Below are 57,671 nucleotides of genomic sequence, written 5' to 3'. Positions count from 1 at the left end.
CAGAAAGATTTTCTGTTTTCGGGCTCATTTACAGAAATGAGCCCGAAAACAGAAATCACACATCACCAAAAGGCTTTCTTTTTGGTCTGGAGCAAATTTGAATTGTTGCTGATAACACCAATTAGAGCAGGAAACTGGTTTTGAGATGTGCCGTTTTCTGCCTGTAGAGACGCAATACCTTGCGTCTCCACGCATACCCACTTCTGCCTTCTTTCACCTAAAATAAACATCCGACATTATAATTTTCATGGCCAAAGAGAGCAAAAGAAAAAAGACGCAAGGTATTGCGTCTCTACTGTTGGGGTTTGCCCACTAAACTTCCGTTTTCGGGCTCATTTCTGGAAATGAAGCCGAAAACGGAAATTAACGCTGTAGCAGCACATCGTATTTTGGCCGGTTGGTGGGGTCCATTTGGGTGAGCAGTTCGTAGGCTTGCTGTTTTTGGGCGGGCGTGGCGGTGGAGAACGTGCTGGAAAGTTCGCTGGCCTTGGCCTCAAAAAATGCCCGCATCACCGCTGTGCCGGGGCGCAACCGCACCATCTGCTGAATGTTCTTGAGAGACTCCAGAATATTCTGGCGGGCGCGTTCGCGGTCTTGGGTGAGAAGGTCCAGGCCCTGGCGGTGGTAGGTGTACAGGGCGGCCCTGAACGGCTCAAACTGCGGGTCAATCAAATTGTTCAACAACCAATAGCGGTTGCGGTTGTCTTCGTTGGCGCTCCAACCGGGCCCGCCCCCGCCTGAAGAAACCAGGTTGATGATGTTGTTGGCCTCAGAATACGCCCCTGCCCCACCTAACCTGGCAAAGCTGTCGTGGTCCATTCCGATGATGGTGTAGGCGTAAAAAGAAAGCAGCGCGGTTAAGTTGCTGGTGTAAGTGTTGGGCGCGTATTGCAGCGGCTGCGCCGGGTTGTACTCAAACTCAAACTTGGTGTCTACAAACGAGAAAACCGTGGTTTCATAGCCGCTGCCGTACGTGGGCCGACTGGCCACAATCTGGGCGTTGGCCTCAAAATACCCCACCCGCGGCATGGCGCGCACCGTGATGAACAACTTGCACCGTATGCGCTCTTCGGGCCGGTACGAGTCATTAGTCCAGCGGGTGTTGTTCATGATTTCGGCCATGGCGTTTTGCATCTGCTGGAAAATCTGCCGGTCGGTGGCCTGCACCTGATCACTGTTCACCACCACTTCGGTCTGCAGTTCCTGCGCCTGTGCGCCCAACGAGAACAGCAGGCAGAAAAGCACGGCCTTTATCAATCTTGCGTACATGCCCATTCAGTTTTTATAGATTCCAGAATATCCTGCGCCACCGCCGCCTTGGGTTTAAGGTCAAAAACTTCTACCGCCTTGTGGGTGACAATGGTAATTTTGTTGGTGTCATGCTTGAACCCGGCGCCGGCGTCTCTCAAGGAGTTAAGCACTACCATGTTCAGGTTTTTCTTGAGCAGTTTGCCTTTGGCGTTCTCCAGTTCCTGGTCGGTTTCCAGCGCGAAGCCTACGGCAAACTGCCCCGCCTTTTTGGTTTTGCCCAGGGTAGCTGCTATATCAACGTTCTTCACCAGCTCAATGGTAAAGGTGGCATCGTTTTTTTTTATTTTGGAGGTGGCGGTGTCTTTGGGTTTGTAGTCGGCCACGGCGGCGGCGAAGATCCAGAGGTCAGCCTGCGCGGCAAACTGCTGGCAGGCGGCAAACATCTCATCGGCGGTCATCACGGCGGTGACCTGTACGTTGGGGTGCTCCAGTTTTAAGGCCGTGGGCCCTGCCACCAGTTGCACCTGCGCTCCCTGCTCAGCCAAAGATTGCGCCAGCGCGAAGCCCATTTTACCGGTGCTGTGGTTGCCAATAAACCGCACAGGGTCCAATGGTTCATACGTGGGCCCGGCCGTGATGAGAACGTGTTTGCCGTTAAACAAGGGTGTGAGGGGTAAAATGCTGCTGTAAAATGGCGACTATTTCTTCAGGCTCGGCCAGGCGCCCCTGCCCTACCAGACCACTGGCCAATTCCCCGTGCCCGGCGTCAATCAGGTGGTTTCCGTAAGACTGTAACAGCCTGAAATTCTCCTGCACGGCCGGGTGCTGGTACATGTCCAGGTCCATGGCCGGGGCCACAAACACCGGGCAGCGCGCCGAAAGGTACGTAGCCGTCAACAGGTTATCACAGAGCCCGCGCGCGAACTTGCCTACCGTGTTGGCGCTGGCCGGGGCCACCACCAGGGCATCGGCCCACAAACCCAACTCCACGTGGTTGTGCCACAGACCAGACTGGTCCTCGCGCACGAACTGGGTGAGCACGGGGCGTTTGGAGAGCGTGGCCAGCGTGACCGGGGTTATAAAAGCAGAAGCAGAAGTGGTCAGGATCACCTGCACTTCTGCTTCTGCTTTTATGAGCAGGCGCACCAACAAAGCCGCTTTGTACGCCGCAATGCTGCCACACACGCCCAAGATTATTTTCTTATGCCGAAGCATTCAGAATGCTAATTAAAACGCGGACGTAGTCTGCGCTTCGTCATCTGCCTGGCGGAAATACACCTTGCCTTCAATGAACTCCTCAATGGCCATGTTGGTAGGCTTAGGCATACGCTCATAGTACTTGGAGATTTCAATCTGCTCGCGGTTCTCAAACACCTCTTCCAGATTGTCAACAGTGGTTGCAAACTCGGCTAATTTTGAGTTCAATTCTTCTTTCACCTTCACCGCAATCTGGTTGGCGCGCTTGGAGATGATGGAAACGGATTGGTATACGTTGCCGGTCTCTACCGCCAGGTCAGAAATGTTGCGGGTCACGATGGATGCTGGAACTTGTGCCATATATCTAATGAATTGGGATTAATACGAATTTATTGTTTTGGGGCGGCCGTGGCCGTCTGGTTCTTTTTCAATTTCTCCAGCGACTGGCGGGTAGACTCATACAAGCCTTCTGCCGTACGCAGGAACTTGCTTTTTGGGTACGCATCTACAAAGTTCTGGTAGTACGTGATCACTTCCTGGTAGCGCTCGGCCTGTTTTTCCTCCACGCTTATTTTGGCGTAGTTGTACTGGGCGTCAATCTTGAGGTACATGGCCTCTTCAATGAACTCAGAAGACGGGTAGTTCTTCCGGAAGTTGTCCATGGCAATCACCGCCGCCCTAAAGTACTGCGGGTCATAGCTGGTGAGTTTGTAGTTGAGTTTGGCGTTCTCAAAAGACTTCACCTCTACCTTGCGGGCCAGTTCCTCATACGTTTTGTTGGCCTCCTCCATGTACTTACTCTTGGGGTAGCGGCGCATGAACTCCTGCAGGGCGGCCATGGCCTGGATGGTGCTCTGCTGGTCAAGGTAAGACTCCGGCGACTCATAGCTTAAAGACCGGGCATTCATGAACGCGGCTTCCTCGGCGTACTGGCTTCTGGGGAAGGTTTGCCCAAACGCGTTGAAATGGAATGAGCTCTCCAGGTAAAAACCTTGCTGGTATTTGGTGTAGGCGTACAGAAAATTGGCGCGCTCATACTCGCTGCGGCCTTTTAAGAGCGGCATGAGGTCTTCCAGCAAAGCGCCGGCTTTCTCCCATTCCTTCTCTTCATAATAAGACAGGGCGGCGGCGTATTTCTTGTCTACGTCGTCGCTCTTCAAGATTTTACTGTAATTGCTGCAACCGCTCAGCAGGATAACTGTGAGCAAAAAGGGCAAAAGGGAAAGAATGCGTTTGGTCATAAGCGCGCAAAAATAACGAAAATCTTTTAGAGTATCTTCAAACTTTGATTTTGTACCCGAAATTGAAAGCCACCGCCCAACGTCCATGTTTCAGTAAACGTCGGGCCTAACTTAAAATGTATGGTGGCTATCCCCGGGCTTCCTTCTTTTTAGGCACCGCTGGTTTCTTGCTTTTCACCGGAGGTTTGGCTGGGGCTTTCTTTGGTTCTGCGGGTTTGGGCAGGCGGCTGGCCAACACAAACGACAAGGTGGGCTTTTCCTCGGCGCGCCACATAAAGCCTTTCAGCCGTTTCTCAGGCTCTTCCAGTTCATGTGGCGGTACCAGTTTGGCGTCTGGCTCTGTCAAAAACGTGATGCTCTTGACCTGGCCTTGCTCAAACAGCATGCGCATGTCACTGCAAAACGCCCGGTTCATACCCATGGTGGTGGTATCGCCCTGCAAGGCGAAGTACAAACTCTCGCCGTTGCCGTTTACGTCTATGCGCCGCATCTTGCCCTCGTTGAAATAAGCCGTAATGCGCCGACCTTTGACCTGGTTGAAATTCAAAAGCGTGTCTTGCGAGATAGCGAAGGCGTTGCCGTACATGAGCATGCGGTCCATGGTCTTGTTGCGGAGGTGGAGTTGCACGCTGTCTGAGGTCATCTGGTTTTTGTTGGCCCACAGGCGGGGGTTGCGGCTCATGTAGATCACAGAATCGGCCATGTTGTAGGTCAGGGAATCACAGAGGCCCTGCAGGTCAGACTTGAAAATACGCACATCGCGGTACGCGTACAGGGTGCCTTTCTTGGCCTTGTCTTTGTTTTCCACGGAATACAAGGTGTCTGCCGAGAGGTACATGGTGTCTTTCTCTGAGATGCTGCGCATGACCGGACTTCCGTACACTTTTGACCGTCCGTCGGCGCGCCAATACAGTGCGGTTTGCCCGGTAATGACCGTGTTTTCTTTGATAGAGGTCATGCTCACTTTATTGGAGGCCGTGTAGTATTCCTTCAGCTTGTCATAAGTCAGGGTTTCGCCTTTGATCAAATAATCTGGGGTTTTGATGCTGGCGTTCCCCCTGAAGTTGGACTCGCGGGTGACCGTGTTGTAGGTGCCCCGATTAGCAAACAAGATACCGTCCGGAGACTTAATGGTAGTAGGCCCGAAGAACTCCACCACTTTGGTGATGGTGTTGTACGCCATGGTATCAGAGACCACTTCAGCGTTCTGCCCGTTATAGACTACATTTTTCCGGAACGAAAGCACTTTGTCTGTAGACGTATAGGTCCCGAACTGGCTTTTGATGGTGTAATCTGGCCCTACAATGTTCCCAGCCTGGGTGTAATAGGCGCGCTTGGCATCCAGGTCATAGTCCACTGAGGGCGTGGTCAAAGTCATGCCCTGGTCCCGCAGCACCACGTTGCCGCGCAGGTTGGCCACACGGCGGGTGCCGTCATAGCTGCCGGTTTGGCTGGTGGCGTCCAGGCCTTCCTGGGTGATGTGCACATTCCCGAACACTTCCATGCGGTTTCGGTCTTTGGCGTATTGGTAGGCCGAGTCTGAGGTGACGGTAGTGGTGCCCTGGCGCATGACCACGTTGCCAATCAGTCTACGCACTTCCTCGCCGTTGTAGGTGCCGGCCTGCAGGCTGTTGGCCGACACGTCTACCGGTTGCCCGCTCTGCCCGAAACTGACGGTGAGAGAAAATAAAAATAAAAGAGATACTAAAACTACCTTTGTGGTATTCATCAATGCTTGCTAAATAAGAACCTGGCTGGGGCGGCCGTTTTTCAAGACTTAACCCACAGCGTACAAGTGCTGAACAAAACTACTAAGAGCCTGGGGAAATTCACCTATGGCCCTGCAAAAAGAATGCCTTGTTCAGGTTCTGGCCTTTTCTTTTTCTCACATGCTGCAGAAAGTACAACACTATATAGAGCGCCATCAGCTGGCCACCCCAGAAACTAAAATACTGGCGGCCGTGAGCGGCGGACTGGATTCCGTGGTGCTCACCGACCTTTTACACCGCCTCAAACTGCCCTTTGCCGTGCTGCACTGCAACTTCGGGTTGCGGGGCGAAGAATCTGACGCCGATGAACTCTTCGTGCGCAAACTGGCCAAATCGCATGACGCGCCTTTTTACAGCGAGCAGTTCCAGACCGAGGCGTTCGCGCAACAGGAGGGCATTTCCATTCAGATGGCGGCCCGCGCCCTGCGTTACCAGTGGTTTGAGCAAATGCGAAAGCAGTTGGGCTATGACGTAATCGCCACGGCGCACCACCAGTCAGACGCGCTGGAAACCGTTTTACTGAACCTGACCCGCGGCACCGGCCTGGCGGGTTTGCACGGTATTCTTCCCAAAAACGGTCATTTAATCAGACCCCTGCTGGGCCTCACCAAAGACGACCTCTATGACTGGCTAGTAGCCAAACGGTTGGCCTGGCGGGAAGATTCCAGCAACGAAAGCACCAAATATGCCCGCAATCTGGTCCGCCACGAGGTCATTCCGCAGCTCAAGACCCTGAACCCCAATTTAGAGGAAACCTTCGCGCAAACGTTAGAAAGACTGCAAGGGGCCGAGGCTGTGTTTTTGGCCTCGTTTCTGGAAATGAAGGCAAAAACGCAACGTGAAGAGAACGGCGCCACCTACTTGCGTATTGCCCCGCTGCTGGAATGCCCCGCGCCCTTGGTCATACTCCACGAATTCCTGAAATCCTTCACCTTCAACTATGTGCAGACCCAGGAAATTGCCGCAGCCTTTGACGCACTCTCCGGCACCACGTTTAATTCGCCTACGCACGTGCTGGTGAAAGACCGCGAAGAACTGGTGATCACGCGCAAAGCCCTGGAGGTTTTCGGGAGCATACTTATTCCGGAGGAAGCCACTGACATCACGTTTGGCCCGTATACCGCCACGCTCACCCGCAAACCCAAACCAGAAAACTACAAAGTCCCGCGCGACAAATTCACCACCGCCTTAGATGCTAACTTGGTGAAACTGCCCCTCAAACTCCGCCCCTGGAAGCAAGGCGACTGGTTTATCCCGCTAGGCATGAACGGCAAGAAAAAAGTAAGCGACCTGCTGATTGACAAGAAAGTACCCGCCAATCTAAAGGCAGAGGTTTGGGTTTTGGTCTCAGACGCTTCCCTGGCCTGGGTCATTGGCCAACAGCTGGACAACCGTTTCAAAGTCACAGAAGCTACGCAGGAAGTTCTTGAAATCAGCGTGAAGCGGAATTGATTGGTCATTTCTGTTTTCGGCCTCCATTTTGGAAATGAAGCCCAAAACGCAAGAACTAAATCCCCTATCCCTCTGGGAGAGGGTTAGGGTGAGGGAGCATTCACCAAAGGATGTATGTCAGCTTTAATATTTTTTAACCTGCGCCTGCCAAACGCGGATTTTCCCCTTGAGGTAATTTACACAGGAAAGCACGCATTTCGTCCCCCTTTGAAGGGGGTAGGGGGATGACAAAGTTGGTTATAGAACCATCTGCCTCAACTAAAACACAATAAAAATGATTCTCGGAAATGCTAATTATCAGCATAGTTCATCATCCCCCTACCCCCTTCAAAGGTTGACAACCTGTTAATGAAAGCAATGCGTAGTGGGACAGGTCAAGCCCTGTCCCTACATTATCAAAATCGCCATTTCAACCTTTCCCGTTTTCAGCCCCATTTCCAGAATTGGGCCCAAAAACGGAAGCTTATACTTGACCTCCAACAATAAACAGGCATTTCCTTTTCTACCTAACGCACATTTGCCTAATTTTACCCGCGTAGAATTTCAAAACACCTAACCAACCATACAAAATGAAAGTAACCGTTGTTGGAGCGGGTAACGTAGGCGCCACGTGCGCTGATGTGCTGGCTTACCGCGAAATCGCCAATGAAGTAGTGTTAGTGGATATCAAAGAAGGGTTCGCCGAAGGCAAGGCCTTGGATATCTGGCAGAAATCACCCATCAACCTGTATGACACCCGCACCGTGGGCGTGACCAATGATTACACCCGCACCGCGAACTCAGATGTGGTGGTGATCACTTCCGGTTTACCGCGCAAGCCCGGCATGACCCGCGATGATTTGATCAGCACCAACGCCGGTATTGTTCGTTCTGTGACTGAGAATGTGATCAAGCACAGCCCGGAGGCCATCATCATTGTGGTGTCTAACCCGCTGGACGTGATGACCTACGCCGCGCACATTACCTCTAAACTGCCCCGCACCAAAGTAATGGGCATGGCCGGCATCTTAGACACCGCCCGTTACCGCGCTTTCCTGGCCGAGGAATTGAATGTGTCTCCCAAAGATATTCAAGCAGTATTAATGGGTGGCCACGGCGATACCATGGTTCCATTACCACGCTACACCACCGTAGGCGGTATTCCGGTAACCGAACTGATTGATCCTGCTAAATTGGACGCCATTGTAGACCGCACCAAGAACGGTGGTGGAGAACTGGTGAAACTGATGGGCACGTCGGCTTGGTATGCGCCAGGTTCTGCCGCTGCGCAAATGGTAGAAGCCATTGTGCGTGACCAGAAGCGCGTGTTCCCGGTATGTATCAAGCTGGAAGGCGAATATGGCATCACCGGCACCTACCTTGGCGTACCGGTAATCCTGGGCAAAAACGGCGTGGAGAAAGTAATTGAATTACAACTGAACGAAGACGAAATGGCCTTGTTAACTGCCTCTGAGAAAGCCGTGCGCGAAGTGATGGATGTGTTAGACAACATGCCCGCCAACGCGTAAGCACCGCTTTAAATAGATAGTTTGAAAAGCCTGGCCCACGTGGTCAGGCTTTTTTATTTCCTGTTTTCGGGCTCATTTCTGGAATTGAGCCCGAAAACGCATTCTCGGTGCGGCATGCTCTGTACGGACAGGTCGCGACCTGTCCCAGGCGGAAGCTTAAGCAAGCTGCTTGCTATGAAAACCCACGTAGCCCCCATTTTCCCTCCGGAGCAAACTACCAAACAAAGCCAGCGCAGAGGACAGGTCAAGCCCTGTCCGTACGGCACTCAAAATCCCAGCGCCTTGCCTAAACACTTTCTTTTCGCTATATTAGGCACATAACCCTGAAAACGATGGAATTTGAACCTTGGTGGATTTGGCTGGTAGCCGGCATTCTGCTCATAGTGGGCGAAATGTTCACGGTCAGTTTTTACTTTCTCTGGCTGGGCATCGCCGCGCTGGTAGCCGCCGTGCTGGCCTATCTCTTCCCTGAAAACAGCTGGCTTCCGCCCATGGCCGCCAGCATTACGGGCTTGCTGTTGATTTTCTTCACCAAGCCGCTCACCGCCCGCGCCCGCCAGGCAAAAGGCTTCCAGGATCCCGCCCAGGCCATGGCCAACCGCGTAGGCGAAATTGTGGAACCCGTCACCCCCACCCGTCTGGGCCTTGTCAAAGTAGGCACTGAGGTTTGGTCGGCCAGCGCCCAGGAATACCTGCAGCCAGGCCAGCAGGTCATGGTGGTGAGCCAGAGCAGCACCGTGTTGCAAGTGAAACCCATGGCAAACGACAACCAGGGGTTCCCGGGCCACGGAACCGCCGTGTAAATCTTCAGCAAACACTGTTATCCTACTCATTATATACGCATACACCCTTCACCATACTTTCTACCTATGACCACACCCCTCATTATTCTTGGCGCTGTCATCTTATTGATGATGATGTCTATCCGGATCATTCAACAGCAGCGCGTGGCGGTGGTGGAGCGGTTCGGGAAGTTCCAGCGCCTCATGCACCCTGGCCTCAACCTGTTCATCCCGTTCATGGACCGCGTGCGCGTGTACCATGACCTGCGCATTCAGCAGACCAACGTGCCGCCGCAATCTGTAATCACCCGTGATAACGTGCAGGTCTTAATTGATACCATTGTGTTCTACCAGGTAGTAGGCCCCGAGCAGGCCACCTACGGCATTTTTGACTACGTTTTAGGCGTGCGAAACATCACCACCGCCACCATGCGCCAAATAATTGGCAATCTGGAATTAGATGAAACTCTGTCTGGCCGTGAACGAATTTCCGCAGAGATTAGAACCGCCCTAGACGAAGCCACCGAGAAATGGGGCGTGCGCATTGAACGCGTGGAGGTCATCGACATTAAACCACCGCTGGACATTCAGGAAGCCATGGACAAGCAGATGAAAGCCGAGCGGAACCGCCGGGCCACCATCTTAGAGGCCGAAGCCGCCAAACAAGACATGATCCTGCGGGCCGAAGGTGACAAAACCAGCAAAATCCTCCGTGCCGAAGGCGAACGCGCCTCCGCGGAGTTACAAGCCCTGGGCGAGGCCCGCGCCATCTCAGACGTGGCTGAAGCCGAGAAACGCCGCATCCAACTCCTGATTGAAGGCGGCCTGGACGACCGGGTTCTGACCTACAAATCCTTCGAGGCGCTGGAGAAAATAGCCATGGGCCCGGCCAACAAAATTTTCATCCCAACCACTGCCGTTGAATCGCTGGGCAGCATAGGGGCCATCGGTGAAATGCTGAAAGCCAGCGCCGCCAGCAAATCCTAAGCTGTTTTCGGGCTCATTTCCAGAAATGAGGCCGAAAACGGAAACCCATAAAACAGAAATGCCAGCCTCACCTGAAGCTGGCATTTTTTGTTACCGGTATTCCAGATTGTAGGGGCGTATTGCATACGCCCAACCCGCTTGCCTTTATAAAAATGCTTGCTATGCAACTATAACTTCCTATGATTGAAACGTAATTGCCTCGGCCACCGCCAGGGCGTATGCAATACGCCCTACATTAAAATCTACCAGAACAAACAATCAGCAATCAACAATTTACTTCTGGCTGGCTTTGAAGAGTTTCTGTTTTTCTTCCTTGGTCAGGCTCTCGTAGCCCGAAATGGAGATTTTGTCCAGAATCTGGTCTATTTCCATTTGGGAAGGGTTGGCGCTGGTGCCCGCTGCGGCCGGGCTGGCGTTGGTGGTGGCGCTGTACGGTCGGCTGGGGTTGTTGTAGCTCACCTTTAGCGGCGATTTCTTGTTAAACAAACCTCTGAAAAAGCCCAGGACCGCCTGCACCGGCCTTCCCCAGTCATTGCCGCGCTGCAGTTGCTGAATGTAGAGGAAACCCAGAAAAGCACCGCCCAAGTGAGCAATGTTTCCGCCGGCGTTGCTGCCCACGGCCCCAGAAATAGAGAGCAGCACCATAACCGCGGCAATGTATTTGATTTTAACCGGACCAATTAAAATAAGATTGAACGTGAAGTTGGGCAACAGCGTGGCGGCGGCCACCATCACGGCAATCACGCTGCCCGAGGCGCCCATCATAAACGAGCTTCCGCGCAACTCTAAATACGGAATGGTGTTGTAGGTGAGCAAATAGAAAAGTCCACCGGCCAAGCCGCCCAGCACATATAAATTCACCAGACGTTTATCGCCCAGGTATTCCCGTATCAGCATGCCAAACCAGTACAGGTTGAGCATGTTGAACAGAATATGGAAGAACTCCAGGTGCGTAAAGAAATACGTGAACAGCGTCCAGGGCCGGAACAGGAACAACGGCAGGTAAGACGTGATGCTCAGGTAGGTCATCAGGTAGTCAAAGGCCGCGCCAGATCCGCTCAAGGTCATGATGGTGCGCAGAATGATCAGCACGGCAAACACCACCACATTGATGAAAATGAGCTGGTGCAGGGCGTTGTTCCCCCGGCTGAACGCCGATTTGATATCGTCAAAAATACTGGTCATAGGTTAGTAAAAGTTTTTGCGGTTTCGTTCCCACAGCTTCAGGAGAATAAACGCGAAGAGCATGCCCCCAATGTGCGCGAAGTGCGCCACGTTGTCGCCGGGTGCCCGCTGTACCCCGGCATACAGTTCATACGCGCCATACAGCAGTACGAAATATTTGGCCTTGATGGGGAACGGAATGAAGAGCAACATTAACTCCGTATTGGGGAACAGCATGCCAAAGGCCATCAAAATCCCGAATACCGCCCCCGAGGCGCCCACCATCTGGCCGTTGATGACGGCATTAGAAACTTGATTTGTTATTCCAGTAGCTTGATTGATTGCAGCGGTATTTGTGGGATTTCTATAAAAATCGACCAAAAATTGCTCCAGAGGCTTAATATTAGCACCGGCAGAGTCTAAAAAACGCTTAAAATCAATTGGATCATGGTTCTGAAGAAAAGCTGAGGCATACTCTAAGGTATTACTAACCTCAACATACCTAATGCCTGAATACAGCAAGCTGGCCCCTATCCCAGTGATCAAATAAAACGTCAGAAAGCGCTTGCCGCCCCAGTGACGCTCCAGCATGGGCCCAAAAATGAACAAGCTGAACATGTTGCTGAACAAGTGTATCATACTCTGCTGCGAATGCATAAACATGTGCGTCACGAACTGGAAGGGCTTAAAATAGTCCGAGCGAATATCATGCAGTGAAAACAAATTCTCTTCAAACAACCTGTTCGTGGCGAAATACATCAGCACGTTTAGAATCAACAGGTTACGCACCATGGGCGTGATAGGAGGCATAGTCTCTTTTTATAGGTTTAAACCGAAAAGGTGCTTTCCCTTTTCCGGTTGATTTAATCCTGGCAGTACGTTTGGTTCAACATGCGCGTACCCCACTTTGTCATCTTGAAAAGATCTCGGTGGCAAGCTAGTCAAGCTCTAAGTAACCGCCATTGCCGTTCGCCACCAAGATCCTTTCAGGATGACAAAAGTGAGATAGACTTGTTTATCCTGCCGGACTGAATTTCTGTTTTTGGCTTCATTTCCAGAAACGGAGCCAAAAACGCATTTGCCCTTGTTGGTGTTCTCGCCAAAAAGTAGAATTGCCGAAACAAGGTTTATTTCTGCAAAAGGGTTTGTTGGTGAGAACACCAACAAAGGCGGCGAATTAAGTCAAATTCAATAAACTGTTTCCGGTTTCCCTAATTTCTGTTTTTGCCTTCATTTCTGAAAACGAGCCCGAAAACGCATTTCTAGTTACGTCCAAACAATTCCTGCAACTGCGCCATCTGCAGAATGACTAGCGTTTTTTGGCCGCCCGGCGTGTAATTGGGCACTTTGCAGGCGAACAACTGGTCTACCAGCGCGTTCATTTCCTGGTCGCCCAGGCGACCGGTGAGCCGCGAGGCCACGCGTTTAGCCATGGAACGCGCCAGGTTCTCCTGTCGGTCTACCTTTAACGTGCTCAGGTTGTTTTTATATTGCTCTAACAGGCCTTCAATCAGTTCGCGTTCATCGCGCAGCGGAATCTCCGCCGGAATGCCATTCACCGCAATGGTGTTCTGCCCGAATTCATGCAACACAAAGCCCAGCGCACTGAACTCCTCCGACAATTCCATCACCAGCGAGAAATCACTGGGCGACAACTGCAAGGTCTGTGGGAACAACAATTGCTGTGACGCACCGCTGCGTTTGCCCAATGCAAGGCTGTATTTCTCGTAGAGAATACGTTCCTGCGCCGCCTGCTGGTCCACCATCATCAGCCCAGATTTCACCTGCACCAGTATGTACTTCTGATGCACCTGCAAAGTTTTGGAACCGCCCGTCATGCTGCCCAACGTGGCCGGAAACGCTTCTTCGTCGGTAAACAACTTGGCGGTTTCATCATTTTCTGCGAAGGCTTGCGCGTACCGTAAACTGCTGGGCTGGAAATAACTTTCGTCTCTACTCCCGGCAGTGGCACGACTTTCAACCGTATTGCTTCCGCTGGCGGCGTTGGTTCTACCTCCGGAATAAGAAGGCTCCCCTCCGGCCTGCGGCGCGCGGGCTGGCGAAGTGAAAGACGTATCAAAATCCATAGACGCCGGAAACTTCATGGGCTGCAGCGGAATGTAGTTCACATCGGCCCCAAAGTCCAGCGACGGCGCGATGTTGTGCAGACCCAGGCTCTGTTTCACGGCGGCGCGCACAATGGCGTAGACTGTTTTCTCGTCCTCAAACTTAATCTCAGTTTTGGTGGGGTGCACGTTGATGTCAATCGTTTCAGGCGCTATTTCCAGAAACAAGACGTAAAACGGAAAGCTGTCTTTGGGCAACAGGCCCTCAAAGGCAGTGAGCACTGCGTGGTTCAGGTACTGGCTTTTGATGTAGCGGTTGTTCACAAAAAAGAACTGCTCGCCGCGGCTTTTCTTGGCATGTTCGGGCTTACCCACGTACCCTTTGATGGTTAGAAACGGCGTGGTTTCCTCACAGGCAGCCAACTGCTCTTTGTACTCCTTCCCGAAGATGCTCACAATGCGCTGGCTCAGTTTTCCGGCGGGCAAGTTCATCACCTCCACCTCGTTCTGGTACAGCGTGAACGCCATCTCTGGATTAGCTAAGGCAACCCGCTGGAACTCGTCTAGAATATGGCGCATTTCCACGGGGTTGCTTTTCAAGAAGTTGCGGCGGGCGGGCACATTGAAAAACAGGTTCTTCACGCAGACAATGGTGCCTTCGGCCATGGCCACGGGTTCCTGTTTCAGCACTTCGTTGCCTTCAATGGTTAGGCACGTGCCCAGTTCGGTGCCGCGGGCGCGGGTTTTTAGCTCTACCTGCGCCACGGCCGCAATAGACGCCATCGCCTCCCCCCTGAAACCCATGGTCTTTATCCGGAATAAATCTTCGGTGGTCTTGATTTTGGAGGTGGCGTGGCGCTCAAAACACATGCGCGCGTCGGTCTCGGTCATGCCCAAACCATTATCTACCACCTGAATCAGCTGCTTGCCGGCGTCCTTGACAATCAGTTGAATACTGGTACTCTGCGCGTCTACGCTGTTCTCCAACAACTCCTTCACCACGCTTGCCGGGCGCTGCACCACCTCGCCCGCGGCGATTTGGTTAGCCAGGTAATCGGGTAATAAACGGATGATATCTGCCATACTCTCTCTTCTGCGTAGTTTTTATTCGTTCCTTGCCGCCCTTCCTCCAACGAGGCATAATGCCTGTAGGTCAGATTTCTTTGTGCGGGAAGGCAAATTTCAGTAATATTACAAGTTCAAACAGGGCCGGTTGGTTTGCTGTTTTCCTCCTTCGGCTTCTTTGGCTCTCACGCGGCAACTTCTTGGCTTTTAGCCGATGACGCTTGAAAAACAAAGAACCTCAGCGGCTCAAATTCCTCTTTCATAGAAAGGCGTTTTTGGGCTCTGTTTTATAAATGAACGGGAAAACGCCACCGGCGCGCGGGCTTGAAATCCTCTGCGAAATTAGCCCTATGAAAACGTTATTCAAATTAAATTACGCGTTGCGAAATGCTAAATAAATATAGCCTGGGGCTGTTGGCGGTGGTGATGGGCGCCTGGGGAGTGCTTTCGGGGTTTACCCCCAAGGGCAAGGGCAGCATCTCCCTGCAAGAGCAGCGCTGGGTAGACAGTGTGTACCAGACGCTTACCCCCGACCAACGGCTGGGGCAGTTGTTCATGGTGGCTGCGTATTCCAATAAATCGGCGGCGCACGTGCGGGAGATTGAAAATTTGGTGACCCAGTACGGTATTGGCGGCATCATGTTCATGCAGGGCGGCCCCGTGCGCCAGGCCAAGCTCACCAACCGGTACCAAGCCCTGGCCAAAGTACCGCTTTTGATTTCCCTGGATGCCGAGTGGGGCCTGGAGATGCGCCTGGACAGCAGCATGCACTTCGCCAAGCAGATGACCCTGGGGGCGCTGCCCGATGACCGCTACGTGTACATGATGGGCCGCGAGATTGCCATCAAACTCAAGCGCCTGGGCGTACACGTGAATTTCTCGCCGGTGGTGGACGTGAACAGCAACCCCAATAACCCCGTCATCGGTAACCGCTCCTTCGGGGAAAGCAAAGAACAGGTCACGGCCCGCAGCATCGCCTATATCAAAGGTTTGCAAGACCACGGCATTATTGCCGTCGCCAAACATTTCCCCGGCCACGGCGACACCGACGCTGATTCCCATTTCTCGTTGCCAGTTCTCTCCCATGACATGGCCCGCCTTACTGATGTGGAATTGTATCCTTTCCGGAGGTCGTTTGACGCCGGCGTGATGGGTGTGATGGTGGCGCATTTGCACGTGCCCAAGCTAGATTCCATTGCCAACCGTGCCGCCACGCTGTCGCCATATCTGGTGAACGATTTGCTCAAGGGCAAGATGCAGTATGAAGGCCTGGTCTTCACCGATGCCCTGAACATGAAAGGCGTGACCCGCTACCACAAACCAGGTGAAGTTGACGCTTTAGCTCTGAAAGCGGGCAATGACGTATTGCTTTTTTCTGAAGATGTGCCTAAAGCCTTCGCCAGCATTAAAAAAGCTCTGGCCGACAGCACCTTGACCGAGCGGGACATTGAAGTAAAAGTGCGCAAGATGCTGCACGCCAAGTACTGGGCCGGCCTGAACCAACTCACGCCCGTTGACACAGAAAACCTTTCGGCAGACTTGAGCCGGCCGGTGAGCGCCGTGTTACAGCAGCAGTTGTACGAGCAGGCCGTGACCGTAGTGGCCAACAAAAACAACCTCCTGCCCTTCCGGGCGCTGGACACGCTTCAGTTTGCCTCGGTGGCCATTGGCGCTGGACTCAACAACCACTTCACCCGCACGCTGGAGAAATACGCCCCGTTCCGGAAGTTTGCCATCTCCAGTCGCTTTGCGCCAGACACGGTGTACACCAGCATTAAAAAGCAATTAGGCGAAGCCAACGTGGTGGTGGTTTCCTTGCACGGCCTGACCAATGCGCCGGAACGCAACTTCGGCCTGTCTGGCAATGCGCTTGGGTTTATCAGGGAATTACAGCGCGACCCCAGCAGAAAAGTGATTGTGGTGGTGATGGGCAACGCCTACAGCCTCAAGAATTTTGAAGGCTCAGATTGGTTGGTGTGCGGCTACGAGGACAATGACGTGGTGCAGCGCGTGGTGCCGCAGATTCTGTTCGGGGCTTTGCCGGCGCATGGGCGGTTACCAGTCACGGCTTCGCCGAGATTCAAAGCCGGAATGGGCATTTCTACGCCTTCCATCAGCCGCCTGCGGTATTCATTGCCCGAGAGCGTGGGCATGAACTCAGACATTCTTAAGCAGATTGACAACATTGCCCTGGAAGCCATTGCCTACGCGGCCACGCCCGGCTGCCAGGTGCTGGTGGTGAAAGACGGTACGGTGGTCATGGACAAAGCTTACGGCCATTACACCTATGACAAAAATCAGCCGGTCACCGAGAAAACCATCTATGACCTGGCTTCCATCACCAAAGTAGCCGCCACGCTGCAGGCGGTGATGTTCCTGAAAGACCAAGGCCAACTGAAACTGGATGCCAAACTGGTGACCTACCTGCCCGAGCTAAAAGGCTCCAACAAAGCCAATCTTTTGGTGCGAGACGTATTACTACATCAAGCCGGACTGCTGGCCTACGCGCCCTACTGGTCCAGAACGTTAAAAGCCGGAGTGCCGAACCCCATTTATTATGACACTGTTTTCTCGGAATCCTTCCCCAACGAAGTATCGCCGAATCTCTACGCCAACAAACGATTAGAAGACTCGGTTTGGACGTGGATTGTGAAATCTGATTTAGTAGGGAAACGGGTAGCCTCCGGCAAATTTGAGTACCGTTACTCCGACTTAGGGTTTCATCTGATGAAACGAGTGGCCGAACGGCTCCTGAACCAACCTTTGCCAGACTTCCTGGAGCAGAATTTCTACGGTCCATTGGGCGCGCATTCCCTGACGTTCAACCCGCTCAACAAATTCCTGAAAGAGCAGATTGCCCCCACCGCTGCTACCTCAGATTATAAAAATGGTGTACCGTTGCAAGGCACCGTGCATGATGGCAACGCCGCGCTGTTGGGCGGTAAAGCGGGCCACGCTGGTTTATTCTCCAACGCCAACGACCTGGCCATTCTCCTGCAGATGGATTTACAGAACGGTGCCTACGGTGGGCAGCAGTATTTCAAAACGCCGGTGGTAACTGAGTTCGCTCAGAATACCAGCACCACTGACAACCGCCGCGGCCTGGGCTGGGACAAACCAGAACCAGAGGGCAACGGCCCTACTTCAGATTTAGCCCCGCTAAGCACGTTTGGCCACACGGGCTTTACCGGAACCGGCGCCTGGCTGGACCCCGAAAACAATATCATCTATATCTTTCTTTCTAACCGTGTGTACCCAGACGCTGAGAACGATAGGCTGCTGAAATACAACATCCGCACGCGCATACATGATGTGGTGTATCAATCGTTAGAACCAAAAATGTAACTTCGCGCCAAAGACGCATACAATGAAGATAGGAATTGTTTGTTACCCCACCTTTGGCGGCAGCGGCGTAGTGGCTACTGAACTAGGCAAAGAACTGGCCGGCAAAGGTCATAAAGTCCATTTCATCACCTATAGTCAGCCCGCCCGGCTAGATTATTTCAACGAGAACTTATTTTACCACGAGGTCAACATTCCCAATTACCCGCTGTTCCAGTACGCGCCCTATGAACTGGCCTTAGCTAGCAAAATGGTAGACATTGTGCAGTTTGAGAAGCTGGATGTGTTGCATGTGCATTACGCCATTCCGCACGCCTCGGCGGCGTACATGGCCAAGCAGATTCTCCGCACCAAAGGCATACAGATTCCGGTCATTACCACATTGCACGGCACAGACATTACGCTGGTGGGCAAAGACGCGTCGTATGAACCGGTGGTCACTTTTTCTATCAACCAGTCAGACGCGGTCACTTCTGTGTCGGAAGACCTCCGTGCGGAGACGTACAAGCATTTCCCGATTGAGAAAGACATTGTGGTCATTCCTAACTTTATCAGCTTAGACCGTTTCCAGAAGCAGCGCAAAGACCATTTCAAGAGTGCTATTGCGCCGTTTGGCGAAAAACTGCTGGTGCACACCTCCAACTTCAGGGGCGTGAAACGCATTGGCGATGTCATCAAGATTTTCTACAAGGTGCGCGAGCAAATGCCATCTAAACTTTTGCTGGTAGGCGATGGACCTGAGCGCCCCAAGATGGAAAACCTCTGCCGCAAGCTCAACATCTGCCAGGACGTTCGTTTCTTAGGAAAGCTGGAAGCCGTGGAAGAACTCCTCTCAGTGGCCGATGTCTTTTTGATGCCGTCTGAAAAGGAAAGCTTCGGATTGGCCGCCTTGGAGGCCATGGCCTGTGAAGTGCCCGTTATTTCCTCCAACGCCGGTGGTTTGCCAGAACTGAATGTGCATGGCGTGACCGGTTTTGTGAGCAACGTGGGCGATGTGAAAGATATGGTCAAGAACACGCTGTTCCTGCTGCAAGACGACCAACTGCCCACCTTCAAAGCCAATGCCCTGGCCCGCGCCAAGGAATTTGAGATTGGTAAAATAGTGCCCATGTATGAAGCTGTGTACCAGCAAGCCATTGAATTTGTAAAGGCACAGGTATAGTTTCCGTTTTTGGCCTCGTTTTTTGGAAATGAGCCTGAAAACGGAACAAGGCATGCGCTGCATTTTCTTTCAATCCATCACTAGCTGAAATACGTCTAACTCCCTCTTCGTATGAAAATCAAGCTTTTATTTCTGGTTAGTGTTCTCTTCTTAAGTGGGTTCACCAGCCAAAAGCCTGCTCCTGTCACTGATTTTCTGCAGGTGAAAGGTCCGCTCACGTTCCAGAAAACGGACCATGCGTTGGCTTGGTCATCGCACCCTACGGCTTCCTATTATAAACAGGAATACCTTCCGGCGGGCCAAACGGTGGAGAAGTTCACCCAGATGCTTCTGCTGGAAGCCTTGGTGGGTGATTTGAGCGTGATGGACGTGGCCAAAGCGCAAGTGCGCATGCTGGAGGAACGGAAAAAGACCGATGCCGTGGCCCAGTACCAGGTCATTGAAAACCCCGAAAACGGGGAAATCATCCTTGACTTCACCATGAGCGCCGGCACCGCCAAAGCAGTTTCTGTGGTGGAGTGGAGCGCCTACCGTTACAAAGCGTTTACAGATAAAAACGGAACGAAGGGCGTCATGCTCTTCGGGGTTTCCAAAAGAGGCTATGATGCCGCTATTCCAGACTTTTTCAAAATCTTGCAAGCAGAACGCGCCGACATTATCAATGCCTTGGGTGCGTATGACGTGCCTTCTATTACTGTCAGCAAATAAGCCGCTTTCCGTTTTTGGCTTCGTTTTTGGAAATGAGGCTGAAAACGGGAAGTTTAGATTGTCATTCTTTCGTATCTTTAAGAAAGCCAACGGTCAAAGAGATGAACATACAGACGTTAAAATACGAACTGATTGAGTGGGTGACGCAAACCAATGACGATGCCCTATTGAAGGCTTTGAAAAATATCAAAGACGCCAATATTTCCTCTGGCACCTGGATTGAAGAATTATCGCCGCAGGAAACGGAATCCATTAAGCGAGGCCTGGCCGACCATGAAAAAGGAGACGTTTTAACGAGCCAGGAATTCTGGGCAAGTCATGAAAGCAAGATTTGACATTCGTTGGTAAAAAGAATCTAAAACCCGGTTCACCAACATTGTCCAATATTTGAGGGAAGAATGGTCAGAAAAAGAGGTCAAAAAATTTATTAAACGCCTGCAGGAGTTTGAGAAAATTGTGGTTTTATTTCCTGAACTGTATGCTACCTCCAAGGGTGATTTGAAACGGGCAGTTTTAAGCAAACATAATTCAGTGCTTTATCAAATAGACGATAAAAAGCAGCTGATTAGAGTAATTACAATCTTTGACAACCGGCAACACCCTTCCAAACTCAAGTAGACTTACTTGATCCAACCATTTTTCCGTTTTCGGCCCCGTTTCCAGAAATGAGCCCGAAAACGGATTTCTTCTCTTACATTCACCCATTCATTCATTCCCACATTAGCACATTAACCAAGTGAAACCCGACCATTCCTTAGAAAATCCCTGGACTGTTCTTGAATCGAAACCGGTGTACAGCAACCCCTGGATCAGCGTGCGCGAAGACCAGGTACTCAACCCCAGCGGCGGAAACGGCATCTACGGCGTGGTGCACATGAAGAACAAAGCCATCGGCATTATTCCCATTGACGAGCAAGGCAACACGTGGCTGGTGGGCCAATACCGCTACCCGCTGAACGAATATTCCTGGGAGATTCCCATGGGCGGCGGGCCGGAGGAACTAGACGTGCTGGAATCTGCCAAGCGCGAACTGAAAGAGGAAACCGGATTCACCGCCGCGGAGTGGACCAAGATTGCGCGCATTCATACCTCTAACTCGGTCACAGACGAGGAAGGCTTTATTTTTCTGGCCGAGGAACTGACCGCCGGCGAGACGGAACTGGAGGAAACCGAAGACATCAAAATCTGGAAACTGCCCTTGTCTGAAGCCGTGAAAATGGCCATGAACGACGAGATTACCGATGCCATCAGCGTGGCTGGGCTGCTTAAAGCCGAGAAGATTCTCCTGGCCCGCATGCCGAAATAACTGTTCCGTGGCACTAACTTTCTAAACTGCGCGTTGCCGTTTTAGCCCTCATTTCTGAAAACGAGCCCAAAAACGGAGCTTACCAAATAGAAAGGTGGTGTATGTGTCAATAATTCGTAATTTTGAAGGGATGGAAACGCTTAAGAAAATAGGAAAAAGTGCGTATTCTGTGTGGTGTACCACATGGTTCGTTATTCCATTCATCACATCGTATCCGCTTTTCAGGTTTTTCATTTCCAAACCGCACAAATACAAGCATGCCCACATGCTCAATAGGTTGTGGTCCAAAATTCAGTTGCGCATGTACCTAATGCCGGTTCGCGTGACAGGTCAAGAGCATCTGGACCCCAAGCAGCTATATGTGTTCGCGCCGAACCACAGTTCCTACATTGATATTCCCATGATTCTGGCAGCCATACCCGGTTTCCTGAATTTTGTGGGCAAGAAAGCGCTCACCAAAGTGCCGCTCTGGGGAAAAATCTACGAAGCGCTCTACATTTCGGTGGACCGCGACAGCCCGATCAGCAGCGCCAAAGCCTACATTGCCAGCAAAAAAAGCATTGAAGCGGGCCGAAGTGTGGTGATTTTCCCGGAAGGCAAGATTTCGCCGGAATCAGGTCACAATCTGTTGCCGTTTAAAGACGGTCCGTTCAAGCTGGCCATTGAAAAACAGATACCGTTGGTGCCAATCACTATGCCCTACAACCACCTGTTTCTGCCAGACGTGAAAGGCAAACTGATCATCAGGTACCATGCCCTGGAAATGATCATTCATCCGCCAATTCCTACTACTGGGCTGACCATGGCAGATCTGGAGTTTTTGAAGGAGCAGACGTTCACCCTTATTCAATCTGAATTACACGCTAAAAACAATGAGCACCAACATAGAAACCTTGCGCCAGTTAGCGCACTTAGCGCGGCTGGAGTTTGATGAGACCAAAGAGCAGGAAATGCTCAAAGACCTTAACAACATCCTCAATTGGGTAGACCAACTCCGCGCCCTGGACACGCAAAATGTGGAACCGCTGGTACACATGTCTGAAGAAGTGAATGTGATGCGAGAAGACGTGGCCCAGAACACCGTTCGGCATGAAGACGCCTTGCGATTGGCCCCGCGCAAAGACTCAGATTATTTCAGAGTTCCTAAAGTGATGGAATAACCTGCATGGCGCTTCTCACGTTCTGGCAAGCCCTGGAGCCCGCAAGACGGGCACTGTATCTATTTCTTTTCGCCTTGGTCTTATCGGCCATGGGCCTGGCTATTTACGGCTACTTTGCGGGCAACCAACTGGTGTTCCCGCTGGTTAAACAGGCTGAACTTTTCCCCGCCGAAGCCCATCTCTCCCCTTCCTCGCCCCTGCTGGTCCCCGTCCGGACGGAAGTAAATGCGTATTTAATCTCAGAACAGTATGCCCTGGGCAACATGCACCTGCCTGCCTGGGCTACCTGGGCCTATGCAATGGGGCTAGCCATAGCGCTGGTCATTTTCTGGACGGTAGCCAGTACCTTGCAGCGCATTCCGTATTACGTGGCGGTGGCTCTGGGTATGTTGTGGCTGTCTACCTTCAATTTAGATTTGCTGGGCAACTTCTCTGGAAACAGTCGTCTTTTATTGGTTTTGGTGTTGGCCATTTTGGGCGGAGGCAGCTTTCTGTTCCAGGCCTTCTGGACCCGCGCCACGTTTCTGATCCGGTTGCTGTTCTTCACGGTGGCGGTGGCTTTGCTGAGTGGCCTTCTTATTTACCTTTCGCCGCTTGCCCCTTTCCTGACTGCCTTGCACGTGGTGAACTACAGCACCGTGGGTTCCCTGATAGCGTCTTTTCTGTTCATGGTATTGGTGGCCTATGAGAACCTGCATGGGCTCCTGTGGTTCAACACCCAGGCCCAGACGCCCGCCCGTCGGTTTGGGTTGTGGCAGTATATTTTGATCAGCGTGTTGTATCTGGGAAATTTGCTGATACTGTACCTGCAACAAACCGGCTTGCTCCAGATTGATTACACGGGTATTGATGCGTTGCTGATTCTGCTGGCCTCTGCCTTGGTGGGGTTCTGGGGTTTGCGGCAGCGCGAGGTGCAGTATGCCAGCTTCCTTTCCTTTGCCACGCATGCAGCACCGCTGTATTTCCTGTTCGCGCTTCTTACCTTTTTAAATTTGGGCTATGCGCTCCTGATGGCCAATGACCCCATTATGTCGGCGTACCGAAGTGCGGTCATTTTATCACATTTGGCGTTGGGCGTGGCTTTCTTTCTGTATGTGCTGGCCAATTACGCGCATTTGATGAAACAGAAACTGCGGGTGTTCAAAGTGGTGTATGACCCCAGGCGGCTTTCGTTTTTCACAGTTTATTTGATGGGGGTGGTACTGTTGGGTATTATGGTGGTCAGGAGCAATTACTCGCTGTACTTCCAGGGCATGGCCGGCTACTACAATTACCTTGGTGACTTGTATCAGCAAACCGAAGAAGAGCCTCTGCTAGCCGAGCAATTTTACCTGGAAGGCAGCATTCAGGCCAGAAACAACCTGCGCTCCAGCCTTTCTCTGGCCGATATGTACCACCAGGCCGGCATGCGCACCCTGGAAATAAACCGCCTGCGCGACATCTTATCAAGAAAACCTTCCGCAGAAGCCTCTTTGCGGCTAGCCAGTTTGTACACAGGCCAACAGGATTTGTTTGAGCAACTCAAAGTACTGCAGGAAGGCACCAGAAATTTCCCAGACCATGCGCCCTTACTGAACAACTTAGGCCTGGTGTTTGGCACCACTACCCTGGTAGATTCGGCGGCGCATTACCTGGAGAAAGCCTTGCAGCACAGCGCAGAACCAGAGGTCATTCAGGCTAACCAGTTAACGTTCCTTTTCCAGCGCAGCTACCTGAAACAAGCCAAGGAATTCGCTGAACAGTACAAGTCCGGCACCTATGGCCCTTTGGTCTGTAACCGGCTGGCCCTTTCCTGGATTATGGGCAGCGCCGTGCCTACGCAACTTCCTTCGGCAGGCCCAGACAGCATTTTGACGTCTCAGGAATTTGCCGGTTTCTGGGTACGGGCCCTGCACCCGCGCGTACCGAAAGATACCACCGTGCTCAGCCAGATTTCAAAATACCTGCGGCAGGAACAGAACCATAACTTTGCAGATGACCTCACGCTGGCCCAGGCGTTGGTGTTGCAGCGGCAAAACAAGGCCACTTTCGCCAAGGCCACTTTAGAGCAATTAGCCGAAAGCAGCGAGGCCGGCGCGGGATATTACTATGACATTCTGGGCCAATGGATGCTGCAGAACAAATTATATTCCCTGGCAGCCACATATTTCCAGAGTGCCCTGAACAAAGGCTACCGTGACGCGCAATTACATGGCGTGGTGGCGCTGGCCCTGGCCGGCGAAACAAACCAGGCCGTCCAGTTAGCATTGGGGAGCAACCAATACCCAGAACCTTGGCAACAGAAAGCCGCCACCCAACTGGCCATTGCCTCGCAGATGTCTCCTGAACAAGCGGTGGCCGCCCCTGACTCTATAAAAATACCCTTCCTGCAGTTGCGGTCGGGCACCCTGCCAGTGAAACAGATGGAGGAAGTGGCCGCGCAGATTACCACATCTGCCTTGGCGCCGGTGGCAGCTTTGCCGCTTATTGACCGTTATCTAAAAGAAAATAATTTGATTGCGGCGCATAATCTATTGCAGGCCCATTTTCCGGCTTCGTTCCCTAAAAACAATCTCAAATCAGAGGCCAACCTACTACAGGCCGAACTCTGGTGGAAAGCCCAGCAGTGGCCGGACATTGAGAAGCAGGTGCCCAAGCTATATTTCGCACCGAAAGACGCCGGGGCGGCCCTTTATTACCAGGCTTTGCTGGCCCAGCGTAATAAACAAACCGCCAAAGCGACTAATCTTTTTGAAGCCCTGGTGCAACGCGCGCCTTGGTCAGAAACCGGGCAATTGGCCGCCGCCAATTTCTTCACCAGCCATGAAAAACCTTTGCGCGCCTATGACCTTTTGCTAGAGGCCATCAGCTACAACCCCAGTTCTGTGCCCTTGCGCAAAGCGTTTGTACGGGTGGCCTTGGGCCAGGGGCTCAGAGAATATGCCTTGCAGGGCCTGGAGGAACTGGAACGTCTTCTTCCGCCCGCGGAAATGCTTGCCTTTAAAAACGAAATTGATGCCCAGTTGCGCGCCAGTGAGGCCCTGCGACAGGATTGGCAATAACCTTGAACGCCCTATGAGCACTATCATCAAAACCGAGCACATCTCCAAAATCTACCAGATGGGCAATGAGCGCATCAACGCCTTGCAGTCTGTTTCCATTGAGATAAAAAAAGGAGAATATGTGGCCTTCATGGGTCCTTCGGGGTCCGGCAAGTCCACGCTCATGAACATCATTGGCTGCCTGGACACGCCCACCGACGGCACGTACATCTTGAATGGCAATGACGTGAGCAACATGGTAGACAACGAGCTGGCCACCGTGCGCAACAAAGAGATTGGGTTTGTGTTCCAGACCTTCAACCTCTTGCCACGCTCCACGTCTCTGGACAATGTGGCTTTGCCGTTGATTTATGCCGGTTACGGAAAATCTGAGCGCGAGGAACGGGCCATGGAAGCTTTGAACAGCGTAGGCCTGGGTTCCAGGGCCATGCACAAACCCAATGAACTTTCTGGTGGGCAGCGCCAGCGCGTGGCCATTGCCCGGGCCTTGGTGAATGACCCCAGTATTATCTTGGCAGATGAACCCACCGGCAACTTAGATACCAAAACATCTTACGAGATCATGGGTTTGTTTGAAGCCCTGCATGCCAAAGGCAACACCATCATTATGGTGACCCATGAAGACGACATAGCGCATTACGCCCACCGCATTGTGCGCCTGCGCGATGGATTGGTGGAAACCGACCTGGCAAACGATAACATTACCGTGCCCGCCCTGCAAGCGGCTGGCCACATCTTTGGCGAATGAAAATCTACACCAAAACCGGCGACAAAGGCGAAACCTCTTTGATTGGCGGTACCCGCGTAAAAAAATCACACCTGCGCATTGAGGCTTACGGCACCGTTGATGAACTCAACGCGTTCATTGGCGTGGTGCGCGACCAGGAAGTAAACCAGAACCGCGCGGCGCTTTTCTCTGAGATACAGGATCGGCTTTTCACCATCGGTTCCACCCTGGCTACTGACCCAGACAAGAACGTGAAAATGCAGACCCCAGATTTGCATGACACCGACATTCAGTTTCTGGAAGTGCAGATGGACGCGCTGGAGCAAAACCTGCCGGAACTGCGCAATTTTATTTTACCGGGTGGCCATCCGGCGGTTTCGTTTTGCCACGTAGCCCGCACGGTCTGCCGGCGTGCCGAGCGAACGGCCATTGCGCTGAGCGAAGAATCTGAGGTGTCTGACTTAGTTATTAAATATTTAAACCGGCTCTCAGACTTCCTGTTCATGTTAGGCCGGGCCAACAGTTTTGAATTAGGGGTAAAAGAAATAACTTGGAAGCCCAGGGTGTGACGCTTTTTTTCATTCCTGGCCTCCAAAATCACGTATAACCTGCATACCCCATAAAATCCTATGCAAACCGACCAAATGTCCATTTCTACCACGGTAACTTCGGCCAGCAAACTGGCTTCGCTTGATTTAGATAACTTACAGTTCGGGAAAGTGTTCGCAGACCACATGTTGGTCATGGACTATGAAAACGGTGCCTGGCAAGAACCAAAGATTCTGCCCTACGGCCCCATTGAAGTGAGTCCGGCCATGGCGGCACTGCATTATGGCCAAGCCTTGTTTGAGGGCATGAAAGCCTATAAAAACCAACAAGGCCAGGTGCAATTGTTTCGGCCGCAGGCCAACTGGGCACGCCTGAACGAGTCTGCCAAACGCCTGTGCATGCCCGAAATACCAGAAGAGGTGTTCATGGAAGGTCTAAAACAACTCATCTCCTTAGACGCTGACTGGGTGCCGCAACGCGCCGGTTTCTCGCTCTACATCAGGCCGTTTATGTTCGGGTCTGAAGGGCTGTTGGGCGTTCGGCCCGCGGACCAATACAAGTTCATGGTGTTCTGCAGCCCTGCCAGCAGCTATTACGCCGAGCCGGTGCGCGTGAAGATTGAAGAACACTACACCCGCGCCGTGGAAGGCGGCTTTGGCTTCGCGAAGGCGGCCGGAAACTACGGTGGCTCTTTGTTACCGGCTAAATTGGCAAATGAACAAGGCTTCCACCAAATCATCTGGACCGACGGCCGCGAGCACAACTACATTGAGGAATCTGGCACCATGAACGTGATGTTTGTGTTGGACGGCACCTTGGTGACGCCCGCGCTGAGCACTTCCATTCTGGCCGGAATCACCCGTGACAGCGTGCTGCAGCTGGCCCGCGACTGGGGCATGAAAGTGGAAGAACGCCGCATTCCCATCAAAGAAATTGTAGACGCGTACCACAGCGGCAAACTGGAAGACGCTTTTGGCACAGGTACAGCGGCCACTATCGCCCATATCAAATCCATCATGCACCAAGATCTGGAAATGATGCTGCTGCCCGTGGCTGAGCGCAAATTCTCCAACAAGGTATCGCAGGAACTTGACAACATCCGCTACGGAATATCGCCTGACCCACACGGCTGGATGGTGCCGGTGCAGTAAACATTCGGTGAAGTTTAAAAATAGGAAGTAGCAGCTTTTGTGTTGTTACTTCCTATTTTTGTGTAAACATATATTGAGTATATAATAAACCATGAAAAAAAGTATGGCACTGGTATTAATGCTGCTAGGGAGTATGATGGTAGTAATTGGGTTCATCCTTTACACAAAAAATAATGATGAGGCAAAGCAGCATATTTCTCAAAATCACAGATCATCTGAATTAGAACCGATTGCAGAAAATCAGGTAGAAAATAACTTAAAGGAAGAAAAAAACCAGACAGAAAAAAAATTAGACAATAGTAGACCATCTCCAGTAAAAACTAGCATTGGCTCAACAGACTCTACATTCCAGAAGGACCTAAACCAACCACAACCTTCTTCCCAAGAAGGTAACAACAAGTCAAAAGGAGACGCTTTTGAAAAGTTTATTGTTCAGAAATTCAATAGAAAGTTTTTCACAATCAAAGAATGGGCAGGTGACAAATATGTTAATGGCAGATTTGCTGAAACAACGTTAAACCCTGACTTAATTTTGGAACTTGAATTAAATTCCTCTAAATACTCATTAGCTGTTGAATGTAAATGGAAACAGAACTTTTATAAAAATGGTGTAGAATTTGCCACGAAAGAACAAGTAGAAAGGTATAAAAACTACGAAACAAAAAATGGAATTCCAGTTTTTCTCGCAATTGGTATAGGAGGAAAACCATCAGCCCCAGAAAATTTATATATTATTCCTTTATCAAAGATTGACAACAACTTTTTAAGGCTAGAACAGCTAGAGCTTTATAAGAAATCAGACGATAAAAAATTCTTTTTTGATATAAATACTAAGGATTTACGGTAGTTAAATCTCGTTTTCGGGCTCATTTCCAGAAACGGAGCCAAAAACGCAAATCATCACCACATCAGCACATTTCCAAATAGCACATCAGCACATTCAAAAATTAGCACATTAACACCATGACCCAAGACCAGATAAAGGAATTGAAAGGCCGCGTAGAGGCGTTGAGGAGGTATCTTTGACTATGATGCCAAGAAAGAACAGGTTCTAGCCATTGAGCAACAGAGCACCGCGCCAGATTTCTGGGACGACCCCAAAAAGTCTGAACTCATTCTCAAGGAAGCCAAGAGCCTCAAGACCTGGACCGATGACTTCGAGCAGACGAACAAGGCGGTAGAAGACGTGGAAGTCTTGTTTGACTTCTACAAAGAAGGCGACGTGTCTGAGGAAGACATCAACAAAGAATTCAAGGCCGCCGAGGAAGTGGTGGAAGCCCTGGAATTCAAACGCATGCTCAGCAACGAAGAAGACCAACTGGGCGCGGTATTGGAGGTGAACTCGGGCGCAGGCGGCACTGAAAGCCAGGACTGGGCCGAGATGCTCTACCGCATGTACCTCATGTGGGGCGAGCGCAAAGGCTACACCGTGAAACAGATTGACTTTCAGCCGGGTGAAGGTGCGGGCATCAAATCGGCTACGCTGCAGTTTGACGGCGACTTTGCCTACGGGTATTTGAAAGCCGAGATTGGCGTCCACCGTTTGGTGCGCATTTCGCCGTTTGACTCGGGCGGGCGAAGACATACTTCCTTTGCCTCGGTATTTTCTTACCCGGTGGTGGATGATACCATTGAGATCACCGTGAACCCCGGCGATATTGAGTGGGACACCTACCGCGCGGGCGGCGCCGGTGGTCAGAACGTGAACAAGGTAGAAACAGCCGTGCGCCTGAAACACAAACCCACGGGCATCACCATTGCCGTGCAGATTGAGCGAAGCCAGCTTATGAACAAGGAGCACGCCATCAGAATGCTCAAGTCGCAGCTCTACCAGATTGAGATCAACAAGCGCAACGAGGAACGTGACAAAGTAGAAAGCACCAAGAAACGCATTGACTTCGGGTCACAGATCAGGAACTACGTGTTGCACCCCTACAAACTCATCAAAGACATACGCACCGGCGTAGAACGCACCGATGTGCAGAACGTGCTGGACGGCGACTTGGATGATTACATCAAAGCCTTCCTGATGCAGAGTTAACCTGTCACTTTCCTATCATATGAAAATCCGTCGCGCTGTTTAAAACCTGCCCGGCGGATTTTCTATTTCTGCGGTGTTCCTGTTTTTGGCTTCGTTTCTGGAAATGAGGCCAAAAACGGAAATTCGGATTTGAGCAAAGTGTCAACCACGGTAGCGCCGGCTTCGGGCTTTGGCCTTTAAGAAATCTGACAGCACAATTGAAACGAACACGGCCGGGGGCAAGCACATGAAGATTATCTTGATAGGTTCCATAGAACTATAAAAGCGAAAAGTTAATTGCGGGTGAAAGTGACTGCCTCTGACGTTTGGCTGGCGAGTGGCTCCTTCTCCATTGGATCTGAGGATTTACTCGCGTTTACCTGCCTGGCAGTGGCGTCTTTCTGGGGTTGCTGTTGCGTGAGGCTCCCCATCACCAAGATGCCGATTAACACGAAAATTCTAAATAAAAAGTGCATTACACAGGTGTTTTGATAACGTTTTTACCCTTGCAAATACGGTTTGGCCTGCCATTTCATCATTACCAAAACATCATCTTTTTGTTACCAAAGCCAATGGTTACCAGGCACTTCTTTTTATTGATGCGCGGCAGATGAAAAAGGAACTGTAGGTTTTGCCTTCCTGTTAAAAAGCCATAGCCCGGCCTTAGCTGTCATTGCTTTGCTGGGTTCGTTTTAACACATCTCCTTCCATGGCTTTTTTTGGTTTGCTACCTATAAAGAAAAGAATAGCCTCCTGGGCTACCAGAAGTGCGCTGCTCTCCTTGGTAATGGGCACCTTGTCGGCTACTACCGGTCCGGGGGCGCAGACGCCACCATTGGTGTTGGTGGCAGAACCCTTGCCCTTCACTCCTACTGAGTTTTACATTGCTGATGTGGTGGATGCCCGGCCCCAGACCAAAGCGGTAGCGTATTTGCTGCCCACCAGCGCCGTTCCCCTAACTGCCACTACCAAACCGCAGGCTCTGGACTTTGCCGGCGGTACTGCCCCGGCGGTGGAACGCTACCTTAAGGCCAGCCTTCCGCAGAATATCAAACACCGCCCGGTGGTCATGACGCTCAAAGAATATAAACTCACCGAAACCACTGACGGCAAAGGCAAGATTGATGGCAAGGCAGACATTGCGGTGGCGTTTGCCGTTCGGCGGCAAGGAAAACTGCTGCATCTCTTTGACTATAAAAGCGGGGTCAGCTACAAGCGCGCCGGGCATCAGCAAGTCCAGATTGAGCCCATCTTGCGCAGGACCCTGGCCAGCTCATTGACTTATCTTCACCAGTGGATGGAAAAAGAACTTCCGCACAATGAAAATCTGGCCCGGGAGATTAAAGTCACCTACCAAAACTACACTCGCCAAACCGATGATGACACGCTCTTCTATGACCCGAAGCGTCCCTTGGCTTGGTCAGATTTTCAGGGCGGCAGTAGAATTTCTGGTAGTGGTTTAGAAAGTATGATGGGATAAAAGCTGACAGTGAGTTGTTTAAGATGATGGAATGTTCGAAGTCCTCATCAAAATAAACTGTCCCCACTGCCAGAGCAGTAAGGTAGTAAAAAACGGAAAGAAAAAGAACGGTGCCCAGAACCTGCTATGCCACAGCTGCAGAAAGCAGTTCCAGGCCACGTACCAGTACAAAGGCGCCGATCCGGCCACAAAGCAGCTAATGGTGCGGCTTTTGGAGCGCAACAACGGCATCCGCGACATAGAGGCGCTGCTGGGGGTGAGCCGCAAGTGCATACTGGACAACCTGTGCCGGCAAGGCAGCCGACTCAGCATCGCACCGGCGCGGCGCTGCTACGAGTCGGTGCAGATAGACGAGGTCTGGAGCTACGTGGGCAGGCGCAGGAAAGGGAAGTACTGGCTTTTGTATGCCTACTGCCCCGAGACGGATGAGGTTTTGGCTTACAGTTGCGGCCCCAGGAGCGCAGCAACTGTGAGGAAGCTGCTCAAGAAGCTGGAGAAAGCACACATTGGAGAATACTGCACCGACCATTGGAGAGCCTTCGCCCAGGTGATACCTACAGAGAAACACAAGGTGGGCAAGGCTTACACAAAAAATATAGAAGGGGTAAATACCTGCCTCAGGGCCAGGAACAGGAGGCTGGTCAGGAAAACGACCTGCTTCTCCAAGAAAAAGGAGAACCATGATGCGAGCTTAAACCTAATGTTCAACTACCGAAACAACCAAAAATCAAAGCATCATACATTGTAAACCACTACCGAATTTCTGGGCAGAACGCCGCGCAGATTTTCCCCGGCTTGTCCAATGACATTCAGTCTACGGTGAAGAACGGCGTGATTTACGTGCAGGTGTCCATCAAGGCCTATGCCCTGCGGAGTTTGTCAAAAGTGCTGCCTTCAGCCATGACTGCGTACACGCTCAACCATGAACAGCGGCATTTTGACATTGTGCGCCTTGTGACCGAGCACTACAAACAACGCATAAAACCAGAGAAACTCAGCCTGGAAGATTACGAGAGCCAAATCAAATACCAGTACCTGGAAGCCATCTGGGAACTGGACAGCCTGCAGAAGGAATACGACAAGGCTACCAGCGGCGGCCTCAACCGCATCGCCCAGGAACAATGGAACCAGAAACTAGACGCTGAGTTGACCTCGCTGAAGGTGAAGTAGACTACACAGGAATGGCCCCTCCCCAATGGAGAGGGGAGTTTTGGGATTGCTTGGGCGAAGTAGGTTGCTGGCAGAGACACTCGTAGGAGCTTCGCGCACTACGAGGTCTTTGGAGACCACCCCCAGCCCCTCTTAAAACAGGAGGGGAGTTTTGGGAATATGCAGCCGCAAAAGTGAGCAATGCGTGTGAGACAAGGCAGTGCCTGGTCTCTACAATTTAATCACCGCAAGTTTAGGCGCAGCCGTAACTTGTGGTAGGGAATGATACTCGCGTTTTCGGCTCTATTTCCAATCCAGAGCCTGAAAACGCAACTTACAGAAAGGCTCCCCTCCTGTTTTAGGAGGGGCTGGGGGTGGTCACCTTTTCCAGCCTTTCTATCGAGCGCCTAAGCAGGTTCCATCGCCGGCAGGCGGGTGCCGAAGGCACCAGGAAGCTGGTACAGCGCGAGAGGGGAAGGCGGGGCCTCGCGGCCGTGAGCGCTCGGAGCCCGGCTATGCAAAAGGCCGTCCTGTAGAACTCAGGAGCAAACGGTGATTTGGAAGGAAAGCAAAGGGCGTTCACGAAAGCTGGTTGAGCCGCAGTTCAGGTTGTTGGCCCCTATGAACACCAACAACGGCGAAGGGAATTGCTCGCTCCATCAAAGCAACACTCTTCGTTAGATACTTCAACAGGCTCAAGATAACCTCGAACTGGGAAATGATTTAGGTCACGGTAGATCGAATATTAACAACCCTATTGATTGCTACAAGAAAGTTACTCCAGCACTTCCCAGCAGACCAACAAAAAAGCCGCCTGAACCAAAAAGGCCCAGGCGACTTCCAAAGTAAAAACCAAGAAATGACTATCCGAAAATCTCGTTCAGCACACCGGCTAACCGGATTCCACCCTTCAGCAATTGCTGGTTCATGGTGGCCACGTGGTCAAAGTTGTAGCGGTAGCTTAGTTTCTCTTCGGGCTTGGTGATGCCTTTGTAGAGTTGGTCTGCGATCTGGTAAGACTCAAAAAACCACTCGTGGGCCATGTTTTTCTGCCAGGCCTTGATCTGGTCTTTGGAGCTGCAGTTCAAGACGGTGGCGTACTCGGTGTAGCTCAGTTCCTGGTATTCAATCAATTGGCTGTCCCAAACGCGGTGGAGGTTGCTGGGGCTGTTGAACCACTCCACGCGTATGCGGTTTCCGCCTAAATCCTCTGGACGGCCCACGTGCATGGGTTGGTGCACATCGCCTATCAGGTGAATCAGGATTTTAAGGTACATCTGCTTGGCGTTCTGCGCCAGCTCTGGTTTCTTCAACTCACCAATCAGGAAATTGATTCTGGTGTAGGCGTTGGTGGTGGTGTCTTGCTTGAGGTGCGTTTCCACCTGTTGGGCGGTCATGCCTTCCTTCAGGTTCACGTAGTGCCAGTTGTCTAAGTACTTGAACGCCGGATCAGACTTGATGAAATCTGGCCAGTTGCTGGACATGGCAATGGACTCGCCCAGAAGCTTGCGCACGTTGTTTTTGGCTTTCTTAGACATGTTGCGTTCGGCAATTTCGCCAACCACGCGGTGGCCAATCATGCCCCAGCCCATGGACTGCAGCGGCAAATACACAAACAGCGCTAACAGAAGCGCCTTTTTCAATAGGTTCGTCACCATTTGGTTTTTATGCTTTTTTAGTTAAATCCTGCGTAAAAGTAGGCGAAATTTAGCAGATAGGGAAAGCTGCATCAGAGACTTTCCGTTTTAGGCTTCATTTCTGGAAATGAGCCCGAAAACGCTAGAAATCCCGAACCGAACACACCACCGCCTGGGCCAACTTAGGGTTCTCCATCAGCTGCAAAACCTTGGCCGCCACTTTTTCAGGAGTCACCAGATCACCTTGGGTTTTGAAGTCTCTGAACTGCTGCACGCTGCTGAACTGGGCGGGGTCTGCGTCTCTGATTTGTTCCTGCATCTCAGTGTCAATCAAACCCGGCGACAAGGAGAACACTTTTACGCCGGTACCCAGTTTGTCCTGTTCAATTTGGGCGGTTTGGGAAAGCATGTCCAGCGCGGCTTTGGAGGCGCAGTACGCGGCCCAACCGTCTTTGGCCTTCTGCCCGGCGCCAGAACTGATGTTCACCACCAGTTTCTCTATGCCGGAGCGGTGCTGGTAGCTTTGCAGGAACAGGTTCATGAACATGGCCGGCACAATCACATTCACGTCAAAGACAAACTCAAAATGCTCGTTCTTGCTTTGGCCCATGTACCCGATTTCGCCCAGCACGCCGGCGTTGTTGACCAGCACCAATTGGGTGGCGTCTGGGAATTCGCCGAAGACCTTGTGCAGGTTGTGCTCCACCCCGGCAATGTCTGAGAAATCCAAAGGCTGGTGGCGGTAACGGTCATGTGTGAGGGTACAATTGCGCGACACGCCAATGACAAAGTTCTGGCTGTCTTTGAGCAGGGCCTCGGCCAAGGCCTTGCCTAGCCCGCGGCTGGTTCCGGTAATGATATAGTAGCGCATTTTAATTAAGAATTGGGAATTAGGAATTAGGAATTAAGGATTCAGACTAAGTTAAGTGCCTTTCCAATTTTGTTTGGGTTGCCAGGTGGGGTCAAAAGCTTTGGCCTCCGGCCCGAAATGCCCTAAATTAATGGTTATACCGCTGCTTTTGTCATTGCTCTGCGCTTTGTCTAGAATGAGGCAGAAAGCAATAAGGGCTTCATAATCTGTGCCATCATCAGCTATGATTTGGTGATTGTCGCCGTTGAACCAGGAAACCGATTGTTTGTCCCACCAGGCAATCTGCCGCCCGTCTTTGTACACCGATACTTTGCGCCCTTTCTGTCCATAGATATCATAAGCGCTGCCGCCCACGTAACATTGGAAATGGCGTTTCCAGACCGAGGCGGTGGTAAATCTAGCCTCAGAACCGCCGTCAAACGCCAAATGGTATTCAGTATTGAACCAAGCCCATTGCTGCTGCATGACCACGCTGGGCAGGTCATTGCCCACCTTGTACACTTCCAGCTTGGCCAGCCAACTGACTACCGCGCTGGTGGCATAATACGCTTCCTGCTGGTTTAGGAAGATGCGGTATTTGTCCCGTACTGAAAGTTTCTGTTGGTTGATGTCTATGACCATGGGTCGGTCTGCTGCTGGCCTATCTGGGACTACGCAAATTTTGACGAAACAGCGAAAAACCTGCTTCTGAAAATTCAAATTCCCGTTTTCGGGCTCATTTCCAGAAATGAAGCCAAAAACGGAAAGAGCCGCCACCAAATGGCAGCGGCTCTTTTTATGAATTGATGTTAGATCGCCAAGGCCTTTCTAGTTCGCCCACAAGATCCATTAAGGATGACAAATGAAGGGAAATCAGGATGAGAAAATTTGGCGAAAGGTGGATGAAATTCCTAACCAACAAATGAACCCAAAGTTCAGACGGCCAAAGAAAAACTAATTCCTAATTCCTAATTCCTAATTCCTAATTCCTAATTCCTAATTCCTAATTCTACAAAATGTATTGGCTCAGGTCGCGATTCTTGACCATGTCTCTAAGGCGTTCTTCTACCAGTTCTGGGGTGATCAGTAACCGCGCGTTGGGCGGAATCACGTCGGGCACGTCAAAGAGGATATCGTTGAGCAGGCGACTCATGACCGTGTGCAGGCGGCGCGCGCCAATGTTCTCCACTTCGGCGTTGACCTCAAACGCGATTTCAGCCAGCTTGTGCAGAGACTCGTCTGAGAAACTCAGTTCCACGTCTTCAGACCGAAGCAGTTCTTCATATTGCTTGGTGAGTGCGTTTTTGGGGAATTTCAGAATCTGGTAGAAATCGTCTTTGCTCAGGGGCTGCAGTTCTACTCTAATGGGGAAACGCCCTTGCAACTCCGGTATCAAATCTGACGGTTTGGCTACGTGAAACGCGCCCGCTGCGATGAACAGAATATGGTCGGTTTTGATAACGCCGTATTTGGTGTTCACGGTGCTGCCTTCCACAATGGGGAGTAGGTCGCGTTGCACGCCTTCACGGCTCACGTCTGGGCCGCTGCCGCCTTTGCCGCTGGCGCTGGCCACTTTGTCAATCTCGTCAATGAAGATGACACCCGCGTTCTCGGCTTTGGCAATGGCTTCTTCCTTCACCTCGTCCATGTCAATGAGTTTGGCGGCTTCTTCTTCTAACAAGATTTTGCGCGCCTCGGCGATGGTGACTTTGCGTTTCTTGGTTTTCTTGGGCATCATGTTCCCAATCATTTCCTGAATGCCGGCCATCTGCATTTCATCCATGCCCGGCCCCATCACGCCCACGCCCGAAGACGAACTCTGCGACACCTTAATATCAATCTTACGGTCTTCCAGCTCGCCATTCCTGATTTTCTCCCTGAACCGCTCGCGGGTGCGCTCGTTCAGTTCGGCATCATTGTCCGGTACGTCAGAAGAACTGTTGCCAGAACCACCGAAGCCCATCATATCGCCCCGGTTTCCCGACTGCGTGATGGGCGGAATAAGTGCGTCAAGAATAATATCTTCCACCAACAGCGCGGCCTGCACTTTCACCTCTTCTTTCTTGCGGGTCTTCACCATGTTCACCGATTGCTCCACCAGGTCGCGTACCATGCTTTCCACGTCACGGCCCACGTAACCTACTTCGGTGAATTTAGAGGCTTCTACTTTGGTGAACGGCGCATCAGCTATGTTAGCCAAACGGCGCGCAATCTCGGTTTTACCCACGCCGGTGGCGCCAATCATGAGAATGTTGTTGGGCACAATTTCATTTTGCATCTCGGGGGCGGCGTGCATGCGGCGCCAGCGGTTACGCAGCGCTATGGCCACGTTGCGTTTGGCGTCATGCTGCCCGATGATGTATTTATCCAATTCCGCCACAATCTGGGCGGGCGTTAAGTATTTGCTTGCGTCTAACATGCGGTTTTAAGGTTGTGCGGAAGCGTGCGCTGGGCACAGCCTCCCATTTGTTCACGTGTTGTTTAGTTCTTGGTGCCGTTTGTTGAGTAACTCACTCTCTAACGGCTGCCATAAAAAAGTTGTTAGAAATGACTCCAACAACTGGTCCTACTTACTTTCCGTTTTTGGCCTCATTTTCAGAAATGAAGCCAAAAACGGAGTTTTATTTGTTGCTAAGGTCTGTCTAGTTCGCCCACAAGATCCTTTCAGGATGACAAACGGGGGAGGCAAATCAGTCCAATTTCTTCTTCAGGAAACGGTTCAAATCAGCGGTTAAAGTGATGTAGTTGCTGGCCCCGGCCACGTGGAAATTGGCGTACGTGTAGTCAAACCGAAGGGCGCTGATTTTGATGGACGCCCCAAAGGAGAAACCCGCCATGCCGCCCACGTTCTCCACCACCAGTTCTTTACGGCGCAAATGGTTGTAGCCGGCGCGCAGGTTGAAGCCTTGCCCCAGCAGAAATTCGCCGCCCACCACAAAGTGGCGCGCCAGCTTATCTGTAAAGGTTTTCTCTTCCTTCACCTCCTCGTTGTTCTCGTTGATGGCGCCCTTCTTGGCAGGGTCTAGGTAGACAATATCAAAGCGGTGCAGGTTATGCGCCGTGAGCGACAGCCGGAAAGGCGCGTGCTCAGGTTTGTAGCTGGCTCCTAATTGAATGTCCAGCGGCAAGTCTTCGCGCTCGCCATTGCCGTAGGGCTTCACCATCACACCCAGGTTTTTAATGGCCAGACCCACTATAAAATCCTGTTCGGGGTGTTTGAAGGTACCGCCCAAATCAACGGCGGTGGCCACGGCCTGATCGCCTGCAATGCTGGAGACGGCTACTTTGGCGGTGGCGCCCAGCGTGAACGTTTCAATGGTAGCGGCATGCGACAGCGTGATGGCATAATCCCGCACATTAAACGTACCTTCCTCCTCGCCCGCGGCATTGGTCTGGGTGAAGTCGCCATAGTTCAGGTATTGCACGCCAACAGCATTCCGGCCAAGTTTGGGGCTTTCAAATACGTACTGGAAGTTGCTCTGGCCAACGTCTGCCAGGTAATTCAGGTAGGTGAACGACAGCAGATTGTTGGTTTTGCCTTGCATGAGCGCGGGGTTGGCGCTCACCGCGTTCACTTCCTCCAAACCCGACGAGATGTTCACGCCGCCCAGGGCCGCCTGCCGCGCATGTGTGGGGACCTCCAGAAACCGGAACGCGTACCGCCCTCCCATCTGGGCCTGGACCACTTGAACCGCGGCCATTACCAACAGCCCCAACAGGAAGATGCGTTTTTGCATGCGTTTTGAAAATTGAGCCCGAAAACGGGTGAATTGTTGATTGTTAATTGCTGATTGTTTCCATCACTCGGGAAAGGTAGAAAATCAGCAAAAGTAGAACTACTTCAAGCTAAATTATCCGGCAACAGGAAAATCACACTTCAGCCTTGGCCAGTTTCTCTTCTTCGCGCACTTTCAGTTCCAGCGGCTTGGCCACTTTCTCTGGCAGCAGCGCAAATTCCAATACTTCGTCCACGCGGTCCACGTAGTGAATGTTGAGGCCGGCAATGTAGTGCGCAGCAATCTCGTTCACATCTTTGCGGTTTTTCTGGCAGAGAATCACGTCTGTAATGCCCGCGCGTTTGGCCGCCAAAATTTTCTCTTTGATTCCACCCACCGGCAACACTTTGCCGCGCAGCGTAATCTCGCCGGTCATGGCCAAATGACTACGCACCTTGCGTTGCGTAAACACAGAGGCAATGGACGTAAAAATGGCAATCCCGGCGCTTGGCCCGTCCTTCGGCACCGCCCCTTCGGGGAAGTGGATGTGCAGGTCATATTGGTCAAACAAGCGGTAATCAATGCCCAATTCATCGGCGCGGGCGCGTAAATAAGAAACGGCAGTCATAGCAGATTCTTTCATCACGTCCCCCAATTGACCAGACAGGGTTATTTTTCCTTTGCCGCGGCTCAACAGAGATTCAATGAACAGGATGTCACCACCCACAGAAGTCCAGGCCAAACCTGTCACCACGCCCGCAGTTTCATTGTCCTGGTACATGTCTTTGTCGAAAATCTCCGGGCCCAGAATACGTAGCACGTCTTTGGCTTCCAGTTTGGCCGGGAACTCCTCTTCCATGGCTTTGGATTTGGCAATGTTCCTGATGACGGCGCCCAATTTCCGCTCCAGATTTCTAACGCCAGACTCGCGGGTATAGTCTTCAATCACCTTCTGAATTGCGCCCGTAGACAAAGCCACGTCTTTGGCTTTGAGGCCGTGGTCTTCCTTGAGTTTAGAGATTAAATGGCGTTTGGCAATCTCAATCTTTTCTTCAATGGTGTAGCCCGTCACCTCAATAATCTCCATGCGGTCACGCAAGGCGGGATGAATGGTATCCAGTGAGTTAGCAGTGGCGATGAACAGAACTTTAGACAAGTCATATTCCACTTCCAGGTAATTGTCTGCGAAGGTATGGTTCTGCTCCGGGTCCAATACTTCCAGTAACGCGCTAGACGGGTCGCCACGGTGGTCTGAGTTGAGCTTGTCCACTTCGTCCAGAATCATGACCGGATTAGACGAGCCCACTTTCTTAATCTGGCTGATGATCCGGCCCGGCATGGCACCCACGTAGGTTTTGCGGTGACCTCTGATTTCAGCTTCATCACGTACGCCGCCCAAGGCAATGCGCACATATTTTCTACCCAAAGCTTTCGCTACAGACCGGCCCAGCGAGGTTTTCCCAACGCCCGGAGGTCCGTATAGGCAGAGAATAGGCGCTTTCATGTCGTTTTTCAGCTTTAAAACGGCCAAATACTCCAGAATGCGCTCTTTCACTTTCTCCAGGCCATAATGGTCGGCGTCCAGAATTTTCTTGGTGCGCTTGAGGTTGAAGTTGTCTTTGGTATAGTCGCTCCAGGGTAAGTCCAGCAGGAACTCGCAGTAATTGAGGGCGATTGGGTATTCTGCACTCTGCGGATTGCTGCGGCCCAGTTTGTCCAATTCTTTGTTGAAATGCTTGGCGACGGCTTCGGGCCATTTTTTCTTGAGGGCGGTGGCACGCATTTTCTCCACTTCCTGCTCCGGGCCGTCCATACCCAACTCGTCTTGCAAGACTTTGATTTGCTGACGCAAGAAATAGTCGCGCTGCTGCTCGTCTATGTCAATGTGTACCTTGCTGTGAATTTCTTGCTTGATCTCCAGCATCTGGATTTCGCGCATCATCAACTGCAGTAACGTAGTGCCACGCTCCACACCGTCGTTGATTTCCAGCAGTTTCTGCTTCTGGGCCACTTCCACGTTGATGTTGCTGGACAGAAAATGGGTCAGGAAACTGGGGCTGTCAATGTTGTCAAGGGCCACCTGGGCTTCCTGCGGAATCTCGGGGTTCAGCTTTAAGATTTTAGCGGCCGCCTCTTGCAGGGACTGCACCAAGGCTTTCACTTCTTTGCTGGTTTTGTTGGGGAACACTTCGGGGCAGTAAGACACTTTGGCCGTCATGAACGGGTCTTCCTGCACTATTTCCTCTACCTTGAACCGGCTTTGCCCTTGTATGATGATGGTGGTATTGCCGTCGGGCAGCACCAGCATCTTCAGAATCTTGGCCATGGTGCCCACCGTGTACAAATCTTCCGGCGACGGGTCCTCGGCGGACATGTTCTTCTGCGCCACCACGCCCACGGTTTTGTCGCCGCGGTAGGCTTTGCGCACCAGGCGCACAGATTTCTTCCGGCTCACGGTAATGGGAATCACCACGCCCGGGAAAAGCACCGTGTTGCGGACCGGTAAAAGCGATAAAATTTCTGGTTTATTTTTTTCAGCGCCCTCACCGTCTTCCAGTTCTGTGGTGATAATGGAAATCAACTCGCCATTACCATCGTCAGACAAATCAGACAACATGAGTTGCTGTAATAGATTCTCTTGGGTATAATTCATAAAAAACGTCTCTGGAGGTGCCAATTTGGCAGCATCTCTCCCTTCTTTTCAACAGTTTGCCTTGAAGATATATACTTCTCAAGACCTGTGCCAATGTAGCGGGGCAAATCTTGCAGCTTTCTTTTATAATTAGATACAGAAAGGAGTATATTTGGTACTGCTAACCGTGGGTTGGCCGCTTACACCTGTTCGCCCAAATCTGTATGTTTCGCCTGTTCCTCTGCTTTTTTCTTCTGTGCGCCACTGGTTCTGTCACGCTGGGGCAAACCAAGAATCTGTTGCGGCTGAAGCAGAAACCCGTCTCAGACTCTTTGCGCAAGAAGCTTCCGGCCGCCGAACTGGTGCTGGATTTCCCCAACATCAATGAAACGCCTTATTACTTCCACAAAGGCAAACTGGCGCAAATACAAAAGCTGGAGCAACGGCAGAACTGGGAAAAAGTAATGCCCCTGCTGGAGGAGTACGTGGGTAATTTTGGCATAGAGAATTTCTACAAAGACACCAAGCTGCTGTGGCGTCTGGGCCAGCTGTATGAACGCGAGGGCCAGCGCCAAAAAGCCATTGCCTATTACCGGCTGGTGCTCAAGCACCACCGCACAGACGTGCGCCAGATTCAGCTTTACTATGATTCTCTGGAAGAGAAAAACAAGGATCTGTACGTGCCCCTGGAGTATTACTATGAACTGGTGGAGTACCGCAAATCTGTGAACACCTACAAACCGCCGCGCGGCGTGTACACCAACATGGGCGAGTCCATCAACTCCAAAGACGAAGATTACGGCCCCACCGTACACGCCGATGAAGACGTATTCATCTATACTTCGCGCCGCAAGAACAACAAAGCCCGCGGCACCGACGAAGACCTGTATTTTTCCAAATATGAAAACGGGTTCTGGACTGCGGCCCAATCGTTCGGCAAACCCATCAACAGCATTTACAACGAAGGTTCTGCCTGCCTGAGCCGCGACGGCAAGACCATGTTCTTCGCGCGCTGTGACAGCCCCGACGGTTTTGGCAACTGTGACCTCTACCAGGCCGTGAAATTAGCCGACGGCTCCTGGGGCCAGATCAAGAACCTTGGTGCCTCAGTGAACAGCAAGGCCTGGGATTCGCAACCGTCCCTGTCCCCGTCTGAAGACACCTTGTATTTCGCCTCTGACCGGATTGGCGGCTTTGGCCTCTCTGACATTTACTTCACCGCCAAACTCAGAAATGGCATGTGGGGTCCCGCGCAGAATTTGGGACCTGTGGTAAACACCCGGGAAAGCGAAGTGAGCCCATATTTTCACCCTTTGCATCAAGTATTATATTTCAGTTCCAGGGGGCAATTGCTCAATTTCGGGGATTTTGACATCTACAAGACCTACCGCGTGAACGGCAACTGGCAGGAACCGCGCAACGTGGGTCCGCTGGTGAACGGCAAAGGCAGCGAGTATTACTTCACCATCAATTCGGCCTCCACCAACCTGTATTACGCGCGCTCAGAGCCCAAAGACCTCAAGAACCTAGATTTGTATTCGTTCCCGCTGCCCATGGAGGCGCACCCCCTCGCAGTGACCAAACTCACAGGGGTGCTCACCGACTCCATCACCAACAAACCGCTCAACGGCATCATCTCCATCATTGACCTGGACAACGGCATTGAGGTGGCGTCTAAATACCTGCGCGAAGACGGTTCCTTTGACTTTGACCTCATTGACAACAGCCGCTACATGATGCTGATTCAGAGCCCCGATTTCTTCTCCATTGAGAAAGAGATTGACCTCAAGAATGACACCGTCTTGAAAATCATGACCACGCTCATAGACTACAGCATTCCGCTTATTTTCAAGAACCTGGAGTTTGACGAAGGCAAAGCCGACATTAAGGACCACATGAAAAATACACTTGACCGCATTGTGCTGTTTATGGTGGACCACCCGCAGATCAGATTAAGCATTGAAGGCCACACAGATGCCAGCGGCGACCCCAATGCCAACCAAGAACTATCGCAGTGGCGGGCCTTCTCCATTCAGCGGTACATTGAGGAAAAGGGCAAGCTGGCGCCCGGCCGCATTGACGCCATTGGCAAAGGCAGCTCAGAACCCATCAAACCCGAAGTTACCCTGGAAGACCGTGCCGTGAACCGCCGTGTGGAATTCAAGTTGATTAGACCCAAACCCGTAGGCGGCGACAACGGCACCGGCGACTGGTAACCGTTTTCGGGCTCTGTTTAGGAAGTGGAGCCGAAAACAGGAATTGGTTCTGTAGTTTCACCACCCCCGGCCCATCATAAGACAGGGAAGCCCCACCCCCAATCCCTCCCCAATGGAGAGGGGAGTTTTTTTGGAATGCTTAGGACTAGGCAGAGGCACGCGTAAGAGCTGCGTGCGTTATGAGGTCTTGTGAGCAGGCGTGTGAATGAAACGCAAATATTCAGCTATTGTAAACATCCCCCTTCGCCCCCTTCAAAGGGGGAGTATCTGGAATGCGTAGCTGCAAAAGAGAGCAATGCGTTAGAGACAAGGCAGTGCCTGGTCTCTACAGTAGTTACTGCCGCAAGTTTAGCGACAGCGTAACTTGTGGCTTAGCATGTTGTGAGTTTATAAACTCACGTCAGTTGATAAACTGACCAAGTGGGTTACCACAAGTTACGCTGTCGCTAAACTTGCGGCAGGGTTGTTTACTAGGAAAGGATACTTGCATTTTCGCCCCTATTTCCAATCCAGAGCCCCAAAACGCAATTGGCGCAGACCTCACAGGTTTCCAAAACCTGTGAGGTCTTTTGAGCAGGCGGCACTGCTGATGCCCAAAACGCAGACTGCCTCATGCACCTTTTTCCAGCCTTTCCATCGAGCGCCTAAGCAGGTTCCGTCGCCGCCAGGCGGGTGCCGAAGGCGTCAGGAAGCTGGTACAGCGCGAGAGGGGAAGGCGGGGCATCGCGGCCGTGAGCGCTCGGAGCCCAGCTATGGAAAAGGCCGTCTTGTAGAACTCAGGAGCAAACAGAAATTTGGAAGGAAGGCAAATTGCGTGCACAGAAATAGCAACTGGGAACGCAATTCAGGTTTTCAGTGAGAACACCAACAACGGCGAAGACGGCGGGGAGAAAGTGAAATTTAATCAAAGCATCACGCTTCGTTAGATCCTTCGACAAGCTCAGGATGACAGCAGGAAGTGGCGAAGAGTGCTGCTCAGGATGAAAAGGGAGCTATTCTAATATCTACAATTAACCCACAGTTACTTCTTCTTACAAACCCACCACATGCTGTGATTCCCCGGCGCGGGAAAGGACGGAGCGCTTCTTGCCGCCTACCTCTACATTCACAATATTGGTCTGGTCTGTGAACACCTCCATTAATAAAGCATTCTGCACATAGACTTGCCCAGCGGGAACTTGACCCGCCGGAATCTCCACGTAAATCCAGAGGGCATCGGCTTCTTCCTGTACACCTATGAATTTATGTACAGGTTTCTTGCCTTTGGCGGCGGAGATGGAAAGATGGGCTTGCACGTACTCAGCAATCAGCTGGTTCACGCGGGCGGAACGGTCCAGGCGCACCACGGTTTTGGCGCGGCGGCTCAGGGCTTCCTCCAGGTCATCAGCGAAAACACGGACCGCTAGTTCAAACGTTTGGGTTTTGGGGTTGTAGCGGGCGTCTGTAATGCTGGTGTGGAATTCATGCGCCCAGGCCGGCAAAGCCAACAGAAGGCCAAGTATCAACCCTAGTATTCCTTTCGCTTTCTGTGGCATAGTCTGTGGGTGTAAAACAGAGAAAGACGCCAAAAGCGCCTTCTCCTTATATTTTTTAAATCAAAATCGCTTACTTAAACAGCAACTTGAAGAAGTCATTGCCAATAGCGAAGGCCATTAAGGCCAACAGCAACACCATGCCTACTTTCTGCGCGTTCTCCAGGAACTTGTCTGAGGGCTTGCGTCCCGAGATCATTTCATAAGTCAGGAACATAACGTGGCCACCGTCCAGGGCCGGAATGGGCAGGAAGTTCATGAACGCCAGCACCATGGACAACATGGCCGTGATGGTCCAGAAGTTAATCCAGGAGAAGTCACCGCCGAAGGTTTGGGCAATCATCATAGGGCCGCCAATGGATTTGGAAGCCGACGCCTCGCCGCTGAAAATTTTCCCGAACCCTTTGATCTGGGTGGAGATGATCATGTAGGCCCGATCCATACCCGCCGGAATAGACTCTAGCAGGCCATACTCACGGGTGGCACGGGGCAGCAACGGCTTCGGGTTGAAGCCCAGGGTGCCGTTCTCTTCAATGGTCACGTTTTTAGTGAAGGTTTGCCCCTCACGCTCCACAGAAATAGGAATGGTTTTGTTCGCGCTTTGCTTTAAAGCCGCCTGCAACTGGTCAAAGAACTGAATGGGTTGGTTGCCAATGCGCACAATTTTGTCACCTTTCTGCAAGCCAACTGTAGAGGCCGGCGAACCCGCCTGCACGCGCTCTACTATAAATGGCTCGCGGGGCATGATGAATGTGGTTTTCTCCTCGTCAATGAGTTGGTCCATCAGGTTATTGGGGATCTTAATCTCCAACTGCTGGCCATTGCGATCCACGGTGTAGGTACTGTTGCTGCCCAATAAGACATCTGGGCTAACGGCGTCACTGAATTCCACAATGGGTTTTCCGTTCACGGCAATGATCTTGTCACCGTCTTGCAGGCCAATGCGTTTGGCGGTCTGGTTGGTGACAATGCCGTATTTCACGTCTTTGGCCAACAGATAGCTTTCGCCATACATGTAAGTGAGCGCCGCGAAGATGATGATGCCCGTGATCACGTTGAAGATAATACCGCCCATCATGACAATGAGGCGCTGCCAGGCTGGTTTGGCCCTGAATTCCCAGGGTTGCGGCTCCTGCGCCAGCGCGGCGGTGTCCAGGGACTCATCTACCATGCCGGAGATTTTCACGAAACCGCCCAGCGGAATCATGCCAATCATGTACTCGGTCTCTCCTACTTGCTTGCTCACCAGTTTGGGCGGAAACCCGATGGCGTATTTTTCAACCCGCATGCCAAACCATTTGGCGGTGAGCATGTGGCCCAATTCATGTATTCCTACTAAGATGGTCAGCCCCAGAATTAACTGGCCGGCCATTACTAAAACATCCATTTATAACGCTTATGAGGTAAACACCTGAAGAACTCAGGCTCCAGGCAATTGTTTTAAACTAAGGTTAGGGCAAGAAAAACGGCTTACCCGTTCACCAATTCCTGCGCCATTCGGCGGGTCTCCTGGTCTGTGTGCACCAGGTCACTGAGCGAAGGCGTGGCAATATACGCAACTTTGGCGAGACAGTCAGAAATGAGGTCAGACATAGCCAGAAAGCCGATCTCGTCGCGCAGGTACGCCGCCACCGCCACTTCATTGGCCGCATTGAGCACACACGGCGCGTTTCCGCCTTTCTCCATGGCGCTGTAGGCCAAGGCCAGGTTGCGGAAGGTCTCCAAATCTGGCTGCTCAAACGTGAGTGTGGGATAATCCAGGAAACTGAACCGCGGGAAATCAGATTTTAACCGGTTAGGGTAATGCAGCGCATACTGAATAGGCAATTTCATGTCGGGCAGGCCCAGCTGCGCTTTCAAAGAACCGTCTTCAAACTGAACGAGCGAATGCACAATAGATTGCGGATGCACCACTACTTCAATCTGTTCATTCTTGAGCCCGAACAACCACTTGGCTTCCATCACTTCCAGGCCCTTGTTCATGAGGGAGGCCGAGTCAATGGTAATTTTAGCGCCCATGTCCCAGTTAGGGTGCTTGAGCGCCTGTGCCTTGGTCACCGTCTGTAAGAAGTTTCGGTCTTTGCCTCTGAACGGACCACCCGAGGCGGTCAAGATGATTTTCTCAATTGGGTTGTGGAATTCGCCGGCCAGGCATTGGAATATGGCGCTGTGCTCAGAATCTACGGGGTAAATGTTCACGCCTTTCTCGCGCGCCAGTTGCGTGATCAGTTGACCGGCCACCACCAGCGTTTCCTTGTTCGCCAGCGCAATGGACTTGCCCGCCTCAATGGCTTTGATGGTAGACTCCAGCCCGGCGTAACCCACCATGGCAGTGAGCACAATGTCAATGGAGTCCATCTCTACCACGCTGTTCACGGCGTTCATGCCGGCGTAGACCTTGATAGGGTGCGACGCCAGCGCCTCACGCACGGTTTCATACAACTCGTCTTTGGTGATGACCACCGCGTTGGGCTGAAATTCAATGGCCTGCTGAATCAATAAATCTGCGTTGCTGTGGGCCGTGAGCACCTCCACCTCAAAGGCGTCTGGCTGGGCTTTTATCACGTCCAAGGCCTGTGTCCCAATGGAACCCGTCGCGCCTAAAATGGCTACTCTTTTCTTCATGTACTCTTCTTAACCCCGTTTTTGGGCTGCGTTTGCGAAATTAGGGGAAAAACGGGAGTTTGGGCGAAAATTGATTTCGATGTATATGTTTAGTTTCTCTATTAGGCAATAAAAGCTGCATGGTTGGACACCAAACTTCTATAAAAACCTTAACAATGCTATAAGAAAAAACGCTGTACTGAACGCTAAATAAATTGCAATCCACCACCAAGAATCAGAAAGGTCTTCACCTTTGAATTTTAAAAATATGGCTTCTTCCCGTCTCTTAAGCAGATACGTTATCAAAGTAGACAACAACAAGCCAGCTCCAAAAGCTAATTCAAACTCAAAAGCAATCTCTCCAAAAAATTTCCTAAAAACTGAATAAGCAAATACTAATAATGTACTAGAATTTAGGAATGCAATTAAGAAAAAAAGCCGAGGGCCATGGTCATAAGTGTCTTTTCCTTTATGTAAGGACTTCTGAATTACTGCATAATAGAAAAACTCAATATAAAACAGCATAAACTCCTTATATTCAAAACTATAACTTTCCGGTTTTTGCCCTCATTTCCAGAAATGAGCCCGAAAACGGAGTGATCCTATTCCTTGATTTCCTTGAGGAGCAGTTTGTCAATCTTGCTTCCGTCCAGGTCTATGACTTCAATCTCAAAGTTGTTGTACACAAACTTTTCGCCGGTGGCGGGGAGGCGGTTGAGGTAATGGCTCACAAAGCCGGCCAGGGTCTCAAAGTCAGACGTGTCCTTCTTGATGAACTCCCGCTTCAGCTTGCGGTTAAGGTCTCTGATGGGCATGCTGCCGCTCACCAATATGGACTTGTCTTCCCTTACCAAAAAGGTGTTCTCCAGTATCTCGTCCAGGTCCGGAATGTCGCCCACAATGGCTTCCAGAATGTCATGGAGCGTGACAATGCCTTCCACAGACCCAAATTCATCTACCACAATGCCCAGGTACTGCTTATGGTTTTTGAACAAGTTGAGCACGGCGCTGGCAAACATGGTCTCAGGCACAAAAATGGGTTTCTTGAGCAGGCCCTGGAGCGGGAGTTTGTCGGTGAGCAGGTTCTCATAGAAGTCTTTGGAGTGCAGCACGCCCACCACCTGGTCCTGGCGTTTGTCATACACCGGAAACTTGGAATGGGCGCTCAGGCGCATTTTCTCCTTTATTTCTTCCATGGTCTCATGCAGGCTCACCCACTCCACGTCTATGCGGTGGGTTTTGAGGTGCTTGGCCCGCTGCTCAGAATAATGGAAGATGTTCTGGTGCAGGTCTGTCTCCTCTTTGGCCAAAATGCCCTGCTTGCCGGCGGTTTTAATGATCTGCCGAAGTTCTTCCTCAGACATTTTCTCCTCTTCGGCCACTTTCACGCGCAGCAGTTTCATGACCAGGTTGGTGGAGATAGAAAGCAGTTTGACCAGCGGCAACGTGGCTTTAGTGAAGGCTTTAATGATGGGCGCCACAAACAGGGCAATGCGCTCACTGTTGCCCATGGCCAGGGTTTTGGGAATGAGTTCGCCTATCACAATGGAGAAATAGGTGATCAGGCCCACTACAATAATGATAGAGAGCGTATCTGCGTACGGCGCCAGGAACGGCACCTGCACCAGCACGGTCCGCATGTCATCAGAGAGCGCCGCGCCGCCATACGCCCCCAGCACCACCCCAATCAACGTAATGCCCACCTGCACCGCCGACAGGAAATCCTCGGGCTCGGCCAGCAAGTCCAGCACCGTCTGGGCGCTTTTGCTGCCTTCCATGGCCTTCCGCTTCATGCGGTCCTTCCGCACAGAAATAATGGAGATTTCTGACAGCGCGAAGAAGCCGTTCAATAAGGTGAGCGTGACAACAATGAGAATTTCCATACAAAAGAAATGGTATCAGGCTTGATTCTGAAGGTGAGATTAAACGTAAAAACTATTTCTGTTTTGGGGCTCATTTCTGAAAATGAGCCCCAAAACGCAATGCCACTCATCTACCCCATTACCGCCAATAATCCATCGGCTAGGGTACGGTCATTGCTCAGGCGTGGCACTTTGTTCTGGCCGCCTAGTTTGCCCAGGCCCTTCATGTAACGTTGGAAGGCGTCTGGCGGCAGGGCGGTCACTTTCAGGTTGGCCAGAATATTCCCCGTAATGAGGTCATCATAATAGGAATTACGCTTGCGCAGGTGCCAGTTGAGGGCTTTAGAAAAACGCTCAGCGTCATGCGGCGGCGTGTCAAAGGCAATCAGCCATTCATGGTAAGACGGCGCCTCATTTTGGCTCACGAAGGGCGCCACAGTGAACTCGGTCACGGCTACCTCAGGAAACTCGGCCATGGCGTCTTGCAGGGCTCCTTCCACCTCCTCGGCTATCACGTGCTCGCCAAACGCCGAGATAAAATGCTTGAGCCGGCCGCTCACCACCAACTTATGCGGAAAAAGCGAGGTAAACTTGACGGTGTCGCCAATGGAATAGCCCCAGAGCCCGGCGTTGCTGTTAACGATAAGCGCGTAGTTCACGCCCGTTTTCACTTCGGCCAGGCCCAGGCGGGTAGGATTGGGTTGGTGGAATTCATCGGCGGGCACAAACTCAAAGAAAATACCGCTGTTGGCCAGCACCAAAAGGCTGGGGTCTTCCTGCACGTTCTGGTACGCAAAAAAGCCCTCAGACGCCGGAAACGTCTCAATAGAGTCTACTTTCCTGCCGATGCTCTCAAACAGCTTGGCCTTGTATGGCGCGAAGTTCACGCCCCCGTACACAAACAGGTTGAAGTCTGGGAACACGTCTTTGATTTGCTTGCCGGTGCGCGCCATGATTTTGTCAAAGTACATCTGCACCCACGGCGGAATGCCCGAAATCAAGGTCATCTGTTGGTCAATGGTCTCGTTAATAATGGCGTCCAGCTTGGTTTCCCAGTCTTCCAGGCAGTTGGTGGTATAGCTGGGCAGTTGGTTTTTGCGCAAATAAGAGGGCACGTGGTGGTTCACAATGCCAGACAGCCGCCCCGTGTTAATACCCGCCACCTGCTCCAGCACGGGGCTCCCGCTCAGGAAAATCAGTTTACCGTTGAGAAACTGAGACCGGCCCGTTTCATGAATGTAGTTGAGCAGCGCGTTCTTGCCGCCGTTGATGTGGTTGGGAATGGAATCTGGCGTAATGGGAATGTATTTGGTGCCCGAGGTAGTGCCAGACGTTTTGGCGAAATACAGCGGTTTGCCCGGCCACAGCACGTTGGCCTCGCCTTCCTTCACGCGGTCAAAATACGGGCGTAGCGCCTCATAATCACGCACGGGCACGGCCTGTTTAAACTCCAGGTGGTTCTGTATGTCCTGAAAATGATGGTCTCTCCCGAATGCCGTGGTAGCTGCTTTTTTAATGAGTTGCCTGAACACCTGCTGCTGCGTTTCATTGGGGCGTTCCACCCAGGCCTGCTGCTGTACGTTGGCCCAGGAGGCCAACGGCTTGCTCAACATTGCTTTTATTCCCATATGTCTTGGTCTGTGGTCCTGAAAAGGTCTGTTTCTACCTCTAATTCGGCTTTGTGCATCTGGTTTTTTCTTGAAATTCCAAAGCAGCGGTAAGCCCACGCGCGTTGCTGAGAACGGTCTGGGCACTCGCTGGTTTACAGAGGCAAGAGGTAAAGATACAACTCTCCGGCAAAGCAGGACCATCTTCCAGCACTTGCGTAAACTCTGTTTTAGGCTTCGTTTCCAGAAATGAGACCAAAAACGGACTTCGGTCAAAAATATATTTCAGTTTTTATTATTATAATTATTCCAACAATTCATAATTATAATTTCTGGGATATTTGCTGCTATTTAGAAGGAAGTATAATTATAACAACATAGTTTTATGTCTGTACATGAAAATGCAGTATGCTTTATAAAACATGCCTGATAAAGCCGTAAATTGCGGCGGAAAACAAATGTATAGATTTAGAGTTATAGCCTTACCCCCCTCAGAAAGATTAGCCAGCCTGCTGAATCACAAACCCAACTTGCGCCATAAATAGGCTTTACCCCATTTTACTCAAGAATATGACAATCCCAATTACGCACGCTGAGCAAACCGCCGGTCCTCGCCTGCTTCAGGCTAATGCTGCGGTGGGATTTCTACCCGTTCAGGATCTTCAGGCGTTCACGGCCATGGCGGCGGCTATTTGCCAGAGCCAGGCCGCGTTTGTTTCTTTTATAGACGCAGGAAGCCAACACTGCACCACGCTGGTCAATGGCCAAAACGTGGAAACACCTTTGGCCAACTCGCTTTTCGGGCTTAGTTTACAGGATCCCTTGCGTGTGCTGGTGGTGGAAAATATACAGGCCGATACGCGCACGGCACAAGTAAACAAGTTGGCTGGCTTCCCGCCCGTTGGTTTTTACGCGTCTGTGCCACTGCCAACTGCCGCGGGTGAGGTTTGGGGAATATTAACGGTCATGGACGCTCGGCCTAAAACTTTGCTTGCCGCGCAACTAACCGCGTTGCAGGCCTTAGGCGAACAGATTTGCGCAAAAGTTGACTTGCAGCAGCAGGTGGAGCAGTTGCAGGGCCAGGCCCAGAGCTTGCAGCAGGCCAATGAACAGCTAGACGCATATGCCGCCATGATTTCGCATGACCTCAAGGCGCCGCTCCAGAACATGACCGGCCTGATCCAGAACCTGCAGGAGCACCACGCCAACCTGGAACCAACGGCCCGGCACTTGATTCATCTGGTACAGGACTCGGCGCAGCGTTTGCTCCAGATGGTGACGGGCGTGCTGGAATACTCCAAAGTAACCGAGCTCACGCCGCAGCTCAGCAGCAGTTTTCACCTGGGCCAGATGGTAACCGAAGTGGTGGATTTGCTCTCGCCGCCGGACAACATCACCATCAACTACGCCAATAACCTTCCGCAGATTACCACGTCGCGGGCGGCGCTGCAGCAGATTTTCCTGAATCTGTTCAGCAACGCCATTCAGTACAATGACAAAAGCCAGGGAATTATTGACGTGCATTTCAAGGAACACCCGCACCGCTACGAATTCACCGTGGAAGACAACGGCCGCGGTATTCCGGTCACGCACCAGAAACGCATTTTCAGGGTGTTCCAAACCTTCCGGAAAAGCCGCACTGAGAATGTGGGCACCGGCATTGGCCTCTCTACGGTCAAGAAACTGGTAGAAAAGCTGGGCGGCGAGGTTGAAATCTCATCTGAGCCGGGCGTGGGTTCCAAGTTCTCCTTCAGCATCCAGAAAAAGTTGTTCAGCGTGAACTAGTGCCAGGCAGCGGGCTTTTTAACCTTCTTTCCCCTTTCCTCATCACAGTACATTTCCAAAAAATGGCCAAGCCGTTTTCGGGCTCATTTCTGAAAATGAAGCCCAAAACGGAAATTCTTCTTTTATTTACGGTTGATGTCTGAGCACCAGCACCAGCGCGTGGGCTGGCATTTGTTGTACAAGGCGAGGTTTAGAAAATCGATCTCCCTGAAATCAAAGTAAACTTAAAGGCCCGTATTCAAGTACCTACCAATAAAACCTACAACACCTACAACTATGGCAAACAACACTGGACAAGCCACCTGGGAAGGCGGCCTCAAAGAAGGAAAAGGCACCATTAAAAGTCAAAGTGGCACCCTGGACGGACGTTTCTCGTTTGGCTCACGGTTTGAGGAAGACGTGACCGGCACCAACCCTGAAGAACTGATTGCGGCTGCCCACGCGGGCTGTTATTCTATGTTCCTGAGCGCGTTGCTGGAAGGCGACGGCACCCCGGCCACCTCGGTAAACACCACGGCCAAAATCTCCATGGGCAAAGACGACACCGGCCCGTTCATCAGCCGCATTGACCTCACCTGTGACGCCACCGTACCCGGCCTGTCTGACGATAAACTGCAGGAACTAGCCCAGAAAGCCAAGGAAGGCTGCCCTATCTCACGCGCGCTGGCCTCTGTGCCTGAAATCACACTCAAAGCAACTTTGAAAGGCTAACCCACCGCCCGTGCGGTATTAAATTTTTGCTATCTTTGCGGCATACATCGTTTGCATGAAATCACTGGCTAGAGTAGGGTTGCGGCCATCACGTGACCATAAAATTTCGTTTGGGGTGCAGTTGGCCTTGGTGCTGCTGTGGTTGTCTTATGGGCTTTTCCTGGTCTTCACAGAACCCGGCAACGCCACCAATGACCGGCATTTTATCCATTACATTTTTCTGGGTCTAGCCCTGGGCTACCTGGTCTTCATTTTGGCGCAGAACACCTCATTGTTCGGCACGCAGTCTTATTTAGAGATTACACCGGCCTATGTGGTGGAGAAACGCGGGCACTTCAAGAAGAAAATAGCCATTCCGTTGCAAGATGTCACGGCCATTAACATGAACAACACGCAGGCCCGCTTTACCATGCGCGACGGCTCTAAGTGCAGCATTGAACTGAAACTGGTGAGCACCCGCAAAAGCCAGCGCCTGGTCAAAGACAAACTGAACGAAGTGGCCCGCAAACATGACATTCCGGTTACCGACACGTCTACCAATAACCGGCGTTAACATTACATAGCGTTTTCGGGCTCATTTCCAGAAACGAAGCCAAAAACAGAAAGGCCATCCCTGCAAAGAGATGGCCTTTCTGTTTTAAGTAGTAGCTGAAGATTAGTCCAGGTTTGGCTGCGGCGTGGTGCGCAGGTAGGGCTTGATGACGGTATGGCCCTTCGGGAATTTTGCTTCCACGTCTTCCTGCTTCACCGACGGCAGAATCACGCAGTCCTGGCCATTTTCCCAGTTGGCCGGCGTGGCCACGCTGTGGTTGGCGGTCAGCTGCAAAGAGTCAATCACCCGCAGAATCTCCGCGAAGTTACGCCCCGTAGACGCCGGGTAGGTAAAAATCAGCTTCACTTTTTTGTCGGCGCCAATCACAAACACAGAGCGCACGGTGGCCGTGTCGCTGGCGTTGGGGTGGATCATGTCATACAGATCGGCCACTTTCTTCTCCGGGTCGGCAATAATGGGGAAGTTCACGGTGGTGTTCTGCGTCTCATTGATGTCCTGGATCCAGCCGTGGTGCGAGTCAATGGGGTCCACGCTCAGGGCCGCCACTTTCACGCCGCGGCGGTCAAATTCACCTTTAATCTTGGCTACTGCGCCCAATTCTGTGGTACACACCGGCGTATAATCACGCGGATGCGAAAACAGGACCGCCCAGCTGCCTTCAATCCATTCATGGAAATTTATGGTGCCTTCTGAGGTTTCTGCTGTAAAATCTGGCGCAATGTCGCCTAACCGTAATGCCATAGTTTTAAATTTCTTTCGTGGTACAATGTCTTTCTACCGAGTTCTTCCAACGGCTTCTCCCCGTTTTCGTTTGCCTTGGCCATCTCTATAGATGAAGTAGACAAATAAAAGCACCAATTACTGAAAACGCAATCCTTATTTCAAAAAAGTATTGAGTTGGTAACAGCCCGCTGGTTTGGTTGATTTTCTTGTGAGGAATGGAATAGGTGTGAGGAAGTAAGCGTGTTCTATTTAGCTGGAAAGTATCTTGTACTACATGGACCACCCCCAACCCCTCCTAATACAGGAGGGGAGTTTTTTTGGAATGTGGGGAGCAGCAGAAAGCCATGCGTGGGAGACAAGGCGGTGCCTGGTCTCTACAGTTGGAAACCCAGTTTCGGCTTTATTTCCATTTTAGAGCCCGAAAACGGAATTGGCAGAGACACTCGTAGGAGCTGCGCACACTACGAGGTCTTTTGAGCAGGCGTCTGTTGTGACCTCAACCGTAGAGACAAGGCAGTGCCTTGTCTCTACAACCGGCACACGCATTTCGCAGTTTCGCCTCCATTTCCAATTTAGAGCCTGAAAACGCAATCTATCCAATTTAATAAACGCAGACTGCCTAACCATCGCACTGTTTCCAGGCTTTCCATCGAGCGCCTCGCGGGTTGGCCTTGTATGGCTGGGGCTAAGGACAAAGAACAGATTTGGCCAAGACGGGCAGTGCGAGAGGGGAAGGCGGGGCCTCGCGGCCGTGAGCGCTCGGAGCCGGGCTATGAAAAAGGTGGTCTTGTGAGGCAAGGGATGAAACGGCGGTTTGGAAGGAAAGCAAACTGCGTGCACAAAAACTGGTTGAACCGCTGTCTTGGTCGTTGGTGATAACAACAACGGCAAACGGATAAGTTATCTGCACGCACAACTAATCCATCAGAAAGAATCTTCGTTAGACCCTTCTACAGGCTCAGGATGATTTTTTGAGTTAAAAGTGGCGCCGCAAGCTAAGGATGACTAGAAAAAGGAAAAGCTATTTTTGGCTTCGTTTTCAGAAATGAGCCCGAAAACGGAGAAAAAAGAAAGAATTAAATCTGATTGGCTTCTTCTTCAATCATCAAGGCCGTCACTTGTGAGAAGTTAGCCAGAAAGGTAGTATCTAAAATATCACAGGTTGCATCACGCACGCGCTTCATCAAGAGTCTGATTTCACAGGTAGCCTCGTCCACGCACTCCTCGCATTTCTTATAGTAGAGATGACTCACGCAATGAACGGGCGCCAATGGACCGTCAATCATGCGTATCACGTTCCCCACGGAAATGGTAGCCGGGTCTTTCACCAGCAGGTAGCCGCCATTCTTGCCGCGGGTGCTTTGTACTATCTGCTGCACCTTGAGGTCTACTAGAATGGCTTCCAGAAATTTGCGAGGAATACGCTCAGCGGTGGCAATTTCAGAAATCATCACAAGGCCACGGTCATGCTGCTTCGCCAGGTAGAGAAGGGCTTTGAGCGCGTATTTGGCCTTTTTTGAAATCATGGGTAGACAGTGAACAAAGGTGATTACACCGCTTTCACCTTGAACTTCTTCTGTAGTTCCTGAATGGAGGCTTTGAATTTTTTGTCGGTGTCAATCATGTCTGAGACGGTCTGCACCGAGTGAATCACGGTGGAGTGGTCACGACCCCCGAAATGGAACCCGATAGACTTGAGCGAGTGCGCGGTGTATTCCTTCGCGAAGTACATGGCTACCTGGCGGGCCGTCACAATCTCCTTCTTGCGGGTTTTGGCTTTTAATGAATCCAGGCTCACCTGGAAATACTCGGCCACGGTTTTCTGGATGAAGTCCAAGTTTACCTCGGTCTCTACGTCTTCAATAATATGCTTAAGCGCGCCTTTGGCCAGTTCCAGGTCAATTTCCTTGCGGTTCAGGCTAGACTGGGCTATCAAAGAAATCAAGACGCCTTCCAGTTCCCGCACGTTGGTGTCTACGCTGTAAGCCAGGTATTCAATCACGTTGTCTGGAATGTGAATACCATCACTCTGCATCTTTTTGTAGATGATGGCCATGCGGGTCTCAAAGTCTGGGCTCTGCAAATCTGCAGTGAGGCCCCATTTGAAACGGGACAACAGACGCTCTTCCAAGCCTTTCAAATCACGCGGCGGACAGTCTGAGGTCATTACAATCTGCTTGCCGCTCTGGTGCAAGTGGTTGAAGATGTGGAAGAACATTTCCTGGGTTTTCTCTTTGCCGCTCAGGAACTGCACATCATCAATAATCAAAATATCTACCAGCAGGTAGAAATTGGCGAAATCCTGCACGTTGTTGGTCTTGAGAGACTCAATGAACTGGTTCACGAATTTCTCTGAGGACACGTACAGCACAAACTTGTCTGGGTTGTTGGTCTTGATGTGGTTGCCAATGGCCTGCACCAAGTGCGTCTTGCCTAAACCTACGCCACCATACACCATTAACGGGTTGAAAGACGTAGTACCGGGTTTGTTGGCCACGGCGTAGCCCGCAGAACGCGCTAATCTATTGCAATCGCCTTCAATATAATTCTCAAAGGTGTAGCTCTGGTTCAGCTGCGAGTTGAAGAAGTGCCGGTCAATGGCCTTGCTTTCAAACGGATTTTTCAGGAAAGAGCGCTCTGGGCTGTAGGAATTCACCACGGCGCTGGGCACTTTCTTGGTTGGTATGTTAACCGTCTGCGGCTTGCTGTGGTCGTTGCCCTGGTCTACTATGATGGAGTATTCCAGACGGCCTTCGCCGCCCAACTCCTGGTAGACCACTTTCTTGAGCAGGCCCACGTAATGCTCCTCCAGCCATTCATAGAAAAACTGGCTGGGGACCTGAATGGTCAAGACGTTGCCGGCCAAAGACAATGGCACAATCGGCTCAAACCACGTCTTGTAGCTTTGCTCGCCTATATTGTCTTTGATAACCTGTAAACAGTTATGCCAGACGGTTGTACAGTCT

General features: G+C 51.5%; 49 protein-coding genes. 24 read left to right on the top strand and 25 right to left on the bottom strand.

Annotation, left to right across the window (positions count from 1 at the left end; all coding sequences use genetic code 11):
* Positions 1 to 363: 363 nt before the first annotated feature.
* The 6 genes from IMY23_RS00245 to IMY23_RS00220 all read right to left on the bottom strand — a co-directional run bounded on the left by IMY23_RS00245 (position 364) and on the right by IMY23_RS00220 (position 5,418).
* Entirely contained in the window at positions 364 to 1,269 is a 906-nt protein-coding gene (locus IMY23_RS00245) for a DUF4835 family protein (protein WP_192820119.1), read from the bottom strand.
* Entirely contained in the window at positions 1,254 to 1,913 is a 660-nt protein-coding gene (locus tag IMY23_RS20230) for a phosphopantothenoylcysteine decarboxylase (RefSeq protein WP_192820118.1), read from the bottom strand. Before IMY23_RS20230 ends, IMY23_RS00245 begins: the two co-directional genes overlap by 16 nt.
* Entirely contained in the window at positions 1,906 to 2,466 is a 561-nt protein-coding gene (locus tag IMY23_RS20225) for a flavoprotein (protein WP_192820117.1), read from the bottom strand. The genes IMY23_RS20230 and IMY23_RS20225 overlap by 8 nt, the downstream gene beginning before the upstream one ends.
* Before the next feature lie 12 nt (positions 2,467 to 2,478).
* Complete coding sequence (locus IMY23_RS00230; protein ID WP_192820116.1) at positions 2,479 to 2,808, bottom strand: DNA-directed RNA polymerase subunit omega; 330 nt, start codon at positions 2,806 to 2,808, stop codon at positions 2,479 to 2,481.
* Between the two features lie 29 nt (positions 2,809 to 2,837).
* Positions 2,838 to 3,689 (bottom strand): outer membrane protein assembly factor BamD, encoded by an 852-nt coding sequence (locus tag IMY23_RS00225; RefSeq protein ID WP_192820115.1) that lies wholly within the window; start codon positions 3,687 to 3,689, stop codon positions 2,838 to 2,840.
* A 127-nt stretch (positions 3,690 to 3,816) separates the two neighbouring features.
* A complete protein-coding gene (locus tag IMY23_RS00220) occupies positions 3,817 to 5,418 on the bottom strand; it encodes an OstA-like protein (RefSeq protein ID WP_192820114.1) in 1,602 nt (533 codons plus the stop codon).
* 160 nt (positions 5,419 to 5,578) lie between these two features.
* On the opposite strand from IMY23_RS00220, the gene tilS reads away from it, so the two are divergent.
* The 4 genes from tilS to IMY23_RS00200 all read left to right on the top strand — a co-directional run bounded on the left by tilS (position 5,579) and on the right by IMY23_RS00200 (position 10,187).
* Positions 5,579 to 6,910: a tRNA lysidine(34) synthetase TilS gene (tilS, locus tag IMY23_RS00215; RefSeq protein ID WP_192820113.1), complete on the top strand. Its 1,332-nt coding sequence runs from the start codon at positions 5,579 to 5,581 to the stop codon at positions 6,908 to 6,910.
* 569 nt (positions 6,911 to 7,479) lie between these two features.
* Positions 7,480 to 8,418: a malate dehydrogenase gene (gene mdh / locus IMY23_RS00210; RefSeq protein WP_192820112.1), complete on the top strand. Its 939-nt coding sequence runs from the start codon at positions 7,480 to 7,482 to the stop codon at positions 8,416 to 8,418.
* A gap of 332 nt (positions 8,419 to 8,750) precedes the next feature.
* Positions 8,751 to 9,221, top strand: coding sequence for an NfeD family protein (locus IMY23_RS00205; protein WP_192820111.1), 471 nt, complete (start codon positions 8,751 to 8,753; stop codon positions 9,219 to 9,221).
* A 66-nt stretch (positions 9,222 to 9,287) separates the two neighbouring features.
* On the top strand, positions 9,288 to 10,187 hold the full coding sequence (locus IMY23_RS00200) for an SPFH domain-containing protein (protein ID WP_192820110.1): 900 nt from the start codon (positions 9,288 to 9,290) through the stop codon (positions 10,185 to 10,187).
* A 273-nt stretch (positions 10,188 to 10,460) separates the two neighbouring features.
* Here the strand turns inward: IMY23_RS00200 and IMY23_RS00195 are convergent, their stop codons facing one another.
* The 3 genes from IMY23_RS00195 to mutL all read right to left on the bottom strand — a co-directional run bounded on the left by IMY23_RS00195 (position 10,461) and on the right by mutL (position 14,500).
* The gene (locus IMY23_RS00195; RefSeq protein ID WP_192820109.1) at positions 10,461 to 11,372 is read right to left on the bottom strand and encodes a rhomboid family intramembrane serine protease; all 912 of its coding nucleotides are present in this window, start codon (positions 11,370 to 11,372) and stop codon (positions 10,461 to 10,463) included.
* Positions 11,373 to 11,375: 3 nt separating this feature from the next.
* Positions 11,376 to 12,161, bottom strand: a complete 786-nt coding sequence (locus IMY23_RS00190; protein WP_192820108.1) for a rhomboid family intramembrane serine protease — start codon at positions 12,159 to 12,161, stop codon at positions 11,376 to 11,378.
* Between the two features lie 452 nt (positions 12,162 to 12,613).
* On the bottom strand, positions 12,614 to 14,500 hold the full coding sequence (mutL, locus tag IMY23_RS00185) for a DNA mismatch repair endonuclease MutL (protein WP_192820107.1): 1,887 nt from the start codon (positions 14,498 to 14,500) through the stop codon (positions 12,614 to 12,616).
* A gap of 369 nt (positions 14,501 to 14,869) precedes the next feature.
* Here mutL and IMY23_RS00180 point away from each other — a divergent pair, with 369 nt between their 5' ends.
* From IMY23_RS00180 to prfB, 13 genes are all read left to right on the top strand, one after another.
* Positions 14,870 to 17,827, top strand: coding sequence for a glycoside hydrolase family 3 N-terminal domain-containing protein (locus tag IMY23_RS00180; RefSeq protein WP_225986357.1), 2,958 nt, complete (start codon positions 14,870 to 14,872; stop codon positions 17,825 to 17,827).
* 22 nt (positions 17,828 to 17,849) lie between these two features.
* On the top strand, positions 17,850 to 18,986 hold the full coding sequence (gene bshA, locus IMY23_RS00175) for an N-acetyl-alpha-D-glucosaminyl L-malate synthase BshA (protein WP_192820106.1): 1,137 nt from the start codon (positions 17,850 to 17,852) through the stop codon (positions 18,984 to 18,986).
* A 111-nt stretch (positions 18,987 to 19,097) separates the two neighbouring features.
* Complete coding sequence (locus tag IMY23_RS00170; RefSeq protein WP_192820105.1) at positions 19,098 to 19,694, top strand: hypothetical protein; 597 nt, start codon at positions 19,098 to 19,100, stop codon at positions 19,692 to 19,694.
* A gap of 101 nt (positions 19,695 to 19,795) precedes the next feature.
* Entirely contained in the window at positions 19,796 to 20,029 is a 234-nt protein-coding gene (locus tag IMY23_RS00165) for a hypothetical protein (RefSeq protein WP_192820104.1), read from the top strand.
* Positions 20,030 to 20,430: 401 nt separating this feature from the next.
* Positions 20,431 to 21,000 carry an NUDIX hydrolase gene (locus tag IMY23_RS00160; protein WP_192820103.1) on the top strand — a complete coding sequence of 190 codons (570 nt, stop codon included), beginning with the start codon at positions 20,431 to 20,433 and terminating at the stop codon, positions 20,998 to 21,000.
* A 265-nt stretch (positions 21,001 to 21,265) separates the two neighbouring features.
* Entirely contained in the window at positions 21,266 to 21,931 is a 666-nt protein-coding gene (locus tag IMY23_RS00155; RefSeq protein WP_225986356.1) for a 1-acyl-sn-glycerol-3-phosphate acyltransferase, read from the top strand.
* Positions 21,873 to 22,160, top strand: coding sequence for an Asp-tRNA(Asn)/Glu-tRNA(Gln) amidotransferase subunit GatC (gene gatC, locus IMY23_RS00150; protein WP_192820101.1), 288 nt, complete (start codon positions 21,873 to 21,875; stop codon positions 22,158 to 22,160). Before IMY23_RS00155 ends, gatC begins: the two co-directional genes overlap by 59 nt.
* Positions 22,161 to 22,165: 5 nt before the next feature.
* A complete protein-coding gene (locus IMY23_RS00145; RefSeq protein WP_192820100.1) occupies positions 22,166 to 25,201 on the top strand; it encodes a hypothetical protein in 3,036 nt (1,011 codons plus the stop codon).
* A gap of 13 nt (positions 25,202 to 25,214) precedes the next feature.
* On the top strand, positions 25,215 to 25,949 hold the full coding sequence (locus tag IMY23_RS00140) for an ABC transporter ATP-binding protein (RefSeq protein ID WP_225986355.1): 735 nt from the start codon (positions 25,215 to 25,217) through the stop codon (positions 25,947 to 25,949).
* A complete protein-coding gene (locus IMY23_RS00135; RefSeq protein ID WP_192820099.1) occupies positions 25,946 to 26,497 on the top strand; it encodes a cob(I)yrinic acid a,c-diamide adenosyltransferase in 552 nt (183 codons plus the stop codon). The genes IMY23_RS00140 and IMY23_RS00135 overlap by 4 nt, the downstream gene beginning before the upstream one ends.
* Before the next feature lie 60 nt (positions 26,498 to 26,557).
* Entirely contained in the window at positions 26,558 to 27,628 is a 1,071-nt protein-coding gene (locus tag IMY23_RS00130; protein WP_192820098.1) for a branched-chain amino acid aminotransferase, read from the top strand.
* A 91-nt stretch (positions 27,629 to 27,719) separates the two neighbouring features.
* Positions 27,720 to 28,475: a hypothetical protein gene (locus IMY23_RS00125; RefSeq protein ID WP_192820097.1), complete on the top strand. Its 756-nt coding sequence runs from the start codon at positions 27,720 to 27,722 to the stop codon at positions 28,473 to 28,475.
* 116 nt (positions 28,476 to 28,591) lie between these two features.
* Positions 28,592 to 29,669, top strand: a protein-coding gene (prfB, locus tag IMY23_RS00120) for a peptide chain release factor 2 (protein WP_192820096.1) whose coding sequence is annotated in 2 segments (ribosomal slippage) — positions 28,592 to 28,651 and positions 28,653 to 29,669 — 1,077 coding nt in all. Because the reading frame shifts where the segments join, the coding sequence is not laid out codon by codon here.
* A 272-nt stretch (positions 29,670 to 29,941) separates the two neighbouring features.
* Here prfB and IMY23_RS00115 read toward each other — a convergent pair.
* Entirely contained in the window at positions 29,942 to 30,124 is a 183-nt protein-coding gene (locus tag IMY23_RS00115; protein ID WP_192820095.1) for a hypothetical protein, read from the bottom strand.
* Positions 30,125 to 30,357: 233 nt separating this feature from the next.
* Here IMY23_RS00115 and IMY23_RS00110 point away from each other — a divergent pair, with 233 nt between their 5' ends.
* From IMY23_RS00110 to IMY23_RS00100, 3 genes are read left to right on the top strand one after another with little or no spacing between them, the layout of a single operon-like run.
* The gene (locus IMY23_RS00110) at positions 30,358 to 31,128 is read left to right on the top strand and encodes a hypothetical protein (RefSeq protein ID WP_192820094.1); all 771 of its coding nucleotides are present in this window, start codon (positions 30,358 to 30,360) and stop codon (positions 31,126 to 31,128) included.
* A gap of 31 nt (positions 31,129 to 31,159) precedes the next feature.
* The gene (locus tag IMY23_RS00105) at positions 31,160 to 31,876 is read left to right on the top strand and encodes an IS1 family transposase (RefSeq protein WP_192820093.1); all 717 of its coding nucleotides are present in this window, start codon (positions 31,160 to 31,162) and stop codon (positions 31,874 to 31,876) included.
* Between the two features lie 47 nt (positions 31,877 to 31,923).
* Positions 31,924 to 32,298 carry a hypothetical protein gene (locus tag IMY23_RS00100; protein WP_192820092.1) on the top strand — a complete coding sequence of 125 codons (375 nt, stop codon included), beginning with the start codon at positions 31,924 to 31,926 and terminating at the stop codon, positions 32,296 to 32,298.
* Positions 32,299 to 33,140: 842 nt separating this feature from the next.
* Here IMY23_RS00100 and IMY23_RS00095 read toward each other — a convergent pair.
* The 6 genes from IMY23_RS00095 to lon form a co-directional block, all read right to left on the bottom strand.
* Complete coding sequence (locus IMY23_RS00095) at positions 33,141 to 33,935, bottom strand: S1/P1 nuclease (protein ID WP_192820091.1); 795 nt, start codon at positions 33,933 to 33,935, stop codon at positions 33,141 to 33,143.
* A 121-nt stretch (positions 33,936 to 34,056) separates the two neighbouring features.
* Positions 34,057 to 34,785 (bottom strand): SDR family NAD(P)-dependent oxidoreductase, encoded by a 729-nt coding sequence (locus tag IMY23_RS00090; RefSeq protein ID WP_192820090.1) that lies wholly within the window; start codon positions 34,783 to 34,785, stop codon positions 34,057 to 34,059.
* A 51-nt stretch (positions 34,786 to 34,836) separates the two neighbouring features.
* Positions 34,837 to 35,406 carry a hypothetical protein gene (locus tag IMY23_RS00085; protein ID WP_192820089.1) on the bottom strand — a complete coding sequence of 190 codons (570 nt, stop codon included), beginning with the start codon at positions 35,404 to 35,406 and terminating at the stop codon, positions 34,837 to 34,839.
* 367 nt (positions 35,407 to 35,773) lie between these two features.
* The gene (gene hslU / locus IMY23_RS00080; RefSeq protein ID WP_192820088.1) at positions 35,774 to 37,183 is read right to left on the bottom strand and encodes an ATP-dependent protease ATPase subunit HslU; all 1,410 of its coding nucleotides are present in this window, start codon (positions 37,181 to 37,183) and stop codon (positions 35,774 to 35,776) included.
* Positions 37,184 to 37,454: 271 nt separating this feature from the next.
* The gene (gene porQ / locus IMY23_RS00075; protein ID WP_192820087.1) at positions 37,455 to 38,501 is read right to left on the bottom strand and encodes a type IX secretion system protein PorQ; all 1,047 of its coding nucleotides are present in this window, start codon (positions 38,499 to 38,501) and stop codon (positions 37,455 to 37,457) included.
* A gap of 133 nt (positions 38,502 to 38,634) precedes the next feature.
* Positions 38,635 to 41,133, bottom strand: a complete 2,499-nt coding sequence (gene lon, locus IMY23_RS00070; protein ID WP_192820086.1) for an endopeptidase La — start codon at positions 41,131 to 41,133, stop codon at positions 38,635 to 38,637.
* Between the two features lie 203 nt (positions 41,134 to 41,336).
* On the opposite strand from lon, the gene IMY23_RS00065 reads away from it, so the two are divergent.
* Complete coding sequence (locus IMY23_RS00065) at positions 41,337 to 43,328, top strand: OmpA family protein (protein ID WP_192820085.1); 1,992 nt, start codon at positions 41,337 to 41,339, stop codon at positions 43,326 to 43,328.
* Positions 43,329 to 44,359: 1,031 nt separating this feature from the next.
* Here the strand turns inward: IMY23_RS00065 and IMY23_RS00060 are convergent.
* The 6 genes from IMY23_RS00060 to IMY23_RS00035 all read right to left on the bottom strand — a co-directional run bounded on the left by IMY23_RS00060 (position 44,360) and on the right by IMY23_RS00035 (position 50,954).
* Positions 44,360 to 44,863, bottom strand: a complete 504-nt coding sequence (locus IMY23_RS00060) for a DUF6702 family protein (protein ID WP_192820084.1) — start codon at positions 44,861 to 44,863, stop codon at positions 44,360 to 44,362.
* Positions 44,864 to 44,933: 70 nt separating this feature from the next.
* Positions 44,934 to 46,247: an RIP metalloprotease RseP gene (gene rseP / locus IMY23_RS00055; protein WP_192820083.1), complete on the bottom strand. Its 1,314-nt coding sequence runs from the start codon at positions 46,245 to 46,247 to the stop codon at positions 44,934 to 44,936.
* Positions 46,248 to 46,330: 83 nt separating this feature from the next.
* Positions 46,331 to 47,485 (bottom strand): 1-deoxy-D-xylulose-5-phosphate reductoisomerase, encoded by a 1,155-nt coding sequence (locus IMY23_RS00050; RefSeq protein WP_192820082.1) that lies wholly within the window; start codon positions 47,483 to 47,485, stop codon positions 46,331 to 46,333.
* A gap of 138 nt (positions 47,486 to 47,623) precedes the next feature.
* Positions 47,624 to 47,989, bottom strand: coding sequence for a hypothetical protein (locus IMY23_RS00045; protein WP_192820081.1), 366 nt, complete (start codon positions 47,987 to 47,989; stop codon positions 47,624 to 47,626).
* A 77-nt stretch (positions 47,990 to 48,066) separates the two neighbouring features.
* A complete protein-coding gene (locus tag IMY23_RS00040) occupies positions 48,067 to 49,347 on the bottom strand; it encodes a hemolysin family protein (protein WP_192820080.1) in 1,281 nt (426 codons plus the stop codon).
* A 110-nt stretch (positions 49,348 to 49,457) separates the two neighbouring features.
* Positions 49,458 to 50,954 carry a GH3 auxin-responsive promoter family protein gene (locus IMY23_RS00035; RefSeq protein WP_192820079.1) on the bottom strand — a complete coding sequence of 499 codons (1,497 nt, stop codon included), beginning with the start codon at positions 50,952 to 50,954 and terminating at the stop codon, positions 49,458 to 49,460.
* Positions 50,955 to 51,503: 549 nt separating this feature from the next.
* On the opposite strand from IMY23_RS00035, the gene IMY23_RS00030 reads away from it, so the two are divergent.
* The 3 genes from IMY23_RS00030 (at position 51,504) to IMY23_RS00020 (ending at position 53,982) form a co-directional block, all read left to right on the top strand.
* Complete coding sequence (locus IMY23_RS00030) at positions 51,504 to 52,718, top strand: ATP-binding protein (RefSeq protein WP_192820078.1); 1,215 nt, start codon at positions 51,504 to 51,506, stop codon at positions 52,716 to 52,718.
* Positions 52,719 to 52,994: 276 nt separating this feature from the next.
* Entirely contained in the window at positions 52,995 to 53,429 is a 435-nt protein-coding gene (locus tag IMY23_RS00025; protein WP_192820077.1) for an OsmC family protein, read from the top strand.
* Positions 53,430 to 53,484: 55 nt separating this feature from the next.
* Positions 53,485 to 53,982 (top strand): hypothetical protein, encoded by a 498-nt coding sequence (locus tag IMY23_RS00020; protein WP_192820076.1) that lies wholly within the window; start codon positions 53,485 to 53,487, stop codon positions 53,980 to 53,982.
* Between the two features lie 102 nt (positions 53,983 to 54,084).
* On the opposite strand, the gene IMY23_RS00015 is transcribed toward IMY23_RS00020, so the two are convergent.
* From IMY23_RS00015 to dnaA, 3 genes are all read right to left on the bottom strand, one after another.
* On the bottom strand, positions 54,085 to 54,723 hold the full coding sequence (locus IMY23_RS00015; protein ID WP_192820075.1) for a peroxiredoxin: 639 nt from the start codon (positions 54,721 to 54,723) through the stop codon (positions 54,085 to 54,087).
* A gap of 1,058 nt (positions 54,724 to 55,781) precedes the next feature.
* Positions 55,782 to 56,231, bottom strand: coding sequence for an Rrf2 family transcriptional regulator (locus IMY23_RS00010; protein ID WP_192820074.1), 450 nt, complete (start codon positions 56,229 to 56,231; stop codon positions 55,782 to 55,784).
* A gap of 23 nt (positions 56,232 to 56,254) precedes the next feature.
* A partial coding sequence (gene dnaA / locus IMY23_RS00005) for a chromosomal replication initiator protein DnaA (RefSeq protein ID WP_192820073.1) occupies positions 56,255 to 57,671 on the bottom strand: 1,417 nt, incomplete at its 5' end.

The organism is Rufibacter sp. LB8, assembly GCF_014876185.1.
Lineage (GTDB): Bacteria > Bacteroidota > Bacteroidia > Cytophagales > Hymenobacteraceae > Nibribacter.
The sequence above is the reverse complement of the archived record's forward strand: the minus strand, read 5'-3'. Positions and strand labels throughout refer to the sequence as shown.

Excerpts from the sequence above, each read along its gene's own strand:
- IMY23_RS00245 (WP_192820119.1), bottom strand. The coding sequence starts at position 1,269 with ATGTACGCAAGATTGATAAAGGCCGTGCTTTTCTGCCTGCTGTTCTCG.
- IMY23_RS20225 (WP_192820117.1), bottom strand. The coding sequence starts at position 2,466 with ATGCTTCGGCATAAGAAAATAATCTTGGGCGTGTGTGGCAGCATTGCG.
- IMY23_RS00230 (WP_192820116.1), bottom strand. The coding sequence starts at position 2,808 with ATGGCACAAGTTCCAGCATCCATCGTGACCCGCAACATTTCTGACCTG.
- IMY23_RS00225 (WP_192820115.1), bottom strand. The coding sequence starts at position 3,689 with ATGACCAAACGCATTCTTTCCCTTTTGCCCTTTTTGCTCACAGTTATC.
- IMY23_RS00220 (WP_192820114.1), bottom strand. The coding sequence starts at position 5,418 with ATGAATACCACAAAGGTAGTTTTAGTATCTCTTTTATTTTTATTTTCT.
- tilS (WP_192820113.1), top strand. The coding sequence starts at position 5,579 with ATGCTGCAGAAAGTACAACACTATATAGAGCGCCATCAGCTGGCCACC.
- mdh (WP_192820112.1), top strand. The coding sequence starts at position 7,480 with ATGAAAGTAACCGTTGTTGGAGCGGGTAACGTAGGCGCCACGTGCGCT.
- IMY23_RS00205 (WP_192820111.1), top strand. The coding sequence starts at position 8,751 with ATGGAATTTGAACCTTGGTGGATTTGGCTGGTAGCCGGCATTCTGCTC.
- IMY23_RS00200 (WP_192820110.1), top strand. The coding sequence starts at position 9,288 with ATGACCACACCCCTCATTATTCTTGGCGCTGTCATCTTATTGATGATG.
- IMY23_RS00195 (WP_192820109.1), bottom strand. The coding sequence starts at position 11,372 with ATGACCAGTATTTTTGACGATATCAAATCGGCGTTCAGCCGGGGGAAC.
- IMY23_RS00190 (WP_192820108.1), bottom strand. The coding sequence starts at position 12,161 with ATGCCTCCTATCACGCCCATGGTGCGTAACCTGTTGATTCTAAACGTG.
- mutL (WP_192820107.1), bottom strand. The coding sequence starts at position 14,500 with ATGGCAGATATCATCCGTTTATTACCCGATTACCTGGCTAACCAAATC.
- IMY23_RS00180 (WP_225986357.1), top strand. The coding sequence starts at position 14,870 with ATGCTAAATAAATATAGCCTGGGGCTGTTGGCGGTGGTGATGGGCGCC.
- bshA (WP_192820106.1), top strand. The coding sequence starts at position 17,850 with ATGAAGATAGGAATTGTTTGTTACCCCACCTTTGGCGGCAGCGGCGTA.
- IMY23_RS00170 (WP_192820105.1), top strand. The coding sequence starts at position 19,098 with ATGAAAATCAAGCTTTTATTTCTGGTTAGTGTTCTCTTCTTAAGTGGG.
- IMY23_RS00165 (WP_192820104.1), top strand. The coding sequence starts at position 19,796 with ATGAACATACAGACGTTAAAATACGAACTGATTGAGTGGGTGACGCAA.
- IMY23_RS00155 (WP_225986356.1), top strand. The coding sequence starts at position 21,266 with ATGCTCAATAGGTTGTGGTCCAAAATTCAGTTGCGCATGTACCTAATG.
- gatC (WP_192820101.1), top strand. The coding sequence starts at position 21,873 with ATGAGCACCAACATAGAAACCTTGCGCCAGTTAGCGCACTTAGCGCGG.
- IMY23_RS00145 (WP_192820100.1), top strand. The coding sequence starts at position 22,166 with ATGGCGCTTCTCACGTTCTGGCAAGCCCTGGAGCCCGCAAGACGGGCA.
- IMY23_RS00140 (WP_225986355.1), top strand. The coding sequence starts at position 25,215 with ATGAGCACTATCATCAAAACCGAGCACATCTCCAAAATCTACCAGATG.
- IMY23_RS00135 (WP_192820099.1), top strand. The coding sequence starts at position 25,946 with ATGAAAATCTACACCAAAACCGGCGACAAAGGCGAAACCTCTTTGATT.
- IMY23_RS00130 (WP_192820098.1), top strand. The coding sequence starts at position 26,558 with ATGCAAACCGACCAAATGTCCATTTCTACCACGGTAACTTCGGCCAGC.
- IMY23_RS00125 (WP_192820097.1), top strand. The coding sequence starts at position 27,720 with ATGAAAAAAAGTATGGCACTGGTATTAATGCTGCTAGGGAGTATGATG.
- IMY23_RS00115 (WP_192820095.1), bottom strand. The coding sequence starts at position 30,124 with ATGCACTTTTTATTTAGAATTTTCGTGTTAATCGGCATCTTGGTGATG.
- IMY23_RS00110 (WP_192820094.1), top strand. The coding sequence starts at position 30,358 with ATGGCTTTTTTTGGTTTGCTACCTATAAAGAAAAGAATAGCCTCCTGG.
- IMY23_RS00105 (WP_192820093.1), top strand. The coding sequence starts at position 31,160 with ATGTTCGAAGTCCTCATCAAAATAAACTGTCCCCACTGCCAGAGCAGT.
- IMY23_RS00095 (WP_192820091.1), bottom strand. The coding sequence starts at position 33,935 with ATGGTGACGAACCTATTGAAAAAGGCGCTTCTGTTAGCGCTGTTTGTG.
- IMY23_RS00090 (WP_192820090.1), bottom strand. The coding sequence starts at position 34,785 with ATGCGCTACTATATCATTACCGGAACCAGCCGCGGGCTAGGCAAGGCC.
- IMY23_RS00085 (WP_192820089.1), bottom strand. The coding sequence starts at position 35,406 with ATGGTCATAGACATCAACCAACAGAAACTTTCAGTACGGGACAAATAC.
- hslU (WP_192820088.1), bottom strand. The coding sequence starts at position 37,183 with ATGTTAGACGCAAGCAAATACTTAACGCCCGCCCAGATTGTGGCGGAA.
- porQ (WP_192820087.1), bottom strand. The coding sequence starts at position 38,501 with ATGCAAAAACGCATCTTCCTGTTGGGGCTGTTGGTAATGGCCGCGGTT.
- lon (WP_192820086.1), bottom strand. The coding sequence starts at position 41,133 with ATGAATTATACCCAAGAGAATCTATTACAGCAACTCATGTTGTCTGAT.
- IMY23_RS00065 (WP_192820085.1), top strand. The coding sequence starts at position 41,337 with ATGTTTCGCCTGTTCCTCTGCTTTTTTCTTCTGTGCGCCACTGGTTCT.
- IMY23_RS00060 (WP_192820084.1), bottom strand. The coding sequence starts at position 44,863 with ATGCCACAGAAAGCGAAAGGAATACTAGGGTTGATACTTGGCCTTCTG.
- rseP (WP_192820083.1), bottom strand. The coding sequence starts at position 46,247 with ATGGATGTTTTAGTAATGGCCGGCCAGTTAATTCTGGGGCTGACCATC.
- IMY23_RS00050 (WP_192820082.1), bottom strand. The coding sequence starts at position 47,485 with ATGAAGAAAAGAGTAGCCATTTTAGGCGCGACGGGTTCCATTGGGACA.
- IMY23_RS00045 (WP_192820081.1), bottom strand. The coding sequence starts at position 47,989 with ATGCTGTTTTATATTGAGTTTTTCTATTATGCAGTAATTCAGAAGTCC.
- IMY23_RS00040 (WP_192820080.1), bottom strand. The coding sequence starts at position 49,347 with ATGGAAATTCTCATTGTTGTCACGCTCACCTTATTGAACGGCTTCTTC.
- IMY23_RS00035 (WP_192820079.1), bottom strand. The coding sequence starts at position 50,954 with ATGGGAATAAAAGCAATGTTGAGCAAGCCGTTGGCCTCCTGGGCCAAC.
- IMY23_RS00030 (WP_192820078.1), top strand. The coding sequence starts at position 51,504 with ATGACAATCCCAATTACGCACGCTGAGCAAACCGCCGGTCCTCGCCTG.
- IMY23_RS00025 (WP_192820077.1), top strand. The coding sequence starts at position 52,995 with ATGGCAAACAACACTGGACAAGCCACCTGGGAAGGCGGCCTCAAAGAA.
- IMY23_RS00020 (WP_192820076.1), top strand. The coding sequence starts at position 53,485 with ATGAAATCACTGGCTAGAGTAGGGTTGCGGCCATCACGTGACCATAAA.
- IMY23_RS00015 (WP_192820075.1), bottom strand. The coding sequence starts at position 54,723 with ATGGCATTACGGTTAGGCGACATTGCGCCAGATTTTACAGCAGAAACC.
- IMY23_RS00010 (WP_192820074.1), bottom strand. The coding sequence starts at position 56,231 with ATGATTTCAAAAAAGGCCAAATACGCGCTCAAAGCCCTTCTCTACCTG.